Origin of the sequence: Arthrobacter sp. UYEF3, from assembly GCF_040546245.1 — a bacterium.
Lineage (GTDB): Bacteria > Actinomycetota > Actinomycetes > Actinomycetales > Micrococcaceae > Arthrobacter.
Genome location: NZ_JBEPNK010000023.1, coordinates 1 through 56940, shown reverse-complemented (window position 1 = coordinate 56940; position 56940 = coordinate 1). Strand labels below are relative to the sequence as shown.

Below are 56940 nucleotides of genomic sequence, written 5' to 3'. Positions count from 1 at the left end.
CGGCTGCGGCGACCATCTTCCCGTCCGGCCTGAACTCGATTGCGGTCGCCGCGCCGATCTCAGCCGCCGAGGTGAACGCGTCTCCGGACGGCGTGAACCGGTGGCCGAACGGCGCCAGCTCCTTGCCGAACGCCGCGATGAACTCCGGCTCGGCCGTGACCTGTGCGGTATTCCGCTGGGATGCGCGCGGCGCCGCGATCGCCGCCGAAATGTCCATGCCCAGGTCCACGCGGTTCAGGATGGTCTGCAGGACCGTTGTGATGATCGTCGACCCGCCCGGCGAGCCCAGCGCGAGGAACGGGGCCCCTTCCTTGAGGATGATGGTCGGCGCCATCGAGGAGCGCGGACGCTTGCCCGGCTCGATCCGGTTGGGATCCTTGGCGTCGTACACGGTGGAGAAATCGGTCAGTTCATTGTTCAGCAGGAACCCGCGGCCGGGTACCACCATGCCCGAACCGCCGGTCTGTTCGATCGTGAGCGTGTACTCGGCCACGTTGCCCCACTTGTCCGCGACCGTCAGATTCGTGGTCGAGATGTTCTCGGTGTCCTTCTCAGCCGCCAGCGGGGCAGCGTCGGAGGGGCACACGCCGTCGTAGCCGTCGACGTTCCCCGGCGCCACCGGTTTGACCGCCGCACGCTGCGGGTTGATCTGGCAGGCGCGTTCCTTACCAAACAGCGGGTCGGTCAGGGCGTCGGTGGGTACGTCCACCTGCGCCGGGTCGCCCACGTACTTGGCGCGGTCGGCGAACGCCAGGGCACTGGCTTCCAGGTATTGATGCAGCGCGCCGGCGGCGGACATCCCGGACAGGTTGACAGGGTCCAGGATGTTCAGCGCCTCGCCCACCGTGGTGCCTCCGCTGCTCGAGGGCGCCATGCCGAAGACGTCCAGGCCGCGGTAATTCACTTGGGTGGGGGCCTGGTCGAGCGCGCCGTAGTCGGCGAGGTCCGCCGTCGTCATGAACCCGGCCGGGACGGGCAGGCTGGTTCCTGGGGCCTTCGCTGGAGCCTGGACGGTGGCCGCGATCTCCGCCGCCAGGGGGCCGGTGTAGAAGCTGCGGGTGCCTTGCTGCGCGAGAAGCCGGTACGTGGCGGCGAGGTCGTGGTTTCGGAAGATGCTGCCGACAGCGGGGGCGTCGCCGCCGGGGAGGTACAGGGAGCTGGTCGCAGGGAACGCGGCAAAGCGGGCCTTGTTGTCGAGGGTCTGCTGGCGGAACGTCTCATCGACCACGAAGCCGCGGGTCGCGACCTTGATGGCGGGCTTGAGGGCATCGCCCAGGTCGAGGCTTCCCCAGCGGGCCAGTGCGCGTTCCCACGTGGCCGGGGTGCCGGGGACCCCGACGGACACGCCGCTGGTGACGAGTTCGGGAGTGAAGCGGTAGGGCTTGCTGGTCTTCGGGTCGATAAAGGCATCGTGCGGCATTTTTGCCGGCGCTGTTTCGCGTCCGTCGATCGTACCGACCTTGCCGGTCTCGGCGTCGTAATAAACAAAGTAGCCGCCACCCCCGATCCCGGCACTGTAAGGCTCGGTGACGCCCAGGGTAGCGGCCGCGGCGACGGCGGCATCCGCCGCGTTTCCGCCCTTACGAAGCACCTCGATCGCAGCTGCCGAAGCCTCCGGGTCCACACTGCTTACGGCACCGCCGTAACCGGAGGCCGTAGGGGTCTTTTCAGTCTCGCGCGGGTCGGCGGCCGCGGGGCTGGCGACGGCGGCACCGGTCACGCCCAAGGCCAGCGCCGCCGTGAAGGCGGACAGTCGACGTCCTATCAGATGGCGCATGGTCACTCCCGAGCCGAAGTCCTGTGAACTGACACTTGGGCACATTACTCGGGCGCGGTAGGACAATCAATGCCTATTTATTGTCACGTGCGTGACCAGCTGCGGTGCCCCGCGTCCTCCGACAGATGCCGGACGAGCGCGTCCAGGACCGGAAGTTGGCCGCGCACCAGCTTCGTGCGGGCGTCGGTCTCGCGGACCCACGCTGCGCCGTCGACCTCCGGGTATTGGCGGACCACGCCCGATCCGCGGGGCCATTCCAGCGGAAAGGTGTTGCTCACGATCTGCCCGGGCTGGAAGTCCGCTTCGGCCGTGAATACCGTGATGACCTTGCCGGAGGCCTGCCGGAAGCTGCCCAGCGGGAAGTAGTCGACGGCCGGTGCCGGCGTCCCGATTTCCTCGGCGAACTCTCGGTGTGCGGCCGCAAGCGGGTCTTCGTCCCCGGTATATTCGCCTTTCGGAAGGGACCAGGCCGCCTCATCTTTGCGGGCCCAGAACGGCCCGCCCATGTGGGCGATCCATATCTCCAGAAGCGAGTCCGTGGTGCGGCGGTACAGCAGCAGGCCGGCGCTTCGGACTGTCATGACGGTCTCCTGTCAGCTGACCGGGTAAGCCTCACCACTGCTGCGGGTCGTTGAGCGCGCAGCTCTCTTGCTGCACTACCGCGCGCTTTCCTGCTAGTCCGGCTGGCGCTCCGTCGGGGACATTCGTCCCTCGTGATCGGAGTCAAGCAGCCAGTCGAGGACGTCCATCCGCACAAGCTAGCACCGGCGCGTTCGGGTGGGGAAGGGCCCGGCCGGAAGCCACCGACCTGGGCCCTCAGTCGACGTCTTCGTCGGCCCGCCGGCGGAAATCCCGGGATAGGTACAGCGCCAGCGCGGCTGAATTTCCGCTGTCCACCGCGACGGCCACCGTTGTTCGCCCCAGGGCATGCAGCGCGTGCAGGCTGTGGCCCAGCAGCTCCTCCGCCAGCCCCTGCCGGCGATGATCGGGATGGGTGAACAGTTCGGCGATCACGGAATCCCAGTCGCCGGGGCTTCCGGCGGCCGGTTCGGTGACAATGATGGCAGCCGCGAGCTGCCCATCGGGTCCGGCCACGACGGCGGATGCCTGCGCAACGTGCGGGCCCTCGGCTCCGTCTAGGAGTGCGTTGATCCAGCCGTCACTTCGGTCCGGGGGCTGAGGCAGGCCGTCGGCGTACGAGTCCCGGTACATCGTGGACAGCTGATCGAGGTCGGCGGCCCGAATTGGCCGGATTGCTGCGACGGTCCGGCCGCCGTCGCGGGGGGCCGTGACTGCCGTCAGGATGATCAGTGGATTCACAGCGACCCTGCTCTCTGTTGCAGCGGCGACTCCTTGGAGAGTCCTTTCCAGCTTGGGCCCGCAATATTTCAGCAGCGTTTCCGGTCAGTGACATCCCGGCGTCGGGGAGGTCGACGGGAGGTTAACGGTCTCCGGGCCCTGAGTTTTTGGCATATCATCCTCCCAAATACGGTGTCCGGCAAGGGGGTCCGGCGCTGCGGGGATCCCGTCGCGCCGGACCGTTTCCGCGTCGTACGTCCGGAACCGACGCCGGGGATTAGGCCAGGGTGGCGGCGTCAATCACGAAGCGGTAGCGCACGTCGGAGGCCAGGACGCGTTCGTAGGCCTCGTTGATCTTTTCGGCCGGTATGACCTCGATCTCGGCGCCGAGGCCGTGCTCAGCGCAGAAGTCCAGCATTTCCTGCGTCTGGCGGATGCCGCCGATCATCGAACCGGCGAAGGACCGGCGTCCCGCGATCAGCGCGAACGCGTTGACGGGCAGCGGTTCGGCCGGCGCTCCGACATTCACGAGGGCGCCGTCGAGGGTCAGCAGCTGCAGGTAGGAGCTGATGTCGATCGAGGCGCTGACCGTGTTGATGATCAAATCGAAGCTGCCGGCGAGCTCGGTGAAGGTGTTCTCATCGCTCGTGGCAAAGTAGTGGTCCGCGCCGAGGCGGAGGCCGTCTTCCTGCTTCTTGAGCGACTGAGAGAGGACCGTAACCTCGGCGCCCAGGGCGTGGGCGATTTTGACTGCCATGTGGCCGAGTCCACCCAGACCGACAATGGCCACCTTTTTGCCGGGCCCGGCGTTCCAGTGGCGCAGCGGCGAGTAGGTGGTGATGCCGGCGCACAGGAGGGGCGCCGCGACGTCGAGCTCAATGCCCTCGGGGATTCTCAGCACGAAGTCTTCGGTCACGACGACGTGGGTGGAGTAGCCACCCTGGGTGATGGTGCCGTCACGGTCCACGGCGCCGTATGTACCCGTATTGCCCTTGAGGCAGTACTGCTCCTCACCGGCCCGGCAGTTGACGCACTCGCCGCAGGAGTTCACCATGCAGCCGACGCCGACGCGGTCACCGACCGCGTGCTTGGTGACGGCGTAGCCAATCTCGGTGACGATGCCGGCGATCTCATGGCCGGGGGCGAGCGGGTAGGACTTCGGTCCCCAGTCGCCGCGGACGGTGTGGATGTCCGAATGGCAGATGCCGGCAAACTTAATCTCGATGAGGACGTCATGCGGGCCGACATCGCGGCGCTGGATGCTGGTGGGGACGAGGTCCCCGGCGGCCGACGGGGCAGCGTAAGCGTTTACGGTAAACAATTTTTCTCCAGTGTGAGTCGGTTGTGCAGCAGCGGTCGTGGGGGAGAGTGAACCCCGGTTCAGGGCCGGATGGGCACATGCAGCGCCTGCCGGTCCGCCCGGAACCTCGTGGCCGGCAGGCAGGTCGCCCTGAGCCACTGCCACAGTAGGGGCAAACGCACGCGCTGCCCGGTTTGTTCCGCCATCTTCATTGACCGCCGCGGCCGGTTAGCCGGCAAGGCCCGGCTGGACGCGGACGAACTCGATCTTGATGCCGGCGTCGGTCCTCTTCCTGGGGGACCGGGAAAAGCCCTTCGCATCCAGATGGTTTTGGGTGCGGTACTCGGCGACGGCGGCGTCGTAGGCCGCGTTCAGTTGCCGGCCGGTGCATTCCTCGGACGAACCGTCGGCGAAGCCGATGATGATCGGAGCGCCGGCGGGGAAGTGCCGGGTCATGCGGATGAAGCCTTCGGTGTCCTGCTGGAGCTTAATCAACGGTGTTCCGCCTTCGTCATCGGGAAGGTCCAAGTCTTCCGCAAAACAACCCCTGCCACTACCGGCGACGCGGCCCGGGGCGGAGAAACAACCCGGAGCAAACCGCAAGAGCCCACAATATTGGGGGTCACCGTATTTTGCGGGGGACAATGGAGCCGTGACCTCAATGCCCGCCGCCCACGACCCAGCGCACCGGCTGTTCGACCTTGATGCCATCGGCGCCGGCCTGGTTTTTGCACGGGCGCTGGGACCCCTGACCGACGCCCTGCACGCCGGCTCCGCGGCAGGGGCGGCAGTGGTCGAGGCACCGCCGGGAACGGGTAAGACCACGCTGGTGCCCCCGCTGCTGGCCAACCTCGCCCTGCGCGGCGACGGCGACGGCGACGGCGACCGCGCCCGGCGCGTCGTGGTGACCCAGCCACGCCGCGTGGCCGCACGGTCCGCGGCGCGTCGTCTGGCCGAACTGGACGGCAGCCGGCTCGGCGACCGGATCGGCTATACGGTCCGCGGGGACCGCCAGGCCGGCCCCGGGACCTGGGTCGAGTTTGTGACGCCCGGGATCCTGCTGCGCCGGCTGCTGGCCGATCCGGGTCTGGAGGACACCGGCGCGGTGGTCCTCGACGAGGTCCACGAACGCGGTCTGGAAACCGACTTGCTCCTGGGCATGCTCGCCGAGGTCCGCCAGCTCCGCGGGGACCTCACGCTGGTTGCCATGTCCGCGACCCTGGACGCGGCCCGTTTCGCCGCCCTGCTGGGCGACGACCCGCTGGCGAATATGCCGTCCAAGCTGCCGGCTAACAGCCCCGCTGGAATCTCTCCGAACGTCGACGGCGGCGGCGCGGCTCCCGTCGTCGGCTGCCCTTCCGCGCTCTACCCGCTGGACGTCCAATGGGTGCCCGCTCCCGGCCCCCGGCTTGACACCCGCGGCGTGACCCGCGCTTTCCTGGACCACGTGGCGGACACGGCCGCCCGCGCTCACGCCGCGGCGCTCGCCGCCGGACGGGACAGCGACGCCCTGGTCTTCGTTCCGGGTGCACGGGAGGTCTCTCACGTCGCCGCCCGGCTACGCGGCCGGGTGCCGGCTGAGGTGTTGGAGCTGCACGGCCAGGTCGGCCCGGCCCTGCAGGACCGGGCCGTGTCCGGCCGCGGGCCCGGCGAACCGCCGCGGATCGTCGTCTCCACCGCGCTCGCCGAATCCTCCCTCACGGTTCCGGGCGTGCGCCTGGTCATCGACTCCGGCCTGTCCCGTGAGCCGCGGCGGGACGCCGGGCGCGGCATGACCGGCCTTGTGACGGTCTCCTGCTCGCGGGCCTCTGCCGAGCAGCGCGCCGGCCGGGCTGCCCGGCAGGGCCCGGGACTTGTGGTGCGCTGCTATGACCAGAAGAGCTACGGCGCCGCACCGGCCCACCAGACTCCGGAGATCGCCGTGGCCGACCTCACCGGCGCCGCACTGGTCCTCGCCTGCTGGGGATCGCCCGGCGGCCGCGGGCTGGCCCTGCCGGACGCCCCGCCCGGCGCCGCGATGGACGAGGCGGTTGAAGTGCTGCGCGAACTGGGCGCCGTAGGACCGGCCGGCCTCGCCACGGAACTGGGCAAGAAGCTGGCCCGGGTCCCTGCCGATCCGCGGCTCGCCCGGGCCCTGCTCGACGGAGCGTCCGTCGTCGGACACCGCATCGCGGCGGAAGCCGTCGCAGTCGTCGCCGGTGGCGAGCGAGCCACCGGCGCCGATCTGCCCGGACTCCTGCACGCCCTGCGGTCCGGCCGCGACCCGGGGTCCCGGCGCTGGTCCGATGACGTCCGCCGGATGGAGTCAATAGCCCGCCAGCCGGAGCCCGGTAGCGGCACCCGGGCGGCCGCGGCGCGGACCGCAGCGCCCCGGACCACCGCGCCAGCGGCCACCGGCGGCGGCCCGGAAGGCGTTGGATTCGTCGTCGCCCTTGCCTTCCCGGACCGGGTGGCCCGCCGGGTACCGGGAACGGGCGAACGGTACTTGCTCAGCTCCGGCACCCGCGCTGGACTCCCGCGGGGGAGCCGGCTCGCCGGCCACGAATGGCTGGCCGTTGCCGAGGTTTCACGCGCCGAAGGGCAGGACTCTGCCGGTACCGGCGCCGTCATCCGGTCGGCTGCACCGCTGACGGCGGACGCTGCGGAGGCCGCCGCGGCGCACCTGCTCGTCGACTCGGTGGAGGCCGGGTTCGGCCAGGGCCGCGTCACTGCCCGCCGGGAACGCCGCCTCGGCGCGATCCTGCTCTCCTCGACGCCCGTGCGGCCGTCCGCGGCGGAGGGCCGCACCGCGGTGGCACGGGCCCTGGGGCAGGCGGGGCTGCAGGTCATCGGCTGGTCCGCGGCAGCGGATGCCCTGCGGCGGCGCCTGGCGCTGCTGCATCGAGAACTGGGAGATCCGTGGCCCGACGTGTCCGAGCAGGCCTTACTGGCCAGGCTGGGCGAGTGGCTGGCGCCCGAACTCGAGGCCCTGGCCGCCGGAGCCGCCACCAGCAGCATCTGCCTGGCCGAGCCGTTGCGTCGTCTGCTGCCCTGGCCCGGGGCGGCCCGGCTGGGCGGGCTGGCGCCGGAGACGCTGCTGGTACCCAGCGGCTCGCGGGTCCGCATCGACTATCCCGCGGTGGGGGACGACGGCGGCCGGCCGGTGGTCGCGGTCAAGCTGCAGGAGTGCTTCGGCTGGGATCAGACGCCGAGGCTGGTGGATGGCCGCGTCCCGGTGCTGTTCCACCTGCTCTCGCCGGCGCAACGGCCGCTCGCCGTGACCGACGATCTGGCGTCGTTCTGGTCCGGGCCCTACGCGCAGGTCCGGGCCGAGATGCGCGGCCGCTATCCGAAGCATCCCTGGCCGGAAGACCCGTGGACCGCCCCGGCGACGGCCAGGGTCAAAAGCAGGATGTGATGGCAGGGCCCGGTTTCCTGGAGCTAACCTGCATCCGCGCCATCCCAGGCCACGTGGACCCAGCGCTGCCCCTCCCCGTCCCAGGATTCGGAATGGCCCAGCAGGGCAATGTCCTGGAAGCTGACCTCGATCCCGTCGCGCTGAAGGCCTTCGCGCAGTTCCTGGGTGGCCTCGCGGACCGCTGAAACGACTGCCTCGGGATGGTCGGATTCGACGCGCCGGGAGGCTTCATATGGTTTGCTCATGGGCACCATCTTTCAGCTTCGGAGCCGTAATGGGAACCACCACCGCGAACCCGATCCGCCGGGCTCAACTGCCGAGCACCCGCCCGCCCTTGAACCAGCAGACGGCGCGCCCCGGTCGACGCCAGGTCCATCGCGGACTTCGTGCCACACCGAGCCAGGAACCCAGGTTCCGAGATAATCTGCACGTAAGTTGACATGTGTTCATGGGCCGTGTTCGTAATTTGCGCGGCTTTTGATATTGCGTGCGGCCGGCTGCGGGTCCTTAATGAGTGCCATGGGCATGGAGCCGGTCATGGCAGCTAAAACCACCGCCTCCGTAGAGGCGGGCGGGGACGCGCGGCTGCGGCGCGGGGGTGTTGCTGCGTTGCGCATCGGCGTGGCGCTGCTATGGATTCAGAACGTGGCCTGGAAAGTGCCGCCGGATTTCGGTGAGCATGCAAACACCGGATTGTACTTTTTCACGCATTTCGCGGTCGACCACCCGGTGTTTCCCCCCTATTCATGGTTCGTTGAACACGTGGTGCTGGCCAATTTCCCCTTTTTCGGGTGGATGACGCTGCTCATCGAGGCCGGCCTCGGTGCGTTCCTGCTGATCGGGCTGGCCACCCGGTTCTGGGCGGTGATCGGGCTTGCCCAGTCGCTGGCGATCATGCTGTCCGTCCTGAACGCACCCAACGAATGGCACTGGTCCTACTATCTGATGATCCTCGCGCACGTCGGGATCTTCGCTACCGCCGCCGGGCGGAGCTTCGGGATCGACGGTGTCCTGCGCCCCGGCTGGATGCAATCCACCGGACGGCTAGGGGCGCTCCTGGTGAGGCTCTCATGACCGGGCGGCGCTTCGATCTTCCTGCGCTGGTCCTTGGTGTGGCCGCACTGCTGGCCTCTCTTTTCGCCTTCTCCACCGGCGGACCGGCGCCGGTGGACTTCATCCACGTGCGCGGTGCTGGTCTGATCGTGATCGTGGTGTTGGGGATCCTCGCCGTGCTCGGGGGGGTGTCACGCCGGCGTGTTTTGGTGATCGTGGCCGGTGCGGGTTTCGTGGCGGCCGCCGTGATTCAGCTGCTGCAGGCCGGCCAGCCGGTCAATTGGCTCGGCGGGGATGGCTCGACCCTGGCGCTGATGGGTGGCCTGGGGCTCGGGCTGCTCGCCGTTGGACTGACACCGCATACCCTCTCCACGGCCACAGACAGGAAGGCATCGTGAACGTGAACGAACGGCTTGATCCGGTACTGGCCGTTGCCCGGGTGCATGCCCGCGACGTCGACGCCGATGCCCGGTTCCCAGAGGAAGCTGTCGCAGCCTTGCGCGAGTCGGGGTTGCTCGGGCTGACGCTGCCGGTCGAGGCGGGTGGTCTTGGGGGCGGACCGCACGAACTGGTGAAAGTCCTTGGTGCACTGGCCGGGGTCTGCGGGTCGACCGCCATGATCTATCTGATGCATGTCAGTGCCGCGATGCCGGTGGCGGCCGCACCACCACCAGGTCAGCCGGATCTGCTGGCCGATCTGGCAGCTGGCAAGGCACTGGGTTCGCTGGCGTTCTCAGAGGCCGGATCCAGGTCGCATTTTTGGGCGCCAGTGTCCCGGGCAGGGCTCAACGGTTCGGGGGTGCGGCTTAACGCCGCCAAGAGTTGGGTGACCTCGGCCGGTCATGCCAACGTGTATATCGTCTCGACGCTGACGGCGGACGCCGACGGCGTTGATTTGTTCGCGGTCCCGGCGGCCACACCCGGCGTCAAAGTGGCCGGCAGATGGCGCGGCATGGGGTTGCGCGGCAACGCCTCGACCCCCATGACCTTCGACGCCGAGGTGCCCGGAAGCTACCGCCTCGGTGCGGCCGGCGCCGGGTTGGACCTGATGCTCCAGACGGTGTTGCCGTGGTTCAACCTGGGCAACGCGGCCGTGTCGGTCGGATTGTCCCGGGCTGCGGTGGACGCCGCGATCCGGCACACCAGCGCAGCCCGGCTGGAGCACCTGGATGAGGCCCTGTCCGCCCTGCCGACCATCCGCGCCCAATTGGCGCGGATGTCCATCGAGCTGGCGTCGACTGCCGCCTACCTCACCCAGGCCGCCGGCCGGTTGGTCGAGCCAGCAGAGGACACCATGTTGCACGTACTGGGGGTCAAGGCCGCAGCCAACGACGCGGCCCTGCACATCACTGACGCAGCGATGCGTGTTTGCGGCGGGGCGGCGTTCTCGGAGCACTTGCAGGTCGACCGGTACTTCCGCGACGCCCGGGCCGGCCACGTCATGGCCCCCACCGCCGATGTGCTCTACGACTTCTACGGAAAGGCCATCACCGGACAACCGCTCTTTGGGAGTGAACCTTCCACGCCCGCGGAGGTTCCGGCATGAGTGCACCGCTTGTCGTAGGTTCGGTTGCGTACACGCCGAACGTGGTCACCATCTGGGAGGGCATCCGAGAGTACTTCGCCGGCACCCCCGCGGAAATGGATTTCATGCTCTTCTCCAACTACGGCCGCCAGGTGGATGCGCTGCTTCAGGGCACGATCGACCTGGCTTGGAACACCAACCTGGCCTGGGTACGCACCGTCGCGCAGACCGAGGGCGCCTGTCGGGCGCTGGCCATGCGGGACACCGACGCCGTGTTCAGGACGATGTTCGTGGCCCGAACCGGCAGCGGACTGGGCGGCCTGGCGGACCTAAAGGGCCGCAGGCTGGCGCTGGGTTCCCGCGATTCGGCGCAGGCCGCGATCCTGCCCGTACACTTCCTGACCCGCGCCGGGCTCGCCGACGCCGACGTGGACCTGCTGCGGATGGATAGTGACGTCGGCAAACACGGCGACACCGGCCGCAGCGAACTTGAAGCCCTGCGTGCGGTCCTCGATGATAAGGCCGACGCTGCCGCGATCGGCATCAACACCTGGGAGGCAATCGGACGTGATGAGCTGATGCCCGGGGCATTGGAGCTCTTCTGGGAGTCCCCGACGTACAGCCACTGCAACTTCACAGCGCTGCCCGCCCTCCCGGAGGAGCGGTCCGCGCCCTGGGTCGAGCACCTGATGGCCATGGACTGGGACAACCCGGCGCACCGGCCCATCCTTAAAATGGAGGGCCTCCGCCGGTGGGTGGCTCCCCGGATGGAAGGCTACGCATCGCTGTTCGAAGCCGTCCGTGAACAGAAGATCGGTCCGCGATGGTAAACAGTTCCCTGGTCCTGGACTTGGTCGAAGCAGTCGTCACCGTTGCCGATGGCGCCACCGTTACCGTTCGGCTGGGTGCGGGCGAGCAGGGCCAGCTGATGCAGACGGTGGCCGCATGGTGCGCCCGGTCAGGCAACGAACTCCTCGAAGTCCGGGACGGGTCCGCCACGATCCGGCGCGGCCACACCCCGGACCCGCTTGCTGGTCTGGACCCCGGGCAGTTGCCGGGGACGCGCTTGTGGATGTACACGAACTTTGACTGTAACCTTGCCTGCGACTATTGCTGCGCCCGGTCCTCACCGCAGACCGCGCGGCGGGCCCTGGGGATCGACCGGGTGCGCCGGCTGGCCGGGGAGGCCGTGCAGGCCGGGGTCAGCGAGCTGCTGCTCACCGGGGGGGAACCGTTCCTGCTGCCGGACCTCGACGACCTCGTGGAAGCCTGCACTGCCGAGCTGCCGACCACGCTGCTGACCAACGGGATGCTCTTCCGCGGCCACCGGCTCGAACGCCTTCGCCGAATGGACCGCGACAGGCTCGCGCTGCAAATCAGTCTAGACTCCGCCACCCCGGACGCTCACGACAGTCACCGCGGAACCGGATCTTGGGCCCGGGCCGTGGCCGGCATCCGGATCGCGCAGGACGAAGGATTCCGGGTCAGGGTCGCCGCGACCCTGCCCGCAGGACAGACCCACGAACTCCAGCCGTTCCACAGCTTCCTCGACTCCCTCGGCATCGCGCCCGCTGACCAAGTCATCCGCGCCCTCGCCCACCGCGGCTACGCCGACACCGGCCTGGAGCTGACCATCGAATCGCTCATCCCCGAAGTGACCGTCACCGCCGACGGCGTCTACTGGCACCCCGTCAGCGCCGACGACACCGATCAACTCATCACCGCGGAGATCTTTCCGCTGGCCCAGGCCATCGCTGAGGTCCGCCGGCGGTTCAGCGAATACCGCGCGCGTGCCGACGCCGCAGCCAAATGGTTTCCCTGCGCCTGAGCGGACCGGCCATGGGCCGGGCCACCGCGCGCCGGCTGCCCCGGGCCCGGGATGCCCCTGCCGCCGCGCCCCGCGTCGGAATTTGTGGTCTTCTACGATTGCAGTGGGTCGATGCGCGGTGAAGACCTACGATGCGTTGCCTCACCGGTACATGGAACACCCCCAGCTTCGAGCCGAACACCTTGCGGCCTGCCTCAGTCCGGCACCGGCGTCGACAGCTGGATCGGCCTCGCCGCTGACGGCGGCTTTTGGGCGCTGACACTGCGCCACCCTGACGGGGCCTGACCCGCGGCGTGCCCATGTCCGCGCCGACCACCGGAGCGGGGCAGCACGAACGGCTGCTCCAGGCAGGTCACCGTGGCGGTTTGCTCCCCCAACTGACCGACGTGGACACCATCGACACCGCGGCGGAGGTCTCCGCACAAATCCCGCACAGCGGATTCGCCCGGGCACTGCAGGCGGCGCTGGCCCAACGCGGGGCCGCAACAACCGAAGCCGCCGGTGGGATCCGGGAATCTCGGGCTGCATTTATGGAGAAACTATGAACAACGCCGGACGACGTAGCCGTCTCGGCGAGCGCAGGGGACACCGCACCCTCGGCTGCGGCAGGCGCACCGGCCCGGCCGTACCGCGATGAAGAGCGGCAGCGATAAAGGCGCCGAGACCGAGAGGATAGGCAGAATCAGAGAGTGGACCCCGAGAAGCCGCTCATTGCCGTAATTGGCACTGCTGAACTCTGTCGTCCGGCGCGGGCCGGCTCGCCATGGTTCCCAGTCGCCGCCATCGCCGCGGTTTTGACGGGACGGCAGCCACACCCTGGCGGATGCTGTGGCCGGAAAATCCCTTTTTCTTCGCCACCTTGGTGGGTTCGGCCGTGTGCTGGCTGACGACTCGGCCCGCTTCGCCTGGGACGGGATTGTACGGAAAGCCGGCCTGCGTCCCAGTCAGCCGACGCACTCGGCGGCCGGGGACGTGCTGTGCTGCCGGATGAAGTCCGCCACGGGAGCCGCCAGGTCCGCCCCGATTTCCTCCGGTGTCCGTTTCCTCCCCGCCACCGCGAAGGAATGGTCCCCGCCTTCACGCCATTGCAGCGTCGCGGCGGGGCCTATGCGCGCCACGACGGACTCCAGCAGCCCGCGGGTGGCGAAGGTATCCCTGGTGCCCTGGAGGAAGAGCATCGGCACGGTGAGTCCGTAGAGATGCCCGTCGCGCAACTTTTCGGGCTTGCCCGGCGGATGCAGCGGATAGCCGAGGTACACCAGCCCCGCCGCGGGCATGCCCTCCGCGACCGCCATCGACGCCATCCGCCCGCCGAAGGACTTCCCGGCGGCCCACAGCGGTTCGCCCTCGGAACAGGCGGCGGCCGCGTCCATCGCCGCCCGCCAGGCCCCGATGGCCACTGGCGGCCTGTCCGGGAACTTCCGGCCCGCATCGCGGTACGGAAAGTTGAAGCGCAGGGTTGCGACGCCGTCGTCGTTCAGGGCCGAAGTGAAGCCGCGCAGGAACGGGTGCTCCATCCCGGCGCCCGCGCCGTGGGCCACCACCAGCGTCGCGAACGGATCAGCGGGCCGGGCATAAACCGCCGAAACAGCGCTGCCTCCGACGTCGACGACCAGTGGGAGTTCAGCTGCGGCCATGCAGTATTCCGTGCAATGACAACCCGACCCACACACCAGTCTTGAACGCGTCCTCTCGGGACGAAAAAGCCTCAGCCATGTGAACCACCCTAATCACCAGCTCAGGGGAGTACCAGCGCGGGCCGCCGTGCGGCGCGCAACGGAGGGTTGGGGACGTCCGGCACCTGTTCCGACGACCCGGTTACCAATAGATTGGGGCAGAGGCACGCCGCCGACTGGGAGGAAAGAAGCATGTCGACTACCGCTGGAGCCGCATCCCGGCTAGCCGGAGCGCTGGCCATTGTGCTCGGAACCAAGGACATTCCGCTTCGGCTACGCGCCTGGGACGGTTCGGAGGCCGGACCGGAGGGAGCCCCCCTGGTGGTGTTCCACTCGCGCCGGGCGCTGCGGCGGATCCTATGGTCACCCGGCCAGCTGGGCCTGAGCCGGGCCTACGTCGCCGGCGACATTGAAGCGCCGGACGACATCTTCGCTACCGTCGCCGCCCTCAGTTCGGTGGGTAAATTCGCCGAGCCCGGGCCGTTCCGCAGGCCCACGGTGCGGGAACTGTGGGCCCTGGCCGTTGCCGCGGTGCGGCTCGGCGCGCTGGGCCCGAATCCGGCGCGGCCTCCGGAAGAAGCCCGGGTGGCACGCAAGGGCCGCCGCCACTCCCGCGGACGGGATGCCGCCGCCATCTCGCACCACTACGACGTCGGCAATTCCTTCTATGCGCTCGTGCTGGGCCCGTCCCTGGTCTATTCGTGCGCCGTCTGGGACAGCCCGGACACCGGCCTGAATGCGGCACAGGAAGCAAAACTCGACCTGGTCTGCCGCAAGCTGGGACTGCGGCCCGGTCTGCGGGTCTTGGACGTCGGCTGCGGCTGGGGCAGCTTCGCTCTACACGCCGCCCAACGTTACGGGGCCGACGTCGTCGGAGTCACGCTCTCTGCGGAGCAAGCCGAACTGGCGCGGAAGCGGGTGGCGGAAGCGGGGCTGACGGACCGGGTGGAGATCCGGATCCAGGACTACCGCGATGTGGACGACGGCCCCTTCGATGCGATCAGTTCCATCGGCATGTCCGAGCACGTGGGCCGCGAAAAGCTGGGCCACTACGTGTCCCGACTGCACGCGCTCCTGCGCCCCGGCGGCCGGTTGTTGAACCACGCCATCTCGTGGAACGCTGGCCCGACCGACCCGGATCCCGATTCTTTCATTCCGCGGTATGTCTTCCCGGACGGTGAGATGCTGAGCCTGGCCGAGATGATCGGCGCCCTGGAGGGCGGCGGCTTCGAAGTGCTCGACGTCGAGGCCCTCCGCCAGCACTACGCCTTGACGCTGCGGGCCTGGGTACAGAACCTGGAGAGTCACTGGGACGAAGCGGTTCGGTCCAGCAGCCTCGGCCGGGCCAGGGTCTGGCGGCTGTACATGGCCGCCAGTGCGCTCGGATTCGAGGCCGGAATCACCGGAGTCAACCAGGTTCTGGTGCAACGCCCCGGCGGTGCTGAACCCCCGTTGCGCCGGACCGCATGGCTCTGACACCGGCCGGCGCCGGCGCAGCCGACAGCGCCTGCCCGCGCAGCTGCAAGATCATCCGGCGGCGCGTGCCGCTTTCGTGGCTCGTAGCTCCGGGGTAGTTTGTCCTCATGGCGCGGGAAGAAGTAAGGGTCTCCGTGGAGGGGCCGGACGGCAGCAGGGAAGTCAGGATCTCGAGTCCCAGCAGGCTGCTGTGGCCCGAGGCGGGCCTGACCAAGCTGGATCTAGTGCAGTACATGATCGACGTCGGGGAGTCGTTCCTGGCCGCGAACGGGAACCGGCCCATCACCCTGCAGAGGTTCTCCGGCGACGTCGACGGCGAGCAGTTCTTCTCGAAGAACCCGCCCAGGGGCGCCCCAGACTTTGTCGGCGCCGTTGACGTCGTCTACCCGAGCGGCAGGTCCCATCCCCAGCTGGTGATCGATGAGATTGCCGCCGCGGTGTGGGCCGTGCAGATGAACACGGTGGTCTTCCACCCTTGGGCGTCGGGAGCAGGGAACCCGGACAACCCGGATCAGTTGAGGATCGACCTTGACCCGCAGCCCGGCACCGGCTTCCCTGATGCCGTTCCCGTGGCCCGGGAGCTGCGCAAGGTGCTGGCCGAGGCGGGGCTGACCGCCTTCATTAAAACCTCCGGTAACCGCGGACTGCACGTCTTCGCGCCGATCGAGCCGGTACATGAGTTCCTCGAGGTGCGCCACGCCGTCATCGCCGCCGCGCGCGAACTCGAGCGACGGATGCCGGAGAAGGTCACCACCGCCTGGTGGAAGGAGGAACGCGGCACCCGGATCTTCCTCGATTTCAACCAGGCCAACCGTGACCGTACCATCGCCGGGGCCTACAGTCCGCGCGCCCTACCCGCTGCCACCGTGTCCTGCCCGCTGGGCTGGGACGAGCTGGACGGCGCGGACCCGCAGCAGTTCACCGTGGCCACCGTCCCCGGGCGGCTTAAGGCTGTCGGCGATCCCTGGGCCGGCATGCACTCCCGCCCGGGCGCCATCGGCGTCCTGCTCGGGTGGTGGGAGCGGGACCTGGCCGCAGGCCTTGGCGAGCTTCCCTTCCCGCCGGACTTCCCGAAAATGCCCGGCGAGCCGCCGCGGGTACAGCCAAGCCGGGCCCGGACCAAGGACTGAGGCCGGCACCTTTCACTGGACCAGTTCCGGGTGGCGCAGTTCGACACGGCGCATCCGCTCCAGGACGGCGACGTCACGGCCGAACGGGAGCAGCAGCAGCGCCAGCGCCGCGTCGGGCTCCGCGACCAGCGCCGCGGCGGGCTCCGAGGACGATGAGGAGCGCCCGGCGCTTGCCGGCGAAGGACACCGGTGATGGTGAGCACCGTGCAGGCCAGCAACTCGCTGCAAGGTAGGCGGCCGCTGCAGACGTCAGTCCGGCCATCATACGGCCGGATTCGGGTTGCATAGACACCTCGCCCACATGCTCGCAACGCACCGTTCAGGATCGACCGCGCGGTGGATTATCGGCCCACGCGCCGGGCAGTGCCGGCGCGTCTGGAACGGGCCAGTCCGATGCCGGCCAGCACCGCCCCGGTGGCCTCCGCGACGGCGCTGGCCGTCTTCTCGAAGTACCAGACGGGCTCGTACATGGCCGGGAACGGGCCAAACGCGGGCAGGTCCACGTAACGATATAACACGACGGCGGCGACGGCACTTAGCGCCACGAGCAGGGCGAAGGCGTAGGCGGCCCGGGTTCCGCGCAGTAACACGGCCAGCGCAGCCAATGCGGCCGCGGCGGCCTCGAGCAGGAACAGGTTACCTTGGCCGATGCCTTGCGGCGACCCGGCCTGGTAGCCGGGAGCGAGATGGAAGTGGACGCCGGCGTCGGTCAGGAGGGCAACTGCCGTCAGCGCCCGTAGCGCCAGATCCAGTCCCCGGCCCCGTCCCCGGGCCAGTACGCCGCGACGGAACGGTACGCTCATTTGACCGTCAGCGTCCCGTGCATCTTGGAGTGGTAGGTGCAGTGGAAGGCGTAGGTTCCGGGCGCGGACGGCGCCGTGAAGGTAGCCGTCCCACCGCTGCCCTTGACTTCGACGTCGAACGCCGAACCGGTGTCGGCGGTGACGGTGTGCTCGGCGCTGTCCATGTTGGTCACGGTCACCGTGGCGCCGGCAGGGACAACCAGCGGCGCACCGTAGGCAAAGCCGCTGATGGTGATTGCCGCCGTCGAACTTGCCGCGGAACCTGCCGCCGCCGAACCGCTGGACATGGTGCCGGGGGCGCCGGAGCCCATGTCCATACTCGCTGTGGCCGACGCGCTGGCCGGGGGAGCCGTGGCGGTGGTCGACGCCGCCGTCCCGCCCCCCGCAGCGCACCCCGCTGCACCCAGTAGAACCGCCGCAAGCAGCAGCGTGACGCGTGTATTCCCGGTTTTCATGACGCACCCTCTCATTCCGGCTGTGCTTGACCTGGAATTGACCTTGGAAGTGAAACTGCCCTGACTCAATTCTGCTCCTGCTGCGGCCAAATAGCGTCGGAGCGGAGGGCGGGCATCCGGTCGGAATGCTGCCGGAAAGGGGCGCTGCCGCCGGGTGGATACTGCCTGAAGTCCGTCCAGCCCAAGGAGCCGAACGATGACCGTGCACGTACTGGTGCCTATTGCCCCGGCAACGCAGGACCTGAGCCGCACGCTGGGTGCCTACGCAGGTGGCTGCTGTGATATTGGCTCGTCATTAGAGGCATCCGCCGCAGGACGTCAGCAGGCAAGGAAAGTGCCTGATCAAACGTTCCGGCCCTACTACTTGAAGCGGGCACGTTTTCCTCGACGACCCACTTGTCCCGACCGCCGGCTACTTGCAAACTCCCCTCGCTCGCTTACGTGGCGATACCAACATCCCTACCCGTCTTTGATCTCCCCGTGAATCGGGTAGCTTACCTGCTTGTTGGCAAATGTCCGTCGTGTCACGGTGACGTTGAGGGCTGGATCGAACAGCGGTTTCTACGTGCCTTGTCGCGACCCGATTTCCACCCTTGAATGACGCGATTTAGATCGTATTGCCTGGGGAAACGGGAGAACATCGTGGACAACTTGCCGGGAGCAGCAGCAACAATCTCCGTTCAACTTTTTGGGTCACTGGAAATCCGGCGCCAGGGTATGGTGCTCACTGCGGCGGGGCTGGGCGGGTGCAAGCCCCGGCACATTTTTGAGATCCTCCTGCTGAGCCTGGGTACTCCGGTGTCCAAAACACGTCTGATCGAACTCCTTTGGGGACCAAGGGCCAGCGATGGGGCCGTTGCCACGCTGGAAAGCTATGTCAGCGGTATCCGCCGGGCGATTCAGCCCGGACAGACCAAGACGGGACCGCTCCGGACTGCCAACAGCGGCTACGTTCTGGAACCCCGGCTCGTGGACCTGGATCTCTCGCGCTTCCGCGGTCTGCTTCGTTCTAGCAGCCTTGCCTCGCCGGCGGACGCGTATCCGCTCCTGATCGAGGCCTTGGAGCTTTCCGCCGAACCACTGCTCGGATTCGAGCTGGTCGCCGACTGGGCCGATGAAGCCAGAACCCGCCACGTTGCCGAGCGGGTCGCGGCGATGATCTTCGCAGCCGAGACGGCGACGATACTTGAACGGCATGACGAGGCGATTCGCTGGGCGCAGTCAGCCATCCAGGCGGAGCCGCTCAATGAAAGGGCCTGGACGGTGCTGGTGATGGCGTACGAGCTTGCCGGCCTACCAGCTGAGGGCCTGTCCGCTTATGACCGCTGCCGCCGCCTCTTCGACCGCGACCTGGCCTGCTCGCCGGGGCCGGCCCTCCAGGCGGCGCATCTCAGGCTGTTGCGGCAGCGTGCCGAGGCTAATACGGAACTTTCCGAAGCGCTCGCGGCCCTGCTCTGCCTCGGTGAGAGGCTGCATCCGGCCGGACCTGAGCGGCTGGCGGCCGACGACAGGCTTCATGAGAATGCCGGACGGATCCTGGACTCCTTCCTTCAGCGGGTCCGCGCCGCGGTCTGACGATCAAGGAACCCCGGGTCAGCAATGTCCGGCCGCGGGGCTTAGCCGACGTGGACCCAGGGGCGCCTGGTGACGTCAGGCTCCGCTTCGCGCAGCACTTCACGGGTGACGGGGGCGATCTCGCCTTCGCCAAACGCCAGGAAGCGCAGCAGGTTGGTGACCGGGTTCCCCTCGGTCCAGCGGAAGTAGATGTGCGGCATCAGTCCGGTCACGTCCCGGATGTGCAGGAGAACCGAGGCGATCGTGTTCGGTACGACGGGACCGTGGACTTCGAGGATCCGGTAGCCGTGCCGGTGTACGCCGCGGACTTCGAGCTCGGTTTCGAAGTCGGAGGAATCGTCGACTACCACCTCCAGGAATAGTGCCTGCTGGTCTACGGGCAGGTGGCTGACCTCGATCGCCGAGGTGAGTTTTTCCCGGTACGCCTCCGGGGTGAGCCGGAGTGGTTCGTGGGAAATGATGGCCAGGGGCCCGTCGAGCACCTCGGACATAAACTCCAGCGACTGCCGGTCCATGTGGACGTGGGTGGCGTGGAGTTCGAAGGAGCGCCGGACCCGGGAGAGCAGCGAAATCACGATGATGCCGGCGATGAAGAACGCTGCGATCCGAATCCCTTCAGGCCGTTCGATGATGTTGGCCACGGTGGTGTAGATAAAGACGACGGCGATCACGCCGAACCCGATGGTGCGTTTGTGTTGTTGCCGACGGCGTGCCGAGAGGGTGACGGCGACGGCGGCGGAGGTCATCAGCACCAGTACGCCGGTGGCATACGCGCCGCCCTGGGCGTCGACGTCGGCGTTGAAAAGCCAGGTGATCAGGAATCCGATGAGGGTGAAGACCAACACCAGGGGACGAACCGCCCGGGCCCAGCCGGGAGCCATGCCGTAGCGGGGCAGGTAACGGGGCACCAGGTTCAGCAGCCCGGCCATGGCCGAGGCACCGGCGAACCAGAGGATGGCGATGGTGCTGACGTCATAGACCGTGCCGAACGCGGGACCGAGGTATTCATGGGCGAGGAACGCCAGGGCACGGCCGTTGGCCTGCCCGCCGGGCTGGAACTCCTGCTCCGGGATCAGGATCACCGTGGTGAAGCTGGTCGTCACCAGAAAGCAGCTCATAATGACAGCCGCCGTTGTCAGCAGGCGCCGGGCCCTCTCGATCCGGCCTGCGGGGTTCTCCTCGGTGTCACCCGGCCGGCCCTGGATCTGGGGCATCACGGCGACGCCGGTTTCGAAGCCGGACAGCCCCAGGGCCAACTTGGGGAACACCAGCAGCGCGATGCCCACCACCATGAACGGATTCCCGTGCTGGGTCGATAGGGCATGCCACCAGTCTCCGACAGCAAGAGGTCGGGCGAACACCTCAAAAATGGTGGAGATCACCACGACGACGTTCAAGCTCAGATAGATGCCGACCAGAACGACGGCCACACCGATGGCCTCCGTGAAGCCGCGCAGGAACACCGCGGCAAGCATGGCCAGCAGAAAGAGCGTGATGAGGATGTTTTGACCCTGCATCCAAGCTGGGGCAAACGGGTTCTGGATCGCATGCGCCGTCGCGTCGGCGGCGGACAAGGTCATGGTAATCATGAAGTCCGTCGCCGCGAACCCCAGCAGGACCAGAACAAAGAGCTTGCCGCTCCAGCGGGGCAGGAGACGCTCCAGCATGGCGATGGAACCTTCGCCACGGTGGCTCTCACCGGCCACCCTGCGGTAGACGGGCAAGGCCCCCAACAGGGTAACGGCCACCAGCACCAGGGTAGCCACGGGGGAGATCACACCCGCGGCCAAGGCCGCGATGGCCGGCTGGTAGCCCAGCGTGGAGAAGTAATCGACGCCGGTCAGGCACATCACCTGCCACCACGGATGCTTTTTCAGGTGGGACTCGCCGACCGCTCCGGGACCCTGATGGACGCCCTTGGCGTCCTGCAGGCCGAACAACAACCATCTCCTGAAGTTGTCCCCGGCTCCCGGCCGCGCCGCCGAGGGATCCGCGGGCGTCCTGCTCATTGTGCTCATCTGTGCCTCTCCGCGCCGCCGGCATACTATTCGCCGCCGACGGTAACACTGCCGACCATAACACCGGTTCCTGGCGCCGCTCCCGGCATGCGGCTATCTTGACGGAACCTTAACGCCGGGCCGCCATGGCCCTGCCAGGCCTGGACCGGAGCGGCCCGGAGGCGATTATGATGCGGTTTTCGGCGAAAGCGGAAGACTCGCAGGGAGTTTCGTCCGGGCGGGGATTTCGAGGTAGAGGATGACCCCGGCGGGTGCCGGCAGATGCCGGTGTTTGTGGTGTAACACGGGCCGGTAGATGTGTCCGAAGGGATCCGTCACCTGGGCTTCCTCCAACCGGTGCTGGTGGGCGAGCCGGCGGTCGATGGCCTCCAAATTGGGTGGGTGCGATGCAATGTTGTTGATTTCCAGAGACCAAGAACCACCGGCCGGCTCTGGCCCGTGTTCCAAGGAGAGGGATTCGAACAGATCCGACACCACCTCGTTAGCGGTGAGCGGGAAGTAGCGCCGGAGGCGGTGGCTTTCGGGGTGCGCGTTTTGCGCATCCAACCACGTCTGGCGAAGCCAATGGAATTCCACCGGGCCGAGCGGGGGTCCAAGAACCAGATGCCGGTTCGGGTCCAGCATGAGGCGATAGGCGTTGCCGCTGCGGTCGAAGATGCACGCGGCTTCGGCGACGTACTCGAACGCTGTCATCAGATCCAGTTCGGACCGGTGATACGAAAACTCTCCGCTGTCATCGACGGCGACGAAATCCCGCGCGGCACCGGCGCCGGAGGGATGACCGGATACGTTCGATATGCGGGACGTGGCGTCCATCTTTTTGGCTCCTGCCCGGGACCGGGCCGCGGCCGCGGTGGCTGCGGCGTCCTCTGGGTTAATGACACCACCGGCGGCCCCTCACCGGCATGGACCTTAACGCTTTCCATACGCCGGCAGGCCGAAAACTTGCGTTCCTTTATCGTAACGGCTCCTCGGCGCCCATCAGAGACACTAAGCAACCATTTCGCAGCCTCAAGAATCGTCTGGGCCATTCGCGCCGCAACGAGAACGGATGAGCCGCAGCTCGTGGAGCGGGAACGAAGCGCCTACCTGCAGGGATCTGGGAGGAGCATTCGCTGTGGCCGAGAAGAAGATTTGGATGACCGGCCGTCTGGACGGGAAGCTGTCTCCAGTCAACGCAGTGGCTATCCCGGGTTCAAGGACGTGGAGCTATTCCCGACGTGGTTGCGGCTGGCGACCCTGTTGTTCGGGAGTATCCCCAGCATGGCACGCAAGGCTCGGATCCTGCCCTACGGGGTCTAGGACTGGAGCGTGCCCTACTCGAACCGGGACGGGTCGCCCATCCCGTGCCGGACCACCTCGGCGACGCCGCTGGAGAAATCGATTACCGTCGTCGGCTCCGCTCCGCAGTCGCCGGAATCGATCACGGCGTCCACCACGTGGTCCAGCCGTTCCTTGATTTCCCAGCCCTGGGTCAGCGGCTCCTCCTCGTCCGGCAGCAGCAGGGTGCTGGAGAGCAGCGGCTCGCCAAGTTCGGCCAGGAGTGACTGGACCACCTTGTGGTCCGGAATCCGGACGCCGACGGTCTTCTTCTTGGGGTGCAGGAGCCGCCGCGGTACCTCCTTGGTGGCCGGGAGGATGAAGGTGTAGCTGCCCGGAGTCACGGCCTTGATGCTGCGGAACACGTCGTTGTCGATCTGCACGAACTGGCCGAGTTGCGCGAAGTCCTTGCAGACCAGCGTGAAGTGGTGTTTGTCGCTCAGGTGCCGGATGCTGCGGATCCTGTCCAGGGCGTCCCGGTTTCCCAGTTGGGCGCCGAGGGCATAGCAGGAGTCGGTCGGGTACGCGATAAGACCGCCGGACTTCAACAACTCCACCGCTTGTGTGATGGAGCGCGGCTGGGGGTCCTCAGGGTGTACATCGAAAAATCTCGCCATGGCACGATCTTACGCCCGGCGTCCGCCGGGGCGGTCGAGCCGACGTCCATCCCGGCCGTCGAGTTCAAGCCCCCGTGGTCAGGCTGTAAAACCGTGATGCGGCCAGGGACGCGAACATCACGGCCATCACGGCCGCGCCGACGAGTTCCAGGAACGCGTCGCCGCCGGCGCGCAGCCCGCGGCAGCCCAACTGCCGGATCAGCCGCACGCCCCACAGGACCGCGGCGAGCCCGAAGACCACCCCCAGCAGTGAGGGCAACATCTCCGCTCCGGCGGCGCCCGGGCCCGGCAGCAGGACCGTCACCGGGGCACTGGCCCGTGATGCGGGGCGACGAAGACGGCGGGGCCGGCTTCCGCGCTGGCAACGGCCGGATGTGCGCCGGTGGTTGCCACGGCCAACAGCATGTATGCCGTGGCGGCCATCATCAGTGCGCGGTACAGCATTGCTCCGCGGCCGGTGCCCCCGGTCCGGAGGCGGTCCACGGGCACCGAAGCCTGGCGCCTCGACGAGGCCCGGAGGACGAACCACCACGCCGCCAGTACGAAGATCACCAACGGTAGTAGGACGGTAACCGCCCCCAAGGGGTGCAGCATCAGTGCCTGCAGGCCACGGTCGATCCGCGACACGGGCAGGGACTACGGGGACGGCCGCACAGCCGGGACGACGGCGGCGAGTGTGGCGGCAAGCAGCACTGCCGAAACGGACCAGCGGAAAGCTTCGTTTCCGATCCTTGGTTCCATGTCACAAGGTTTCGTCGTGGTGGATCCGTTCGTCCAGCTGCCGCAGGGGTTCGCCGCTGCCGTTCCACTGCTTGGCGATGATCTCCGCGGCAATGGACACCGCCGTCTCCTCCGGGGTGCGGGCGCCGAGGTCCAGGCCCACGGGGCTGTGCAGCCGGGACAGCGCGGCCGCGTCCAGCCCTTCCTCGCGCAGCCGCCTGATCCGGTCTTCGTGGGTACGTCGCGAGCCCATCGCCCCGACAAACGCCATGGGGCTGCCGCGCAGGGCGACCGTCAGCAGCGGTATGTCGAACTTGGGGTCGTGCGTGAGGACGCAGATCACGGTCCGTTCATCCACCAGCCCGTGCTCCTGCTGCGCGGCAAGATAGCGGTGCGGCCATTCGTTGACCACTTCGGCGGCTTCGGGGAACCTCGCCGGCGTGGCAAAAACGGCCCGGGCGTCGCAAACCGTCACCCGGTAGCCCAGGAAGCTGCCGAGCCGTGCCAGCGCCGAGGCGAAGTCGATGGCGCCGAAGACGAGCATCCGCGGCGCCGGGGCGTAACTGGTGAAAAAGACCCGCATCCCGCTGTCCAGCCGTTCCCCGTTCGGGCCGTAGCTCAGGATGCCGGTGCGGCCGGCGGCCAAATAGCCCTGGCTGTCGTCGCCGACGGCGAAGTTGGCCCGCTCGGACCCCAGGTTGCCCTCGAAGCGGTCCGGGCGCACCGCCAGGTGCCGCCCCAGCCAGCTGTTGTCCGGGTGCTCGATTACGGTGGCGACCCCCACCCGCTTTTCGTCGGCAATGTCCTGGCTGACGGCGTCGAGCTCCGCGAAGCGCTGCCGGGAGATGGGCTCGACGAAGATGTCGATGATGCCGCCACAGGTGAGGCCGACGGCGAACGCGTCGTCGTCGCTGATCCCGTACCGCACCAGCACTGGAGCGCCGTCGGCCTTGACCTGGGTGGCCAGTTCGTAGACGGCGCCCTCGACGCAGCCGCCGGAAACCGAGCCCACGGCCTCGCCACCGGCTGTGACGAGCATCGACGCGCCCGGCAGCCGGGGGGCGGATCTGAACGTGTTCACGACGGTGGCCAGGCCGGCGGTGCTGCCTTGCCGCCAGCCCGGCATGATGGCCGCCAGGACGTCCCGCACGGGTCCTCCCTAGAGCCTTCCGCAGAGCCGAAGCATCCGGAAGGCGGACCGCCGGCCAGCCCAGTAGGCGAGGCAGGCCACAGCAGCTAGCAGGCCGATGACCTTGCCGGGGCTGGAAAGCTGATCGACGGCGATGCCCTTGGCCAGGCTGAACGCATCCAGGCTGCTCCCCGCCGGCTGCGCGCCGCGGCCTGCTGGTGCTGATACGGTGCCGCTGCCAGACGGTTCCGTGGCCGGTGCGCTCGCGGGTGACGCCGGGGCGTGCCCTGCGGTCGCCATCGCCGCCTTTCCTTCTCCTGTTTCCGCAGTTGGCGATTCGTCCTGGGGTGAAGGGGCCCCGGTCGGGACGGTGTTGCCGGCGGCGGTCCCGGACGGCGCCTCGGGTTCGGCCAGCATGGACTGCAGATTGGCCGCGAAGAGCGACATCATCTGCTCGGTGACACTGCCGATCACGCTCTTGCCCATTGCGGCGGCCTTGCCGGACAGTGCCAGGTCGGCATTGACAGTTCCCCTTGTCGTGGCCCCTTCCTCGGTAAGGGCCAGCGTTACCGTGGCTTCCGCGGTGCCCTGGCCGCGGGTTTCCTGCGCCTTGCCGCCCAGCACGGCCCGGTGCGCGGCGGCGTCGCGCTCCAGGACGTTGAGCAGGCCCTTGTATTGCATGTTCACCGGACCCAGTTTGACGGACATCCCCACCTGGTATGCGTCGTCGGAAAGTTTGTTCAGGATGCGTGCGCCCGGAAGGCAGCCGGCCACCCGTTCAAAGTCCATCAGGGTGTCCCAGACCTTGCCGATCGGGGCGACCACCGAAAAAGTGCTCTCTACCTGCATTCGTTGCTCCCTTGTCTGCCGATCTCTTGTCTGCTGATCCTTTGTCGCGCTGTCCCTTGTTGCCGGACGGTGGGCGCTCCGGGTGCGTTCGGGTTTTCCTCGCGAATGGCGGCGGCCACCTCCGCCAACGCTGTATAGCTGTGACCGCTGACGAAGGCGTCGCAGTAGGGCAGGGCAGCGGCGATGCCGCCGGCCAGCGGCTGATAGCCTGGCGCGGCCTTGCGCGGATTCACCCAGACCACCCGGTGCGCGAGCCTGCGCAGCCGTGCCATCTGGGCCGCGACCTGTTCCGGATCCTCCTGCGCCCAACCGTCGGAGAAGACCACCACCACGGCACCCCGGGCCAGTCCACGGCGGCCGTGTTCGTCCACGAAATGCCGGAGGTTCTCGGCGATCCTGGTCCCGCTGGCCCAATCCGGAGCGGTGGCGGCGGCGCGGGCAAGGGCCAGGTCCGGATTGCGCTGAGCCAGCTGCCGGGTCAGTCGCGTCAGCCGGGTGGAGAACACGAAGGCCTCGGCGCCGGCGGTGGCCACGGCGCCCTGCAGCAGCGCCAGGAAGATCCGGGAATACGGGTCCATCGAGCCGGAGACATCGCACAACAGCACCAGCTTGCGGCGTTGCTCTTGGCGCTGCGCGTAGCGGAGTTTGGTGGCGTCAGCGCCGGAGCGGCGGGCGGAACGGACCGTGGCCCTGAGGTCCAGCCGCGCACTCGCGTGCGGGGACTTGCGCGTCCGTCGGCTTAGGCGCACCGGCGTGGCGAGCAGGATCCGGGCCGCCAGACGCCGGATCTCGGCGGCTTCCGCCTCGGAGAGCGCGGAAAAATTCATCCCGTGCAGGTGTTCCCTGCTGGACGCCATCGCGAGGACTGCCTCACGCCCGGGGCCGTCCCGGGCATCGTCCTGGCCCCCTGATACTGCAGGGTGCGGCGGTTTGTCAGGACGTCCCGGCTCGGTCGGGCGGCCGGTGTCCGCGGCGGGCCGTGGGTGCGCGCCGTCGGCGGGCGGCGGTGCCGGCGGGGCGGGAACCAGGGCGCCCGGGCGGCCGTCCTGCGCTGCGGCGGGATCGGAGGCGCCCCGGAACACGGCGCCGAACACGGCGTCGAACACCGGCAGCTGCTCACGGCTGGCGACCAGCACCACGCGCAGGGTCCAGTAGAGCCGCTCCAGCTGCGTCGGCGGGTGCAACCGGAGCGCCTCGGCCAGCCGGGCAGCCCGATCCGGGGAGCATGGGAGGCCGGCGCCGCGCAGAGCCGTGATGAAGGCGGCGGCGAAGGGGGCCGCCTCGACGATGGGCGGTGAGGGCGGCCGGGGCGACTCAGCCACCGGTCCCACCCACCATCCAGGCGGCCCCGCGGGACCAGACCAGCTCCAGGTCGTCACGGTTTTTCACGATCGATCCCCAGGTCTGTTCGGCCGTTGCGGCGTCGATCCGTTCGATGCCCAGCACCGCGAGCGCCGAGACCCAGTCGATAGCCTCCGAAATCCCTGGCGGTTTGGCCAGGTCCAGGCTCCGCAACCGGGTGATCATGTCGGCGGCCTGCAACGCCAGCGGGCCGCTGCTGGCCGGTACCCGGCGCCGCACGATCTCGGCGATCCGGGCCGGCCCGGGATATTCGATCCAGTGGTAGAGGCAGCGGCGGGTCAGCGCGTCGTGGAGGTCCCGGGTGCGGTTGGAGGTCAGGACAACGATGGGAGGATGCGTGGCGCGGATGGTACCAAGCTCCGGAATGGTGACCGAAGCTTCCGCCAGCAACTCAAAGGTGAACGCCTCGAACTCGGCGTCGGCGCGGTCGATCTCGTCCAGGAGCAGCACAGCCGGACGGGGCCCCGGATGCTCAATGGCCTGCAGCAGCGGCCGGCGCAGCAGGTACTGGGGTCCGAACAACTCGGCTTCGCTGACCTGCGCATCACGCACCTCGGCCAGCCGGATACCCAGCAGTTGGCGTTGGTGGTTCCACTCGTAGAGCGCTTCGCCCGCGTCGATCCCCTCGTAGCACTGGATCCGGTACAGCGGAGTGTCAAGGAGCAGTGCCAGGGTCTTTGCGGCTTCCGTCTTGCCTACCCCGGCTTCTCCCTCCAGCAGGATGGGCTGCGGCAGCCGCACTGCGAGGAACAGTGCAGTGGCCAGCCCGGTGTCGGCCAGGTAGTCGTGCTTGTCCAATTCGGCCATCAGCGCGGCCACGTCGGGGATCCGCCGCTGCACCTCTTCCTCGGCGCCCGTCCGGGCCGGCGTGTTCACCCGGCCTCCTGCAAGGCGGCCAGCACCCTCCGGTAGTCATCCTCGGTGTCGACGTCGAGGGGAACCGGGCCGGGCATGGGAACCTCGACGACGTCGTCCGCCCGGTGCTCCAGCAGTTTCCACACGGCCTTGTCCCCGTGCAGCGAGGCCAGCTTCGGCAGCATCCGCCGGCTGAACGCGAGGGGATGGCCCACGCCGTCGTCGTAGCGGCACACGGCGGCTCCGGGACCGTCAGGGCGGAATAGCGTCCGCAGCAACGGGGCAATACTCTCCGCCCGGACGCCCGGCTGGTCGCCCAGCAGCAGGACCACTGCCTGGGTGTCCGGCCGCAGCGAACCCAGCGCTGCGGCGATCGAGGACGAGCAGCCATGGCCGTAGTCGGGGTTGAGCGCCACCACGGAGCCCGAGGTGTCCACAGCGCCGAGTATCTCCTCGGCTGATCCGCCCAGCGCCAGCATGGTCTGGCCGAACCCGCAACGCCGCGCCGTCGCGAGCACGGCGTCCAGCAGAACGCCGTCACCGTAGGGGAGCAGCTGTTTGGGCCGGCCCAGGCGCCGCGAGCCCCCGGCGGCGAGGATGACGGCCGCAGTGCCGGCCAGGAGGGGTGAGTCAGCTGCTGAGGGCATAGCGCTCCGGATCCTTGCGGAAGGCCGCACGGCAGCCGGGGGAGCAAAAGTACACGGTGGAGCCGTTGTGTTCGAGCTGCAGGGACGCTGCCGCTGCCTTCACGGACATCTCGCACACGGGGTCCACCGCGGTCTTCGGTTGAGGTGCGGACGGCGCCGGAATGCCGCCGGTGTTTGTGTGGGCCCTCGCCGCGGCCCGTTCCTGGACCAGCTGGGCCAGAATGGACAGGGCGATTTCTCCGGGCGTCCGGGCGCCCAGCTGCAGGCCCGCCGGGGTGGTGACCCGCGAGCGGAGAACATCATCCACCTCGAGTGAATCCAGCACGGCGGCGCCGCGGGTTTCGCTCGCCACGAGGGCCACGTACGGCACGCCGGCGCGCAGCGCCGCTTCCAGGGCGCCCTCCTCGGCCTTGCCGTGCGAGGCCACGATCAGGGCGGCGTCGTCCGGGCGCGGCTGTGCCGCGTCGCCGTCGGCTAGTTCGACGTCGAAGCCGACGCCGGCGCCGAGCGCGGCGAGCGCCTGCGCCACCGGTGCTGCCCCCACTACCACCACCCGGGGCGCCGGGATGCACGGCTGCAGGAAGATCTCGATCGCGCCGCCGCTCAGGCATGGGTTGGACACTTCGACGGCGCCCTCCTCGGCCCGGTGCGATGGTTCGCCGGGCAGGACGCGCAGCAACAGCGGTTCCCCGGAGGCCAGCACCCGCAGCCCGTATTCCCGCACCGAGGACTCAACGCAGTTCCCGCCGACGAAGCCGTCGATCTCGCCGTCGGGCAGCACCAGGGCAGCGTCTCCGGCGCGGGCGCTGGTGGGATGCTGGGCGCGCACCACCGTGGCTTGCACGAACGGTTCGCGGCGCGCTGCGAGCTCGCCGGCCCGTGCGGTGAGGGAGTCTGCGGCGGTAGTCATCTCAGACCGGCGGCCTGGCCCGGCCCTGCATGGCGGCCCAGACCCGGGCCGGCGTGCAGGGCATGTCCATGTGGACCACTCCGAAGGGCTCCAGCGCGTCGACTACCGCGTTCACGATCGCCGGCGGCGAGCCGACTGTGGCGGACTCGCCGATGCCCTTCGCGCCGATGGGGTGGTGCGGGGACGGCGTGACGGTGAAGCCGGTCTCCCAGTCAGGCACTTCCATGGCGGTGGGGATCAGATAGTCCATGAAGGAGCCGCCGAGGTTGTTGCCGTCCGCGTCGAACTCGATGATCTCCATCAGTGCCATTCCGACGCCGTCGGTCAGGCCGCCGTGGACCTGGCCCTCGATGATCATCGGATTGATCCGGGTCCCGCAGTCGTCCACCGCGACGAAGCGCCGCACCTTTACGTGGCCGGTGCCCGGGTCGACGTCGACCACGCAGATGTAGGCGCCGAACGGGAACGTCAGGTTGGGCGGGTCGTAGGTGACCTCCGCGTCCAGGTTGCCGTCGACGCCCTCCGGCAGCGTCAGGGTGCCGTGGGCTGCCATGGCGATCTCCTCGATGGATTTTCCGGCGCTGGGGTCGCCCTTCACGAACCAGCGGCCCTTTTCCCAGTCGAGATCCTCGGGGCGGGTTTCCAGCATCACGGCGGCGATGAGTTTCGCCTTCTCCCGCACCTTGCGGGCTACGAGCGCCACGGCGCCGCCGCTGACCGGCGTCGAGCGGCTTCCGTAAGTGCCCAGGCCGAACGGTGTCTGGTCCGTGTCGCCGTGGACGACGTCGATGTTCTCCGGGGGTATGCCCAGCTCCTCCGCGACGATCTGGGCGAACGTGGTTTCGTGGCCCTGCCCCTGGCTTTGCACGGACAGCCGGACGACGGCCTTGCCGGTGGGGTGCACCCGCAGCTCGGCGCCGTCGGCCATACCCAGGCCAACGATGTCGAAGTGCTTGCGCGGCCCGGCGCCGACGACTTCGGTGAAAAAGGACACGCCGATGCCCATCAGCTCGCCGTTGGCGCGTTTGGCCTGCTGCTCGCTCCGGAGGTCTTCGTAGCCCGCCAGCTGCATGGACAGCCGCATGGCCGCCTCGTAGTTGCCCGAGTCGTAGACCCAGCCTGTCTTATTGGAGTAGGGGAACTGCTCCGGCTTGATGAAGTTCTTCAGCCGCAGCTCCGCTGGGTCCATCTCCAGCTTCCGGGCCAGGATGTCCACCATCCGCTCCACCAGGTAGACGGCCTCGGTGACACGGAAGGAGCAGGCGTAAGCGACGCCGCCGGGTGCCTTGTTGGTGTACACGCCGGTCACCTTGCAGTAGGCGGCCTGCAGGTCGTAGCTGCCGGTGAAGATGGAGAAGAAGCCGGCGGGGTTCTTGGTGGGCTGGGCGGTGGCGTTGAAGGCGCCGTGGTCGGCCAGGACATTGGTGCGCAGCGCCAGGATCTTGCCGTCCTTGGTGGCGGCGATCTCGCCCTGCATGATGTAGTCGCGGGCGAACGAGGTGGACATCAGGTTTTCGGAACGGTCCTCCACCCACTTCACCGGCCGGCCGGTGACGATCGAGCCGACGACGGCGAGGATGTAGCCGGGGTAGATACCGACCTTGTTGCCGAAGCCGCCGCCGATGTCCGGGGACACGATCCGGATCTTGTGCTCCGGGATGCCGGCCACGATCGCGAACAGTGTGCGGTGGGCGTGCGGGGCCTGGGTGGTCTCGTAGAGCGTCAGCTTGCCGTCCACCGGGTCAAAGTCGGCGACGGCGCCGCAGGTCTCCATCGGGGCCGGGTGCACCCGCGGGTAGACCATCTCCTGGCTGACGACAACATCGGCGCTCGCGAAAACGGCTTCGGTCTCCGCGGCGCTGCCGATCTCCCAGTCGAAGATTTTGTTGTCCGTCCGGCCCTCGATTTCGTCCCGGATGAGGGGCGCGTCGGCGTCGAGGGCCTTTCGCGCGTCCACCAGCGGCGGCAGCACGTCGTATTCGACGTCAATCAGTTCCAGCGCATCCCGGGCGGCGTAACGGTCCTCGGCCACGACGAACGCGACCTCCTGCCCCTGGAAGCGGACCTTGTCCGTGACCAACACCGCCTGCACATCGGCGGATAGGGTCGGCGCCCAGGCGAGCTTGAGTCCTTCCAAGTCCTTGCCGGTGATGACGGCGAGCACCTTGGGGTGGGCCAGCGCGTTGGTGGTGTCGATCGACACGAGCCGGGCGTGCGCCACGGGAGCACGCAGGATTGCGCTGTGCAGCATGCCGGGCAGCACAAGGTCGTCGATGTAGTTGCCCTTCCCGCGGACGAAGCGGGGGTCTTCCTTGCGCTGGATGCGGCCGTAGCCGATCGGCCGGTCTGCGTCGCCGGCCGCTGGGTTGCTTTCCCGCTCGTGGATGACAGTCATGCCTTCACCTCTGCGTCTTCAGTTTCCGTGGCGATGTCCTGCACCACAGTGTCGGTGCCGTCGAGGACCTCGGCGGAGCCGTCGAGCCCGGCGCCGGCAACGGCTGCCGGATGGGCTGCCGCCCACTGCACCGAGCGGACGATCGTCGCGTATCCGGTGCACCGGCAGATCTGCCCGGAGATGGCCTGCCGAATCTCGCCTGCGTCCGGGTGCGGGTTCTTGTCCAGCAAAGCCCGCGCGGTGAGCATCATGCCCGGGGTGCAGAAGCCGCATTGCAGCCCGTGCTCCTCCATGAAGCCCTGCTGGACCGGGTCCAGCGTGGGCCCGTCGGCGAGCCCCTCGACGGTGCGGATGTCGTGCCCGGCGGCCATTGCCGCGAGGACGGTGCAGGACTTCACCGGCTGGCCGTCCATCAGGACCACGCAGGTTCCGCAGTTGCTCGTGTCGCAGCCCCAGTGGGTGCCGGTGAGCCCCAGCACCTCGCGGATGTAATGGACCAGGAGCACACGCGGTTCAATCTCGCTGGATACTTCGTTGCCGTTCACGGTCATGCTGATCTGCATGCGCTTCAGCCTTCCTGTGTCTGGGCGGCTGTCTGGGCGGCACGGGCACAGGCCTTCCGCAATACCCGCCGGGTGAGTTCGTCGGCCAGATGCCGTTTGTAGTCGACCGGTCCGCGCTGGTCCGCGACCGGGTTGCAGGCCTCGGCGGCGAGCCGCCCGGCGTCGGCGAACAGTTCCTCGGAGGGCCGTTTGCCGCGAAGGAGCCCGGCGACGTCCGCGACTGTGTGGTCCAGGCCCAGCGCCGTCAGCCCGACGGCGGCGTCGGCGATGCTGCCGTCCTCCGCGAGCGTCACGGCCGCGCCCGCGGCTCCCACGGCCCAGTCGCCCACGCGCCGTTCCACCTTCTCGTAGGCGCTGCCGGTATGGGGCCGGACGGGGAGCCGGACCTCGCACAGAAGTTCGTCCTGTCCGACGGCGGTCTGGTACGGGCCGCGGTGGAATTCCTGCATGGTCAGGGTGCGCTCGCCGGCGGGGCCGCGGATAACTGCGACGGCCCCGAGGACGTCGCAGACCGTGGAGAGATCCTCGGCCGGATCGGCCTGGCACAGCGAACCCCCGATGGTGCCGCGGTTGCGCACGACCGGGTCGGCGATCACGCGTTCGGCGTCCCGGACAATCGGAAACAGCGTCGCGATCTCGTCCGCTTCCAGCAACGTGGTGTGGCGGGTCAGGGCGCCGACGCGCAACTCGCCGCCGTCGCGCAGGATGTAGTCAAGCTCGTAGAGGTCGTTGATATCAATCAGCCACTCCGGTCGGGCGAGCCGGAGCTTCATCATCGGGAGCAGGCTGTGCCCGCCGGCGATGATCCGGGAGTCGGGGCCGTGGCGCGCAAGAAGCTCCAGCGCGTTGTCCACCGTGGTGGCCCGGACGTAGTCGAAAGGAGCCGGAATCTGCATAGTCGCACCTCACTCCGAGGCGCCGGCAACGTCGCGCGGCGCCGAATTAGGGCTAGTCTTGCTCCGCCACGACGGGGATGTCAATATCGTCATAAGCGAAAGGTTATGAAGCCGTGTCGATGACGTTGAGCCAGTTGCGGACGTTCGCGCTGGTGGCACGCCTAGGCTCCCTTCACGCAGCTGCGGCAGCCCTGGGGGTCAGCGGGCCCGCCGTTTCTGCCGCCCTCGCGGCGCTCCGCCAGGACCTGGGCGACCCGTTGTTTGCGCGGGCCCCTGGCGGTATCACCCTGACTCCTGGCGGCCGGGCACTGGCTGACTACGCGCAGGACATCGTCGGGCTGGCGGACCAGGCCCGCTGGGAGGTGGGCAACTCCAAGAACGACGCCGGGCGGCTAAAGATCGCCGCCACCTCGCCGTTTGCCGAGCACGCGGCCGGCCGCCTGCTGGACCTATTCACCAAGCGCGTGCCCGGGGCTGCGGTGGATGTGGTCGCAGAAGCCGCCGAGGACCTGGCCGGTCTCCTGCTGGAGCGCGCCTACGACATCGCGCTGGGTGCCCACCCGCCGGCGGCCGCCGGCACTACGGCGTCCGTGCCCGGGCTGGAATCCGTCCCGTTCCTGCGCTACCAGCGCGTCTTCGTCGCGGCTTCGGCTGACCCGCTGCGCAGGCTGCCCGGCCCGCTCGCGGTGGAACGGCTGCTGGGCAGGCCGTGGTTCGCGGGCCCGGCGGGCATCCTCGACAGTTCGGAGGAGGGCCGCTGGCTCGCGTCGCTCGGCGTCGTACCGGAGATTATCAGGCTCAGCAGCGAAACCGATGCCTTGGCGGCTGTGCGGGCAGGGGAGGGGCTGATGCTTGCCCTCGGGCACATCGTGCGGGACGACATCGTCAGCGGCACCCTGGTGCGGGTGCCCGTCGCCGGAACCCCGGTCCCCGGCCTGTGGTGGGCCAGCACATTGGACCAGCACAGGACCACGACCATGGCAAAAACCCTGCAACGTTTCGTTAGCACCGCCGATGCCACGGCCGCGATGGTCGCCCGCGGCGGTTCGCGGGGGCTGGAACGCCGCGGCTCGAAATTCCACGTTGCCCTGTGGAGCTAGCTGCCGGGACGCGTCGAGTGCGGTGGAGTTGCCGGGGACGCGTTGCGCATTGGCTGGAATCGGTGCTACCCCTTGAGTGACAGCCGATCGTGATCCATTTCCGATGAAGAGGAGCAACACATGACTTTGCCCCGAGATGAAGACAACGCATTGCGGCACTGGAGTGCCCGCCTGATCCAGGCCCTGCAGATCCTGGACCTGGAGGTCGACCACGAGAAGATCGTCGAGGTCGCGGACGAGTCCCTGAAGGCTGTGGGGCCGCACGCGGATGCCATCAGCGCGTTCATCGTGGGCTATGCCGCCGGAACGGCATCCACACACGGCCGGAAGAGCACCCACGAAGCCGTGCATGCCGCCTCCAACAAGGTCATCGAGCTGTGCGAACACGGCGAGTCCGGCGGCCCGGACGAGGAGGGCTGGGCCAAGCGAGCCCAGTAGCTCTCGAATTTGTGCAGCGGCCCTCGTCGGGGATTGCTCCGCGGCCTGGACATGCCCATCCCAGGGTGTCAGGGATGGGCATGTTGGCATTATGTCCAGTGGCCGCGGCCCGGGATGGGCATGTCCAAGGGCCGGGGTCCGGCGCCTAGGCTTGCGTCGCCACCCCCGGGGCCGCGTGCAGCCGTGCCGGGTCGTCGGGGGTCTGGTCCGGGCTTGGCTTGAGCCGGACGATGACGGCCTTCGAGACCGGGGTGTTGCTGCCGTCGGCGGTGTGGTTCAACGGCACCAGTACGTTGGCTTCCGGGTAGTAGGCGGCAGCGCAGCCGCGGGCCGTCGGGTAGGAGACCACCCGGAACTTGCGCAGCACGCGGTCGACGCCGTCCCGGTACTCGCCGTGGATGTCCACGAAGAGTCCGTCGGACAGGCCCAGTTCGCTGAGGTCCTCCGGATTCACGAACACCACGTGGCGGCCCTTTTTGATGCCCCGGTAGCGGTCATTGTGGCCATAGATGGTGGTATTGAACTGGTCGTGAGAGCGCATGCTCTGCAGGATCAGGGTGCCCGCGGGCCGCTCTACATGTTCGAGTTCGTTGACAGTGAGCACTGCTTTGCCGGTCGGCGTCGGGAAGGTGCGTGAGTCCCGCGGTCCGTTGGCGAGGATAAAGCCGCCCTCCTGGCGGATTCTCTCGTTATAGTCCTCGCAGCCGCCCACGACCCGTGCGATGTGGTCCCGGATCAGGTCGTAGTTCTTCTCGTAGCCGTCCCAGTCGGCCTTGATCTTGTCTCCCACCAGGGCTTTGCCCAGCCGGCTGAGGATGGCCGGTTCGGAGAGCAGATGGTGCGAAACAGGTTCAACGCTGCCCCAGGACGGATGAACCGCGCAGACCGTGTCCTCGACCGAGACGAACTGCTCACCGGATTCCTGGATGTCGATCTCGGTCCGGCCCATCGTGGGGAGGATCAGCGCTTCGGCGCCCGTGACTACATGGGATCGGTTGACCTTCGTGGAAACCTGGATGGACATTTCGGTCCCGGCCATCGCGGCCTCAACAGCGTTGGTGTCGGAGATGGCGCCGACGAAGTTGCCGCCGACCGCCATGAACACCTTGATCTCACCGTCCTGCATCTTGTTGACGGTTTCGACCGCGTCTACGCCGTGGTCGCGTGGCGGTTCGAAGTCGAATTCCTCGCCGAGCGCTTCCATGAAGGACTGCGGCATTTGTTCCCAGATGCCCATGGTGCGGTCGCCCTGGACGTTGCTGTGGCCGCGGATCGGGGAAGCTCCCGCGCCGGGCTTGCCCATGTTGCCGCGCAGAAGGAGCAGGTTGATCATTTCCTTGATGGTGGCCACGCCCTTTTTTTGCTGCGTGATCCCCATGGCCCAGGTGATGATGACCTTCTCGGCCTTCAGATACCGGGCGGCGAGCTCGTCGATCTCCTCGGTGCGAAGCCCGGTCGCCTCCAGCACCACCTGCTCGTCCAGCAGGGCCAGGTGTTCCTTAAGGTCTTCGAGTCCCTCGCAGTGCTCGTCGAGGAAGGCGTGGTCCAGCACGGTGCCCGGGTTCTTCGCCTCGGCGTCGAGCACGCGTTTGGAGACGGCCTGGAGGAGGGCCATGTCCCCGCCGATCCGGATGTGCAGGAACTGGTCGGCGATCTGCGTCCCGTGTCCGATGATGCCACTGACCTTCTGCGGGTTCTTGTAACGGTGCAGGCCGGCCTCGGGCAGCGGGTTCACGGCCACGATGTCGCCGCCGTTGTGCTTGCAGTTTTCGAGCTCCGTGAGCATGCGCGGATGGTTGGTTCCAGGGTTCTGCCCCATGATGATGATGAGGTCTGCGTCGGCGTAGTCGTCGAAGTTGACAGTGGCCTTGCCGATGCCGATGGTCTGGCCCATGGCCCAGCCCGAGGACTCATGGCACATGTTGGAGCAGTCCGGCAGGTTGTTGGTGCCGTAGCCGCGCACCAGCAGCTGGTAGAGGAAGGCGGCCTCGTTCGACGTGCGGCCGCTTGTGTAGAAGGCGGCCTCATCCGGGGAGTCCAGGCCCTTGAGTTTCGCCGTGATGATACGTATCGCTTCGTCCCAGCTGACCGGCTTGTAGTGGTCTTCGCCGGCGGGCTTGTAGACCGGCTCGGTCAGCCTGCCCTGCATTCCCAGCCAGTAGTCCGAGCGGTTCCGCAGGGCGCTGACCGAGTTCTCGGCCCAGAACGACGTCGGGATGACCAGCGGCGTCGCCTCCCACGTGACGGCCTTGGCACCGTTTTCGCAGAATTCGAAGGCCTTCCGGTGGTGGGGGTCCGGCCACGCGCAGCTGGGGCAGTCGAAGCCGTCCTTCTGGTTCATCTTCATGACCGTCTTGCGGGTCCTGTTGAGCCCCATCTGCTCCACGGCCGGGACCATGGAATGGTAAACGCCGGGCACACCGGCAGCCCAGTGCTTCGGCCCGTCGCCGACCTGCAGGTCCTTTTCGCTAGTTTCCTCCACGCGCGGAGTTTTACGAGTCACTTCGGCTTCCCTTCTGCAGACGCCGCCGGAATCGGCGGCGGGCACGCCACGCCCGGGCATGCCTACACTGGGCACCCTACCTGCACGCCCATAACAGGACTATCAGCTAGCCCGGAGTGCCGCAAGCGATTCGCTGGATCCCGGCGAATCGCTGGACCCGTCCCTCCCAGATTTTCGCAAGAACCAGCCAGCATTGTGGGACCACCATCACCTTCTGGCTGCGGGCGGCCGTCGTCCGACCTTGGACGCCGCGGCGCCGCGGTCCGCCGGCGAGGTCCGCATGCCGGAGGCCTCAGATGGGACCGCCGGCTGGCGGGTTCCCAGCGACCCGTCAGCCGGCCACCAGCATGTCCTGGATTTCCCGACGCAGGACCTTGCCGATCAACGAGCGCGGCAGCGCGTCGAGCACGACGACGCGGCGGGGGACTTTGTAGGCCGCTAGGTGGCCGCGGGCGAACGCCAGGAGGGCCCCGGCGTCAACGGCGTCTCCCGGGGTCAGCACGACGGCGGCCACGACGTCCTCGCCGCCGCCTGGCCGGGGCAGGCCGACCACTGAAACCTCGGCGACCCCAGGGTACTCAGCGAGGACGTCCTCCACCTCGGTGGGCGAAACGTTGAAGCCGCCCGTGATGATCAGTTCCTTGATCCTGTCCCGGATCGTGACGAAGTGTTCCTTGTCTACTGACACGATGTCACCGGTGCGGAACCAGCCGCCCTCCAGGAGCGCCGCTTCCGTCTCCTGCGGACGCTTCCAATAGCCGGCGAACACCTGCGGCCCGCGGATCAGCAGTTCTCCGGGCTCGCCCGGGGCGCGGTCAATCCGGACGTTCTGCGGGTCCACCACTCGGATGTCGGTCAGCGGGAACGGCACGCCCACGGTGCCGGGCTTGCGGCTTGCGCCGAAGGGGTTGCCCACCGAGATGGGAGATGTCTCGGTCAGGCCGTAGCCCTCGATGAGGTAGCCGCCGGTCGCTTTCTCCCAGGTCTCCACGGTCGACGACGGCAGGTTCATGGCCCCGGAGATGGAGAAGCGGATCCCTTGAAGGCTGACACCCTGCCGGGCTGCCGCGGCGGCCAGGCGGTCGTAAATCGGAGGCACCGCCGGCAGAAACGTCGCCGGGGATTTCCGATGCGCCTTCAGCACCAAATCGACGTCGAACTTGGGGAAGAGCACCAGCTTGGCGCCGATGCTCAGCGCGAAGTTCATGCAAAGGGTCAGGCCGTAGGCATGGAACATGGGGAGTACCGCGTATACGGTTTCGCGTCCGTCCTTGAGCCCCGGAACCCAGGCCCGGCCTTGGGCGGCGTTGGCTTGCAGGTTCGCATGCGTGAGCATGGCGCCCTTAGGGACCCCGGTCGTGCCGCTGGTGTACTGGAGCACCGCCAGGTCTTCCGGCGCAGGCCGGGGGTGCCGCTTCTTTAGTTCGCCGGCGTCGAAGAGTCCGCGCCACGGCAGGAGCGTGCGCCCAGCGTGTCCGCCGCGACGAGCCGGCGTGCCCGCGGCCAGTGCGGCCAGTGCGGCCCGCGCCCTGCGGGCAGCCGGCAGCGGCAGCCGCAGCGCGAGCCGCGTGCCCAGCGGCATCGCGGGGATGAGCTCCACCGAGACGACGCTTCGGAGCCCGACGTCGGCCGGCAGCTGCAGGACCCGGTCCACCGCCTTGTCCCAGACGATCGCGACGGCGGCACCGTGGTCCTCGAATTGCTGGCGGAGTTCGCGGTCCGTGTACAGCGGGTTGTGTTCAACGACGACGGCGCCGAGGCGCAGCACGGCGTGGAAGGCGACCACGTGCTGCGGACAGTTCGGCAGGACCAGGGCAACCCGGTCACCGGCTTTCACGCCGAGGTTCTTCAGCCCGGCGGCCACCCGGCTGATCTGCTTCCCGAGTTCCCGATAGCTGGTGCGGGCCCCGAAGAACTCCAGGGCCGTCTTGGCGCCGAAGCGCCGGACGGAGGAATCCACCAGGTTCACGAGGGAACCTTTAGGCAGTTTGAGGTCGGCGGGGACTCCCGGGCTGTAGTGCTTCGTCCATGGACGGTCCGACCACGGGAGTCCGGGGGCCGGAAGGCCGCGGGTGGAATTCCTGTTCATGCTTGGTCCTTGCCGCTTTGCGTGGCGGAGCCTGGTTGGGCCCGGCCCGAAAGCCTTCCTGTTGGGCCTCCATGTTGGGCCTGCCTGATGAGACTGCCTGAAAAAGCCTACCGCTAGGGCCGCCGCACCTAGGCACAGATGCCGGGGGAGGGCGGTGCGGGGGTGCAGAAGTGTTGCGGGGCTTAAGGCCCTAACCGGGCGCCGGGGGCCGGGGCACACTGAGGTGTCGGCAGAGCCTCGGCTCTGCCGACGAGTCATGCCAAACAGCAGCGGCCACCGGGAATGGCCGCCAGCAACGGCCGTCGACGGTGGTCAGGGCAGCGGTCACAGGATGGTGCGCTGCCGGGAGTACAGGAGAGGCTACGGACGCCAGGGAACGGTGCAGGGATTAACATGAGCAAAGCAGTTGTGGTGGGCATCAACGATTCGGCGGGCAGCGAGGCCGCGCTGGCGTGGGCGCTGCAGCGCGCCGCCCGGCAGAAACTCCCGGTCCTGTGCGTGCACGCCGTGGACGACCGCTGGATTTCCCCGGAATTCCAGTACCACGAACTGATCCGCCAAGCCGGAACGGAACTGCTGGAGAAGGCCAAAGGCGCCGCGAAAAGCCAGGCCCCCGACGTGGAAGTCGACGTGCAGTTGCGGCAGGGAAGCCCCGGCTCGGCCCTGCGCGAAGCATCTGCGGAAGCCGCCTTGGTCGTCGTCGGCGGCCACGACAAGCACTGGATGGATGCCGGTCCGCTGACGGACCGCGCCCTGCAGATCGTCTCCGCCTCGGACAGCCCGGTCGTCGTCGTCCCGAGCCAGCCCGCCACCGGAACCCACGGCGTGGTGGTCGGCGTGGACGGGTCGGAGGAGTCGCTCCAGGCAGTGGCGTTCGCCGCCGCCGAAGCGGACCGAGGCCACGACGAGCTGACCGTCCTGCTCGCTTTCCGGAGCCCGGCGCGCTGGATTGAGAACCAGCTCCCCTCCAGCGGACTCGCCGAGAGCATCATCGAGGAGAACCGGGTGGTCCTGGCAGAATCGGTGGCGGGCCTCGGTGACAAGTACCCGGACCTCGTGATCCACCAACGCTTGGAAACTGACACTGAACCGGCGAAGGCCCTCGTGGACCTCGCACGCAATGCCAGGCTGCTGGTGATCGGCAGCCGGGGGCGCGGGGGCTTCTCCCGGCTCGTGCTCGGCTCGACGGCCCATGCCGTGCTGTTGAACGTGCCGTGCCCCACACTGGTGACCCGGGTGCACAAGGTCAAGCACGAGGCCTGAGCCCGATCCGGATGAAAGGGACAGCCTCCGCCTGGGCGGGGCCTTCCCGCCGGCCGGGCCCGGTGGGAGGATGTTGCTGTGGATCCCTTCTTCAATTTCGTCAGCCACAACTGGTGGCTGGTGTTTCCGATGAGCGCGTTGCTGGGGAGCTGGGCCCGCTCCTGGACCAAGGCCAGCGAACGACGGCACCGCCGGAAGGTGGAGCTGTACGGGCTCAAGAACCAGCAGGCGGAGGTGGAGCAGGCCAGCCGGCGCGAGGTGCAGGCCCTCGTGGACGCCCACGAGGCCGTCAACCGGCGCTGGCTGGACTACGAACTGGACATCGGAAAGCTGATCGACTTTCCGGTGATGACCGATGTGCGTGAGCCGCTGACGGTGGCATTCCTGCGGGCCAAGCGCGAAGCGGACGGGCTGCGCCCGGATGCTCCGGAACACATCGTGACGGCCGCCCGGCTGGGGGAGTACCGGGCCGCGGTGCGCGGCTTCGAGTTGGCATTCGAGGTCGCCGAGCGCGAAGCACGTCGGATCAAGGACAGCAATTTCACCGGCCCCGAACGCGCGCGGCTGGCTACGGCCCGGAAGCTGCTCCGGATCGCCTCCGACGCCGCCGCTACCCCGGCAGAGCGGCAGACGGCGTACAAACGGGCACGGCGGGAACTTGACGGCCTGATTGTGCTGCCGGAAGCAACGCTGGCCGCCCTGGAGGAGAAACTTGCCGGCATGCTCGACGCCGGTGCCGGAAGGGGCGCTCCGTCCGGTTGAGCGGCCGAACGGTGCCGCCGGTCCGCGCAGGCTGCCCGTTCGGCCGCTGGAGCCCCGGCCGTGTTTTGCCCGGCATCCTTTGGCGCGTACGATCTTTAAGGTTTCAGGACTGCCTTGATGAATTGCACAGGAGATTCCGGCTGAACAGGCGGTGAACCCTGCCGACAAGGCCGCCACGGGGCATGAAACTGCTGACCGTCGACTCTGCAGATTGGGCAACAGGTGGAAATCACCGTAATGGTGGCGCTCGTCATAGCACTGGCGCTGTTTTTTGACTTCACTAACGGATTTCACGACACCGCCAACGCGATGGCGACGCCAATCGCAACCGGGGCCATCAAGCCGAAAACCGCCGTCGCCCTCGCGGCAGTGCTCAACCTGGTGGGCGCCTTCCTCTCCACCGAGGTGGCGAAGACCGTTTCAGGCGGCATCATCCGGGAAGGGGCCGACGGCGTTCAAATCACCCCTGACATTATTTTCGCCGGCCTGATGGGGGCGATTCTCTGGAACATGATCACCTGGCTCAAGGGCCTTCCGTCCAGCTCCTCGCACGCCCTCTTCGGCGGCCTGATCGGCGCGGCCATCGCCGGCATCGGCCTGCACTCGGTGAACTTCGTCTCGGTGGTCCAGAAGGTTCTCCTCCCGGCCGTCGTCGCTCCTGTCATCGCCGCTGTAGTGGCCTACGTCTGCACCAGGCTCGCCTATGCGTTGACGTCCCGCCACGACCCGGAGACCGGCAGCAAACTCACGCAGAAGCGCGGCGGTTTCCGGACCGGACAGGTCTTCACGTCCAGCCTCGTGGCCCTCGCACACGGCACGAATGATGCGCAGAAGACCATGGGCATCATCACCCTGGTCCTGATTTCGGCCGGCAGCCAGGCCCCTGGCTCCGGTCCGCAACTCTGGGTCATCGGGGCATGCGCGCTGGCCATCGCGGTCGGCACCTATTCCGGCGGCTGGCGGATCATCCGGACGCTGGGCTCCGGCCTCACCGAGGTCAAGCCGGCCCAGGGGTTCGCCGCGGAGACCAGCACTGCCGCCGCTATCCTTGCGTCCTCCCAATTGGGCTTCGCCCTGTCCACCACGCATGTCGCCTCGGGATCGGTCATCGGTTCGGGGATGGGCCGCCGCGGCACCTCCGTGCACTGGTCAACGGCCGGGAAGATTGCGCTCGGCTGGCTCTTCACCCTCCCGGCTGCCGGGATTGTGGGGGCCCTGACAGCAATGCTGGTGCACACCGGCACCGTGGGATTCGTGATCGCCGCGGTCGCCGGCACGGCAGCCGTGGTCTACATGTTTATTGCCTCCGGCAGGAACCCGGTCGGCCACCACAACGCCGTCGAGGTCGAAGAGGCCGGCCAGGCCGTCCGCTTCGCGAAAAAGAAGGCAGCCGCGGTCAGCCGCGCCAACAACTCCAAGGGTGACCGGAAATGAAGTGGCTTGAACTCGTCCTGGTAGCGGGGGCCACCTTCGTCGCGGCGGTCACCGTCGTCGTCCTCTACGCCCTCGGCGTCCGGCTCACCGCCATCGCCGGGGACGTCCGGACCAGGCAGCCCCGCTGGGTGCGGCCGCTCTCCTACGCCTGCTTCGCTCTCTGCGGCCTTGCGGTGCTCTTCGGGCTGTACCTGATCATTCCCTACTTCCACAAGTAGCCCGCCGGCGGGCTGACGCTGCGGTAGAGCGCTGGGAAAGGCATCCGGGAGTGGCTACGCTGGGCCCATGCCGAAATTCCAGTACTTTGTGGCGGCCTCCCTGGACGGCTTCATCGCCACCGCGGACGACCAGCTCGACTGGCTGCTCCAGTTCGACGGATTCGCCGGCGGCAAGGAAAGCTATGAGGCCTTCATGGCCGACGTCGGCTGCGTCGTGATGGGCGGCGAAACCTACGCCTGGCTCAGGCAGCACGAACCCGACAACTGGCCGTACCCCGGAACCCCGTGCTGGGTCTTCACCCACCACGAACTGGCGGCCCCGAAGAGTACGGACATCACCTTCGTCCGAGGACCCGTGACCGAATTCGTCGAAGACCTAATTGACAGCGCCGCGGGCCGGAACGTCTGGGTGGTGGGCGGCGGAAACCTGGCCGCACAGTTCGCGGACGCCGGACTGCTCGCGGAGCTGATCCTCTCGGCCATCCCCGTGGTGCTGGGCGGCGGGAAGCCGCTGCTCCCGCTGGCCCGCCCGACGGCGCCGCTGGAGCTGCTCGCCTCGGCCGCCATGGGACGGGGAGTCGTGGAACTCCGCTACCGCTTCGCCGGCAGCTCCTGAGAACCCCGGCCGATTATTCGGCCGACTCCTCGGGGGCGTCGCGGAGCAGGTTGGTGATCCGGGCGGTGGAAAGCCGGCGCCCCAACTCGTCCGTCATGACGATTTCGTGCGTGGTGAGGGTGCGGCCCAGGTGAATGGCGGTGCAGGTGCCCGTCACCGTGCCGGAGGAGATGGCGCGGTGGTGCGTCGCTCCGACGTCGACCCCGAGCGCCCTGCGCCCCGGCCCCGCATGCATCCCGGCGGCGAAGGAACCCAGCGTTTCGGCCAGCACCACATGCGCGCCGCCGTGCAGGATTCCGGCGACCTGGGTGTTGCCCTCCACCGGCATGGTGGCGACCGTGCGTTCCGGGCTCATCTCCAAAAATTGGATCCCCATCTTCACCACCAGCGCGCCGACGCCCATCCGGCCCAGCCAGTCGTGCAGTTCCGCGGGAACACCCGCTGCTTCAAGTTCGGCGACGAACGGAACTGGCGTGAAATTGTCGATCATGGGAACTAGGCTGGCACCTGTGAGCGAAACTACCAAACCGGCCCTTTCCCCTTCCGCAACTGACACTCTCCCGGCGATTGAGCCGGAATCAGTCCTTGCGGCCCAGCCTGCCGGCAGTTCCAGCCGGGCTGCGGTGTCGGTTTCCGCCACCGAGGCTCCCGTGATTACCGTCACGGACCAGCCGCGCCTCCTGGTGCTGGACGGACACTCCATGGCGTTCCGGGCATTCTTCGCCCTGCCAGCGGACAAGTTCTCCACGGCCACAGGGCAGCACACTAATGCGGTCCACGGCTTTACCTCCATGCTGATCAACCTGATCAAGGAACAAAAGCCCACCCACGTGGCTGTGGCCTTCGACGTCTCCGATGACACCACCCACCGCAAGGCCGAATACGACGGGTACAAGGGCGGACGCAACGAGACGCCGCGGGAAATGAGCGGCCAGATCGACCTCATCGACAAGGTCATGGGCGCATGGGGCATCAAGACCATCAAAATGCCCGGGTGGGAAGCCGACGACATCCTGGCCACTCTCGCCGCCATGGGTGAACAAGCCGGGTACGAGGTGCTGCTGGTGTCAGGTGACCGCGATGCCTTCCAGTTGATTACGGACAACGTGTTTGTGCTCTACCCGAGGAAAGGCGTCAGCGATATTCCCCGGATGGACGCGGACGCCATCCAGGCGAAGTACTTCGTCAGCCCCGCCGAGTACTCGGACCTCGCCGCCCTGGTAGGCGAGACGGCCGACAACCTCCCCGGCGTTCCCGGCGTCGGCCCCAAGACGGCAGCCAAATGGATCAACCTCTACGGCGGCCTTGAGGGGGTCCTGGCGAACCTCGAGGCGATCGGCGGCAAGGTGGGGGACGCCCTCCGCGAAAACGTCGAGGATGTCAAGCGCAACCGGCGGCTCAACCGGCTCCGCACCGACCTCGAACTGCCCGTCACCCTCGACGATCTCGCGGACCCCCGGCCGGACCAGGCCGCCCTCGAGGAGCTGTTCGACGACCTCGAATTCAAGACGATCCGCACCCGGCTCTTCGCCCTCTACGGCAGTGAAGTGACCGAAGCGGAGCGGGAAAGCCTCGACCTCCCGGACTTCGTGACTCCGGCGGACGCCGCCGAGCTGGACGCTTTCCTGGCGGCCGGTGCCGGGAAGCGATCCGCCGTCGCCCTCGACCTGGTGCCCGGCCGGATCGGCTACGACGCTGCCGCGCTGGCGATCGTCCGGGACGACGCCGCCGTCTACGTCGACCTGGCCCGGCAGGATGCGGCCGCCGAAAACGTCCTGGCAAGCTGGCTGCGTGACGCGAAGTCAGCCAAAGTGCTGCACGGGTTCAAGGATGCCCTGAAGGCGCTGTCGGGCCGCGGCTTGGAACTTGACGGCGTGGTGGATGACACCTCTATTTCGGGCTATCTCATCCAGCCCGACCGCCGCAGCTACGACCTCGCGGAACTGGCGCAGCATCACCTCAACATCGCTGTTTCCACCGAGGCCGCCAAGGAAGGCCAGCTTGAACTGGCGTTCGACGTCGATGACACCGCCGCCGCCGGTGCGCTGGTCCACGTGGCCGCCGTCGTCCAGGCCCTGAGCCGCTACTTCGAAGCGGAGCTCAAGGACCGCCGGGCCCAGGACCTGCTGACTACCCTTGAACTGCCGGTCAGCCGGGTCCTGGCCGAGATGGAACTCGCGGGAATCGCCGTCGACATGCAGCGCATGGAGGAGCAGCTCTCGGACCTCGCCAAGGTGATCGACAACGCCCAGGAGCAGGCGTTTGCGGCGATCGGCCATGAGGTCAACCTTGGCTCGCCGAAGCAGCTCCAGACAGTCCTCTTCGACGAATTGCAGTTGCCGAAGACCAAGAAAATCAAGTCGGGCTACACCACCGACGCCGCCTCGCTCAAGAACCTGCTGGAAAAGACCGGGCACGAATTCCTGGTCCAGCTGATGGCGCACCGCGAGTCGGCGAAGCTGCGCCAGATGGTGGAATCGTTGAAGAAGTCCGTCACGGAAGACGGCCGGATCCACACCACCTACGCGCAGAACGTAGCGGCCACGGGACGGATCTCCTCCAACAATCCCAACCTGCAGAACATCCCCATACGCAGCGAGGAAGGCCGCCGCGTCCGCGGCATCTTTGTGGTCAGCGAAGGCTACGAGTGCCTGCTCTCCGCCGACTACTCGCAGATCGAAATGCGGATCATGGCCCACCTCTCGGGCGACGCCGGACTGATCCAGGCCTACAAGGACGGCGAAGACCTGCACCGGTTCGTCGGCTCCAATATCTTCCACGTGCCCACCGACCAGGTGACCAGCGCCATGCGCTCCAAGGTCAAGGCAATGTCTTACGGCCTCGCGTACGGTCTGACCTCCTTCGGCCTGTCCAAGCAGCTGGAGATTTCCGTGGACGAGGCGCGGACCCTGATGAAGGACTACTTTGACCGGTTCGGCGCTGTCCGCGACTACCTCCGCGGCGTCGTCGACCAGGCCCGGATCGACGGTTACACCTCGACCATTGAGGGGCGCCGCCGTTACCTCCCGGACCTGACCAGCACTGACCGCCAACTCCGCGAAAACGCGGAGCGCATCGCCCTGAACTCACCGATCCAGGGTTCCGCGGCGGACATCATCAAGCGCGCCATGCTGGGCGTCTCCGATGCGCTGGCCGGACAGGGGCTGGAATCACGCATGCTGCTGCAGGTTCATGATGAACTGGTCCTCGAAGTCGCCAGGGGCGAACGCGAGGCGGTCGAAAAGCTGGTCACGGAGCAGATGGGCGCCGCGGCGCAGCTGTCCGTTCCGCTCGACGTCCAGATCGGCGTCGGCACCAGCTGGTTCGAGGCCGGCCACTAGGCGGGCTTTTCGGTTCTTTCAAGGTTCCAGGAATTCCAGGGGGAGAAGCACGTGGCAATGCAGTACGAAATCCGCCGGTTCGAACCGGCAGCCAAGGACGATCCTGCATACCCGGAGACCGGCGCGTGGATGCGCGCGGTAGCCTTCGGCTTCCACGATGCCCGCCGGAGCGACGAACGGGTGGACACAGGCATCGCGATGCAGCGCGCGGACCGTCGCATGCTGACCGGCGCCTACCAGACCGGGCCGGTCGCCGACCACTCACTCGGCGCCGAGGTGCCGGTCGCGACCTTCGGCACGCTGGACAAGACACTGAACATTGGTTTCGGACGGTTGCTGGACACCCGGCTGGTCACTGCCGTGACGGTGCGGACCTCGCACCGCCGGCGCGGCCTGCTGCGCCGCATGATGGCCGAGGAGCTGATCCTGGCACGGCAGGAAGGCCTGGCGATGGCGGCTCTGACCGCCTCGGAGGCGTCCATCTACAGCCGGTTCGGCTACGGTGTGGCGACCTCGGAACAGTCGATCAAAGTGGACACCAGTGCTCGCTTCGTCCTGAACCACACCCCGGTGGGCAGTGTCGAGGTGGCCGATCCGAAGGTCCTCCTGGAGCTGGCTCCGCTGGTCTTCGACCGCCTCCACCGCCTCACGCCGGGCTCCGTCGGCCGGCACGAGTTTTACCGCCAGTTCGCCTCCGGTTCCATCAGCCGCGACGACGCCGAAGACCCGAAGGTCAAGGTCGCGCTGCACTACGGCCCCGACGGCGCCGTCGACGGTTACGTCTCCTACAAGTTCGGCGGCTGGTCCAGCACGCCCTACTCGATGGAGGTGGTCGACCTGGTGGCAGCCACCCGGCCCGCGTACCTGGAACTGTGGCAATACCTGGGTGCCATCGACCTCGTCGAGCGCGTCTCCTGGCAGGAAGCGCCCGTCGACGATCCGCTGCCGTGGGCCCTTGAGGACCCCCGCTGCGTCGACGCGTCCGAAGCCCGGGACATGCTCTGGTTGCGGATCCTGGACGCCGGGAAGGCGCTGGAGGCACGCCGCTATCCCGCCGACGGCCGGCTGGTGCTGAAGGTGGCGGACCCGCTCGGCCTGACGGACGGGACGTTCGCCCTGGACGTGAACCGGGGAGTTGGCGTCGTTACGGACGCAGCCGGCGCCGGCGTCGACCTTGAACTGGATGTGTCGGCGCTGTCCTCGATCTACCTCGGAGGAGTGCATCCCGTCACCCTGGCGGCCTCAGGGCGTATCCAGGAGACGACGCCCGGCGCGGCCTTCCGCGCCGCCGGTATGTTCGCCGTCGAACGCCCGGCGCACTGTCTGACGCACTTCTAACCGTGCGTCCCGCCGCCGGCGGCTGCCGCGGGAAGGTATGCCGCTGGAAGGTATGCCACGGGAAAATACGCACCGGCGCCGCCGCGGACGTCGGTGCGCTTTGACCGGCGTTGACGTCTACGACTAGAATAAGCGGGCGTGTATTACGTGCGCGCAACCAAATCCACAACATCAGGATGACCCGGCGGATCGCCTCTGATTCACCGTGTTCTTTGCCCGTGTCGCCGACGCGGGCGGGACGGTTTGCCTGACCGACTAACTATCCACAACGGAGCCCCTACTACATGACCATCACCTCCACCGAGAAGCCCGGTACCCCCGTAGTCGCTATTAACGACATCGGTACCGCTGAGGACTTCCTCGCAGCTGTCGACGCGACCATCAAGTACTTCAACGACGGAGACCTCGTCGAAGGTACCGTCGTCAAGGTCGACCGCGACGAAGTTCTGCTCGACATCGGTTACAAGACCGAAGGTGTCATTCCCTCCCGTGAGCTTTCCATCAAGCACGACGTTGATCCCGGAGACGTCGTCTCCGTCGGCGATCAGGTCGAAGCCCTGGTGCTCACCAAGGAAGACAAAGAAGGCCGCCTGATCCTCTCCAAGAAGCGCGCTCAGTACGAGCGTGCCTGGGGCGACATCGAGAAGGTCAAGGAAGAAGACGGCGTCGTTACCGGTACCGTCATCGAGGTCGTCAAGGGTGGTCTTATCCTCGACATCGGCCTGCGCGGCTTCCTGCCCGCATCCCTCGTCGAGATGCGCCGTGTGCGCGACCTGGCTCCGTACATCGGTCAGCAGATCGAAGCCAAGATCATCGAGCTGGACAAGAACCGCAACAACGTTGTGCTGTCCCGCCGTGCCTGGCTCGAGCAGACCCAGTCCGAGGTCCGCTCCACGTTCCTCAACAAGCTGGAAAAGGGCCAGGTCCGTCCCGGCGTCGTTTCCTCCATCGTCAACTTCGGTGCCTTCGTGGACCTGGGCGGCGTAGACGGTCTGGTTCACGTTTCCGAGCTGTCCTGGAAGCACATCGACCACCCGTCCGAGGTTGTCGAAGTTGGCCAGGAAGTCACCGTCGAGGTTCTCGAGGTCGATCTGGACCGTGAGCGCGTTTCCCTGTCGCTCAAGGCTACGCAGGAAGATCCGTGGCAGACCTTCGCCCGCACCCACGCCCTCGGCCAGGTTGTTCCGGGTAAGGTCACCAAGCTGGTTCCGTTCGGCGCATTCGTTCGCGTTGAAGACGGCATCGAAGGCCTGGTCCACATCTCCGAGCTCGCAGTCCGCCACGTTGAGCTGGCCGAGCAGGTTGTCTCCGTTGGCGACGAGCTGTTCGTCAAGGTCATCGACATCGACCTGGAACGCCGCCGCATCTCGCTGTCCCTCAAGCAGGCCAACGAGGGCGTCGACGCCGAGTCCACCGAATTCGACCCGGCACTCTACGGCATGGCCGCCGAGTACGACGAAGAGGGCAACTACAAGTACCCGGAGGGCTTCGATCCGGAGTCCAACGAGTGGCTTGAAGGCTACGAGACGCAGCGCGCCGCCTGGGAGCAGCAGTACGCTGACGCCCAGACCCGCTGGGAAGCCCACAAGAAGCAGGTTGCCCAGCACGCTGCCGATGACGCTACCGCTGCCACGTCCGGCGATAGCGACTCCGGCACCACCAGCTACTCCTCGGAGCCGGCCACCGCCGACGCCGGTGCGGGCACGCTCGCCTCTGACGAGGCCCTTGCCGCTCTGCGCGAAAAGCTGACCGGCAACTAATTGCCGACCGCCCGGGTTGCTCCGGGCAGACTCAGGCGGGTCCCTGCCACGTGCAGGGGCCCGCTTTGGGTTTAAGCAGCGGGTTCCTGCGGGGCCTCAGGCCTGGGGACATGCCCGGTCCAGGGCCCGGGGTCTGGACATAGTACGAATATGTCCACTGGCCCGGGCGGGCGCGGAGCATGTTCGTAGTATCTGGCGGAGTGAGTGGCGCGGCTGTTCAGGGCGCGGAGCCGATTATCCGGTCCGTGACTGCGTCGGGGCCGCCGTTGAAGTACTCGTCGAGAATCTGCTGGAACACCTGCTCATCGGGTGCCGCACGCAGGAACAGGGTCGACGACGACTGCAGCTTCCGTGCATCGATGCTGCCGAAAATCTGCTCCGCGCTTCGTCCGTCCACGGCGAGGACTGCCCGGGCGCATTCCAGCAGGCGGGCGCCCAGCACCGGGTGGTGAAGATACTCCCTCGCCTCGTCCAAGCTCGAGATCGCATATTTCCGGGAGGTGGGGCTCATTCCGAGGCCGGCGATCTGCGGGAAGACGAACCACATCCAATGGCTCCTCTTTGACCCGCTCCGGAGCTCCGAGAGCGCATGGTGATAAGTGCCCGCCGAGTCCTGGGCTTCCGCGAAACGGGACAGCTCAAAGGGGTCGTCCTCCATGTCACACCTCTCTTGTACATATCGATCAGTCTCCACAAGCCTTCATCCAACCACTGTTCCTGTCCGTAGGGACAGGCCGGAATCGGCTGCGGGGCAGGGATGGACAGCCCCCGCGGATGCCGCCACGGGATATCTGCGGGAGGGGTAGTGAAGCTTGCCATCGCGGCTGACGGAGTTCACACTTTGTAGGTCACAGAGGCACGCTGCGCGACGCGCCCACGAGGTATCAGGCATCGCACCTACGAAGGGACTATTCATGGCCGGAACTTCTAAAGGGACCGGGCATCTCGACGCCCGTCCGTCGGTCAGTCCCCTGCCGCGGGGCATCGGTGCGGTCACCCTGTTCGTGGAAGATCTGGCCGCCAGCAAGCGCTTCTATCAGGACGTCTTTGGCCTCCCGGTGGCCTTCGAGGACGACGCCTCCGCCGTGTTCCAGTTCGACAACACCATGATCAACCTGTTGAAGACGGAGGAAGCGCCGGAGCTGATCCAGCCCGCGCCGGTCGCTCCGCCGGAGGCCGGCGCCCGCATGCAGTTCACCCTCCAGGTGGACGACGTCGACGCCACCTGCGCCGAGCTGGCCAGTCGCGGAGTGGAGCTGCTGAACGGCCCCATGGATCGTCCCTGGGGGATCCGCACCGCTAGCTTCCGCGACCCGGGGGGACATATCTGGGAGATCGCGCACTAGCTCCGGTAACCGTCGCCGGTGGCTGCGTGCGCTCTCTAGGGGTCTGCGCTGGGAGGACATGTCCAGTCCTGGGCCTGACGGGCGGGCATAGTGGCATGATGCCCATTGTTCGGCCGTGGCGTCGGGCATGTCCGGCGGATCCGGGCGGCTCGGAAGTAGTCGCGTGCCACGAAGCCGCTCGGGGGAAGGACATGTCCAGTCCTGGGCCTGACGGGCGGGCATAGTGGCATCATGCCCATTCTTCGGCCGTGGCGTGGGGCATGTCCGCCGGATCCGGGCGGCCCGGGTGTCCGGGGGGTCTGCGCGGGGTGAGGACATGTCCAGTCCTGGGCCTGACGGGCGGGCATAGTGGCATGATGCCCGTTCTTCGGCCGAGGCGTGGGGCATGTCCGTAGGATCCGGGGGGCCCGGAAGTAGTCGAATGCCACGAAGCCGCGCGCAGTGCTAACTGAGATTCAGCCGTGCTTTGACTTGTTGGCCGCCGGCTGCGAGTTCGGCGCCGGCGGAACGCAGCAGGGCCTGCGCGGGACTGTTTCCGGCCGTTGTTTCCGCTTCCAGCAGCCTGGCGCCGGCGATCGATGCCTGGGCCGTGACCAGCCGCAGGGCCTCACGGCCGATGCCGCGCCCGCGGAAGCTTCGGCCCAGCCAGATCCCGGTCTCCAGCGCGACTCCGCGGTGCGCCGAGGGCCCGGTCCCGCCGTCCGGAACCCGACGCAGCCGGACTGAACCGGCCGGCTCGCCGTCCGCAGTGACCGCCCAGGTCTTCTGCCGCCCCGGGCCGTCGAGCCCGGCCGCGGCGGCGTGGTGGTAGGCACGGAACCAGCTGATCCGCTCCGTGTTCCATCCCTCGGCGGTCCCCAGCGGCGGGGTGACCTCGTCGGCGTCGGCGTCGTGCAGCGCTAACGACAGGAGCCGCTCCAGCACCGCGTCCGTGACGTCGAGCAGCGCCACGACGGGCACCGGCTCAGCTGATGGCGACATCGGACCACTCCGATTCTCCCGGGAGCAGTGCGGCGCTTCCGGCGGAGAGGGCCGCGACGCGGTCGGCCGCGTGCGCCAGCCCGGCCGGGTCGTCCGGCAGGGCCAGCCGGAGAACGGCCGTCTGCGCGTCGTAGCTGGCGCCGGCCATCACATATCCCGCCGCCCGCAGTTCGTTCTCCAGCCGCCCGGCGGACGCAAGTGGCACCGCCACGGAGCAGATCCGCAGCCGCTGCCGCCGGACGAGAGGCACCGCCTCCAGTGCGGCGGACACGGATTCGGAATAGGCCCGGACCAGGCCGCCGGACCCGAGCAGGGTGCCGCCGAAGTAGCGGACCACGACGGCGCCGATGTCGCTCAGGTCCGTCACGCCGGGGGCGGTTTCACGCTTTAACAGGGCCTCCAGCATCGGGGTCCCGGCCGTGCCGGATGGTTCGCCGTCGTCGTTGGAGCGCTGCACCCCGCGGTCCGGCCCGAGCACGAAGGCCGAGCAGTGGTGGCGGGCATCGTGGAATTCCTTGCGCAGCCCGCTGACCAAGGCGCGGGCACTTTCCTCGTCGGGGGTGCGTTGCAGCACTGTGATGAAGCGGGACCGTTTGATCTCCAACTCGTGGAGCAAACGGCCACCGGCGGCGACGCTGGTGTAGACAGCGGCTCTGCTTTCGGGAGAAACCGCGTCGTCAGGCACCGCTTCGGGGTATTGGTAGTAACGGCGTGAAATTGCGCGCTAAGGTTCGCTGCGTCGGTGTTCGCGCTGGTGGGTAGTGTGTAGCGTGTGCCGGTGGAGTTCCTGAGTAATGAGAAGGCCGCCGGGTTCGGGCGGTTCGTCGGAAAGCTGTCGCGGGCCGATCTGGAGCGGTTCTTTTACCTCGATGATGCCGATCGGGATCTGATAGCGAAGCGGCGTGGGATCACAGTCGGCTGGGGTTCGCGCTACAGCTTGGGACGGCCCGTTTTCTGGGGACGTTCCTTACGGATCCGCTGGATGTTCCGTGGAGCGCGGTTGATTACCTTGCTGCGCAGCTCGGCATTTTGGACCCTTCTGTGGTGAAGCGCTACACGGAGTGTGTCGAGACGGCAAACGCCCATGCCCGTCAGATCCGCGCCGTGTACGGGTACCGCGAGTACGCCGGGGCTGCGGCCGGGGAGTTGGCGGAGTTCTTGTTCTCGCGCGCCTGGACGCAGGGAGAGAGCCCGACCGTGTTGTTCGAGCACGCAACGGCATGGCTTCGCCGTGAGCGGGTACTGCTGCCGGGTGTGACGACGCTTGTCCGCGTGGTGCAGTTCTCTCGCGAGCAGGCTCAGGCACGGATGCATGGGCTGGTTGCAGCAGCGGCCGAGCGGACCGGGCCCGGGCTTCCTCCCGCGCTGCGGGGTCTGCTCGGCACGGACCAGGGTGAGCAGGTCTCGCGGCTGGAGTTGCTCCGGGCGGGCCCGACGCGGGTCTCGGGTCCGGAGCTGGAGAAGGCGTTGGACCGTCTCGCGGCGATCCGGGCGGTCGGGGCCGGGGCGGTTGACTTGTCGGTAGTGCCGGCGGTGCGGGTGCGGGTGCGGGCGTTGGCCCGGCACGGGCTGGGCGCGAAGGCACAGTCGTTGCGGCGGTTGGCCGAGCCGCGCCGTACGGCGACACTGGTGGCCACGATGGTGGCGTTGGAAGCTTCTGCGCTCGATGATGCGCTGGACCTGTTCGATCTGTTGATGGCCACGAAGGTGCTCGGGCCCTCGCGCCGTGCCGCGGCATGGGAACGGCTGGCGAAGATGCCGGAACTGGAGAGAGTCTCGCGTGTCTTGGCCCGGGTCGGACAGACGCTGCTGCGCGTGCTTGAGGAATCCGGGGAACAGGTCGATGTCGCCGCAGCATGGACGGCCCTGGAACAGGTCGCTGCCCGCGACCTGATCGCTGATGCGGTGGCGCAGGTCGGTGAGCTCGTCCCGGACGAGACCGGTGCTGAGGGTGCGATGCGTGAGCAGATGGCGCGCCGGTTCCGCACCGTGACACCGTTCCTGCGTCTGCTGGCCACGACGGTTCCGTGGGGTGCTACCCCCGGTGGGCAGCAGGTGCTGGGCGCCTTGGCGGGACTGGACGGGCTGCGGGGCCGGCGCAAGGTCCGGCGTGAGGAAATCGACGAGGCGCTGGTACCGCCAGCGTGGCATGCGGCGGTTTTCGGACGGGGCGAAGAAGTTGAAGTGGACCGGGATGCGTGGGTGGTGTGCGTGCTGGAGCAACTGCGCACGAATCTGCGCCGCCGTGACGTGTTCGCGATGACTTCGACCCGCTGGGGCGACCCACGCGCCCAACTGCTCGACGGCCCGGCATGGGATGCGGCACGTAAGCCGGCTTTGCGGTCGTTGAGTCTGGACGGCCCGGTGAGTGAGCATCTGGCGGCAAAAGCCGAGGTGCTCGATGCCGCCTGGCGGGGCCTGGCGGACGCAATCGGGCAGGCAGGTGCCGAGGCGGGCGTCCGCCTGGTCGAAGACGGCAACGGGAGGGTGAAACTCTCGGTGGCACCGCTGGGCGCCTTGGAGGTCCCCGCATCACTGACCCGGTTGCGGGCGCTGGTGGCGGACATGCAGCCCAGGGTGGATCTTCCTGAGATCCTCCTGGAGGTGCACTCCTGGACCGGGTTCCTTGACGCCTACACCCACATCTCCGGCGCCGGGGCCCGCATGGGAGAGCTGCCGGTCTCGATTGCCGCGGTGCTGATCGCCCAGGCCTGCAACGTCGGGCTCACCCCCGTCGTCGCTGAGGGGAACCCTGCGCTGACCCGGGACCGGTTGGGGCATGTGGAGGCGAACTACGTGCGCGCCGAAACGCACACGGCCGCGAACGCGGCGCTGATCCAGGCGCAGTCCGGTGTGCCGATTGCCGCGGCGTGGGGTGGCGGGCTGTTGGCTTCGGTGGACGGGCTGCGGTTCGTGGTCCCTGTGCGCACGATCAACGCGGCCCCGAACCCGAAGTACTTCGGCCACGGCCGAGGCCTGACATGGTTCAACGCGGTCAACGACCAGCTCGCCGGCATCGGTGCCGTCGTCGTGCCTGGCACCGTGCGCGATTCACTCTACGTGCTGGACACGATACTGAACCTGGACGGCGGTCCCCGGCCGGAAATGGTCACCTCTGACACCGCGTCCTACTCCGACATGGTCTTCGGGATCTTCACCCTGCTCGGCTACCGATTCTCACCCCGGATCGCGGACCTGTCCGACCAACGGCTATGGCGCATCACGCTCCCCGGCCAGGGGCCGGGCGACTACGGGGCGATCAATGACGTCGCGCGGCACAAGATCAACCTGGACAAGATCTCCAGACACTGGGATGACATGACCCGCGTGGCAGCATCGTTGGCGACCGGGACGGTGCGCGCCTACGACGTGCTGCGGATGCTCACCCGGGACAATGGGTCCCCGTCCCAGCTGGGCACCGCGATTGTGGAGTACGGGCGCATAGCCAAGACCCTGCACCTGCTGGCCCTGGTCGACCCGACGGACGAGACCTACCGGCGTTCGATCAACACACAGCTGACCGTCCAGGAGTCCCGGCACCGCCTGGCCCGTGCGATCTTCCACGGCCGGCGCGGGCAGATCCACCAACGCTACCGCGAGGGGCAGGAAGACCAGCTCGGCGCGCTTGGCCTGGTTCTGAACGCCGTCGTGCTGTGGAACACCAGGTACACCGACGCCTCAGTCAAGGCACTACGCGAAGCCGGAGAGGAGATCTCCGACGCTGACATCGCGAGAGTGTCACCTCTGGCCGATGCCCATATCAACATGCTCGGCCGCTACGCTTTCACCACGCTCCCGCTCGACGGGCTGCGCCCGTTGCGAGAACCATTCTCGCCCGAGGCATGACCCACCCTCGTCTCCTTGGGGTAGGACCCAAGTACGCCTGAAACCTGCCACACCTGTGGTTTATCGGTCGGTTTCGGATGGTTTCGTGTAGCGGCGGGTGGTCTCCAGCCGGGCGTGGCCCATGAGTTCGGCGACGAGCACGATGTCGTGGCCCTCGCGCACGAGGGTAGTGCCGCTAAAGGCCGGTGTCCAGGCTCGTGGTTCCAGCGCTCGTGCGCAGTCTGGCACAATATTCGGCTCTTCAGAATTGAGAGTGTATTCAGCGTTGCCGCGTGAGGAGTCCGGGGCGGGAGGTTGTTTCGGCTGAGGTGAGGGCCTTGGGAGAGAATC

The 56940-nt window shown here is 67.8% G+C and carries 51 protein-coding genes and 1 pseudogene (1 of these 52 only partly in view); 22 read left to right on the top strand and 30 right to left on the bottom strand.

The features are described 5' to 3' along the window. The 5 genes from ggt to ABIB14_RS14825 all read right to left on the bottom strand — a co-directional run. Positions 1-1777, bottom strand: the 5' portion of a protein-coding gene (gene ggt / locus ABIB14_RS14845; protein WP_354236683.1) for a gamma-glutamyltransferase. 53 nt of this gene lie to the left of the window's left edge; only the first 1777 of its 1830 coding nucleotides appear in the window; the start codon lies at positions 1775-1777; the stop codon falls past the left edge of the window. Between the two features lie 83 nt (positions 1778-1860). After that, positions 1861-2358, bottom strand: a complete 498-nt coding sequence (locus tag ABIB14_RS14840) for an NUDIX hydrolase (RefSeq protein ID WP_354236682.1) — start codon at positions 2356-2358, stop codon at positions 1861-1863. Positions 2359-2593: 235 nt separating this feature from the next. Further along, entirely contained in the window at positions 2594-3097 is a 504-nt protein-coding gene (locus ABIB14_RS14835) for a GNAT family N-acetyltransferase (RefSeq protein ID WP_354236681.1), read from the bottom strand. A 256-nt stretch (positions 3098-3353) separates the two neighbouring features. Beyond that, positions 3354-4397: an NAD(P)-dependent alcohol dehydrogenase gene (locus ABIB14_RS14830; protein WP_354236680.1), complete on the bottom strand. Its 1044-nt coding sequence runs from the start codon at positions 4395-4397 to the stop codon at positions 3354-3356. Between the two features lie 207 nt (positions 4398-4604). Beyond that, a complete protein-coding gene (locus tag ABIB14_RS14825; RefSeq protein ID WP_354236679.1) occupies positions 4605-4871 on the bottom strand; it encodes a hypothetical protein in 267 nt (88 codons plus the stop codon). Positions 4872-5037: 166 nt separating this feature from the next. On the opposite strand from ABIB14_RS14825, the gene ABIB14_RS14820 reads away from it, so the two are divergent. Continuing rightward, complete coding sequence (locus ABIB14_RS14820; protein ID WP_354236693.1) at positions 5038-7773, top strand: ATP-dependent RNA helicase; 2736 nt, start codon at positions 5038-5040, stop codon at positions 7771-7773. A gap of 23 nt (positions 7774-7796) precedes the next feature. On the opposite strand, the gene ABIB14_RS14815 is transcribed toward ABIB14_RS14820, so the two are convergent. Then, positions 7797-8018, bottom strand: a complete 222-nt coding sequence (locus ABIB14_RS14815; RefSeq protein ID WP_354236678.1) for a hypothetical protein — start codon at positions 8016-8018, stop codon at positions 7797-7799. 274 nt (positions 8019-8292) lie between these two features. Between ABIB14_RS14815 and ABIB14_RS14810 the strand changes: the two genes are divergently transcribed. From ABIB14_RS14810 to ABIB14_RS14785, 6 genes are all read left to right on the top strand, one after another. Further along, complete coding sequence (locus ABIB14_RS14810; protein ID WP_354236677.1) at positions 8293-8847, top strand: TQO small subunit DoxD; 555 nt, start codon at positions 8293-8295, stop codon at positions 8845-8847. Continuing rightward, positions 8844-9224 (top strand): Rv1678 family membrane protein, encoded by a 381-nt coding sequence (locus ABIB14_RS14805; RefSeq protein ID WP_354236676.1) that lies wholly within the window; start codon positions 8844-8846, stop codon positions 9222-9224. Before ABIB14_RS14810 ends, ABIB14_RS14805 begins: the two co-directional genes overlap by 4 nt. After that, a complete protein-coding gene (fadE16, locus tag ABIB14_RS14800) occupies positions 9221-10372 on the top strand; it encodes an Rv1679 family acyl-CoA dehydrogenase (RefSeq protein ID WP_354236675.1) in 1152 nt (383 codons plus the stop codon). The genes ABIB14_RS14805 and fadE16 overlap by 4 nt, the downstream gene beginning before the upstream one ends. Then, positions 10369-11181 carry an Rv1680 family SBP-like protein gene (locus ABIB14_RS14795; RefSeq protein ID WP_354236674.1) on the top strand — a complete coding sequence of 271 codons (813 nt, stop codon included), beginning with the start codon at positions 10369-10371 and terminating at the stop codon, positions 11179-11181. Before fadE16 ends, ABIB14_RS14795 begins: the two co-directional genes overlap by 4 nt. Beyond that, on the top strand, positions 11175-12179 hold the full coding sequence (locus ABIB14_RS14790; protein ID WP_354236673.1) for an Rv1681 family radical SAM protein: 1005 nt from the start codon (positions 11175-11177) through the stop codon (positions 12177-12179). Before ABIB14_RS14795 ends, ABIB14_RS14790 begins: the two co-directional genes overlap by 7 nt. A gap of 299 nt (positions 12180-12478) precedes the next feature. Continuing rightward, the gene (locus ABIB14_RS14785) at positions 12479-12724 is read left to right on the top strand and encodes a hypothetical protein (protein ID WP_354236672.1); all 246 of its coding nucleotides are present in this window, start codon (positions 12479-12481) and stop codon (positions 12722-12724) included. A gap of 399 nt (positions 12725-13123) precedes the next feature. Here ABIB14_RS14785 and ABIB14_RS14780 read toward each other — a convergent pair whose 3' ends face one another. Beyond that, positions 13124-13816 carry an alpha/beta hydrolase family protein gene (locus ABIB14_RS14780; RefSeq protein ID WP_354236671.1) on the bottom strand — a complete coding sequence of 231 codons (693 nt, stop codon included), beginning with the start codon at positions 13814-13816 and terminating at the stop codon, positions 13124-13126. Positions 13817-14047: 231 nt separating this feature from the next. Here ABIB14_RS14780 and ABIB14_RS14775 point away from each other — a divergent pair, with 231 nt between their 5' ends. Beyond that, positions 14048-15331: a class I SAM-dependent methyltransferase gene (locus ABIB14_RS14775; RefSeq protein ID WP_354236670.1), complete on the top strand. Its 1284-nt coding sequence runs from the start codon at positions 14048-14050 to the stop codon at positions 15329-15331. Between the two features lie 107 nt (positions 15332-15438). Beyond that, positions 15439-16461: a non-homologous end-joining DNA ligase gene (ligD, locus tag ABIB14_RS14770; protein ID WP_354236669.1), complete on the top strand. Its 1023-nt coding sequence runs from the start codon at positions 15439-15441 to the stop codon at positions 16459-16461. Positions 16462-16473: 12 nt separating this feature from the next. Here the strand turns inward: ligD and ABIB14_RS14765 are convergent, their stop codons facing one another. The 3 genes from ABIB14_RS14765 to ABIB14_RS14755 all read right to left on the bottom strand — a co-directional run bounded on the left by ABIB14_RS14765 (position 16474) and on the right by ABIB14_RS14755 (position 17719). After that, positions 16474-16689, bottom strand: coding sequence for a hypothetical protein (locus tag ABIB14_RS14765; protein ID WP_354236668.1), 216 nt, complete (start codon positions 16687-16689; stop codon positions 16474-16476). A 113-nt stretch (positions 16690-16802) separates the two neighbouring features. Next, on the bottom strand, positions 16803-17264 hold the full coding sequence (locus tag ABIB14_RS14760; RefSeq protein ID WP_354236667.1) for a hypothetical protein: 462 nt from the start codon (positions 17262-17264) through the stop codon (positions 16803-16805). After that, entirely contained in the window at positions 17261-17719 is a 459-nt protein-coding gene (locus tag ABIB14_RS14755) for a cupredoxin domain-containing protein (protein WP_354236666.1), read from the bottom strand. The genes ABIB14_RS14760 and ABIB14_RS14755 overlap by 4 nt, the downstream gene beginning before the upstream one ends. A 642-nt stretch (positions 17720-18361) precedes the next feature. Between ABIB14_RS14755 and ABIB14_RS14750 the strand changes: the two genes are divergently transcribed. Continuing rightward, positions 18362-19294, top strand: a complete 933-nt coding sequence (locus tag ABIB14_RS14750) for an AfsR/SARP family transcriptional regulator (protein WP_354236665.1) — start codon at positions 18362-18364, stop codon at positions 19292-19294. Positions 19295-19335: 41 nt separating this feature from the next. On the opposite strand, the gene ABIB14_RS14745 is transcribed toward ABIB14_RS14750, so the two are convergent. The 14 genes from ABIB14_RS14745 to ABIB14_RS14680 form a co-directional block, all read right to left on the bottom strand. Then, on the bottom strand, positions 19336-21312 hold the full coding sequence (locus tag ABIB14_RS14745; protein WP_354236664.1) for an APC family permease: 1977 nt from the start codon (positions 21310-21312) through the stop codon (positions 19336-19338). 165 nt (positions 21313-21477) lie between these two features. Beyond that, the gene (locus tag ABIB14_RS14740; RefSeq protein ID WP_354236663.1) at positions 21478-22128 is read right to left on the bottom strand and encodes a hypothetical protein; all 651 of its coding nucleotides are present in this window, start codon (positions 22126-22128) and stop codon (positions 21478-21480) included. Between the two features lie 500 nt (positions 22129-22628). After that, the gene (locus ABIB14_RS14735) at positions 22629-23249 is read right to left on the bottom strand and encodes an L-threonylcarbamoyladenylate synthase (RefSeq protein ID WP_354236662.1); all 621 of its coding nucleotides are present in this window, start codon (positions 23247-23249) and stop codon (positions 22629-22631) included. 64 nt (positions 23250-23313) lie between these two features. Continuing rightward, positions 23314-23553: a hypothetical protein gene (locus ABIB14_RS14730; protein ID WP_354236661.1), complete on the bottom strand. Its 240-nt coding sequence runs from the start codon at positions 23551-23553 to the stop codon at positions 23314-23316. Continuing rightward, the gene (locus tag ABIB14_RS14725) at positions 23550-23876 is read right to left on the bottom strand and encodes a DUF5134 domain-containing protein (RefSeq protein ID WP_354236660.1); all 327 of its coding nucleotides are present in this window, start codon (positions 23874-23876) and stop codon (positions 23550-23552) included. Before ABIB14_RS14725 ends, ABIB14_RS14730 begins: the two co-directional genes overlap by 4 nt. Before the next feature lie 115 nt (positions 23877-23991). Next, on the bottom strand, positions 23992-25119 hold the full coding sequence (locus ABIB14_RS14720) for an XdhC family protein (protein WP_354236659.1): 1128 nt from the start codon (positions 25117-25119) through the stop codon (positions 23992-23994). A gap of 9 nt (positions 25120-25128) precedes the next feature. Next, a complete protein-coding gene (locus ABIB14_RS14715; protein WP_354236658.1) occupies positions 25129-25947 on the bottom strand; it encodes an SRPBCC family protein in 819 nt (272 codons plus the stop codon). Continuing rightward, the gene (locus ABIB14_RS14710) at positions 25938-27269 is read right to left on the bottom strand and encodes a vWA domain-containing protein (protein WP_354236657.1); all 1332 of its coding nucleotides are present in this window, start codon (positions 27267-27269) and stop codon (positions 25938-25940) included. Before ABIB14_RS14710 ends, ABIB14_RS14715 begins: the two co-directional genes overlap by 10 nt. Further along, positions 27262-28185, bottom strand: coding sequence for an AAA family ATPase (locus tag ABIB14_RS14705; RefSeq protein WP_354236656.1), 924 nt, complete (start codon positions 28183-28185; stop codon positions 27262-27264). The genes ABIB14_RS14710 and ABIB14_RS14705 overlap by 8 nt, the downstream gene beginning before the upstream one ends. Then, positions 28182-28811: a nucleotidyltransferase family protein gene (locus ABIB14_RS14700; protein WP_354236655.1), complete on the bottom strand. Its 630-nt coding sequence runs from the start codon at positions 28809-28811 to the stop codon at positions 28182-28184. Before ABIB14_RS14700 ends, ABIB14_RS14705 begins: the two co-directional genes overlap by 4 nt. Beyond that, entirely contained in the window at positions 28795-29721 is a 927-nt protein-coding gene (locus ABIB14_RS14695) for an XdhC family protein (RefSeq protein WP_354236654.1), read from the bottom strand. Before ABIB14_RS14695 ends, ABIB14_RS14700 begins: the two co-directional genes overlap by 17 nt. Position 29722: 1 nt before the next feature. Then, positions 29723-32116, bottom strand: coding sequence for an aerobic carbon-monoxide dehydrogenase large subunit (locus ABIB14_RS14690; protein ID WP_354236653.1), 2394 nt, complete (start codon positions 32114-32116; stop codon positions 29723-29725). Next, the gene (locus ABIB14_RS14685) at positions 32113-32679 is read right to left on the bottom strand and encodes a (2Fe-2S)-binding protein (RefSeq protein ID WP_354236652.1); all 567 of its coding nucleotides are present in this window, start codon (positions 32677-32679) and stop codon (positions 32113-32115) included. Before ABIB14_RS14685 ends, ABIB14_RS14690 begins: the two co-directional genes overlap by 4 nt. Before the next feature lie 5 nt (positions 32680-32684). Further along, positions 32685-33575: an FAD binding domain-containing protein gene (locus tag ABIB14_RS14680; protein WP_354236651.1), complete on the bottom strand. Its 891-nt coding sequence runs from the start codon at positions 33573-33575 to the stop codon at positions 32685-32687. A gap of 119 nt (positions 33576-33694) precedes the next feature. On the opposite strand from ABIB14_RS14680, the gene ABIB14_RS14675 reads away from it, so the two are divergent. Both ABIB14_RS14675 and ABIB14_RS14670 read left to right on the top strand, forming a co-directional pair. Then, positions 33695-34675, top strand: a complete 981-nt coding sequence (locus tag ABIB14_RS14675; RefSeq protein ID WP_354236692.1) for a LysR family transcriptional regulator — start codon at positions 33695-33697, stop codon at positions 34673-34675. A 120-nt stretch (positions 34676-34795) separates the two neighbouring features. After that, complete coding sequence (locus ABIB14_RS14670) at positions 34796-35113, top strand: DUF6457 domain-containing protein (protein WP_354236650.1); 318 nt, start codon at positions 34796-34798, stop codon at positions 35111-35113. 145 nt (positions 35114-35258) lie between these two features. Here the strand turns inward: ABIB14_RS14670 and ABIB14_RS14665 are convergent, their stop codons facing one another. Together ABIB14_RS14665 and ABIB14_RS14660 are read right to left on the bottom strand one after the other, a co-directional pair. Beyond that, on the bottom strand, positions 35259-37616 hold the full coding sequence (locus ABIB14_RS14665) for an FdhF/YdeP family oxidoreductase (RefSeq protein ID WP_354236649.1): 2358 nt from the start codon (positions 37614-37616) through the stop codon (positions 35259-35261). 331 nt (positions 37617-37947) lie between these two features. Continuing rightward, positions 37948-39705 carry a long-chain-fatty-acid--CoA ligase gene (locus ABIB14_RS14660; RefSeq protein ID WP_354236648.1) on the bottom strand — a complete coding sequence of 586 codons (1758 nt, stop codon included), beginning with the start codon at positions 39703-39705 and terminating at the stop codon, positions 37948-37950. A 393-nt stretch (positions 39706-40098) separates the two neighbouring features. Here ABIB14_RS14660 and ABIB14_RS14655 point away from each other — a divergent pair, with 393 nt between their 5' ends. From ABIB14_RS14655 to ABIB14_RS14635, 5 genes are all read left to right on the top strand, one after another. Then, positions 40099-40968: a universal stress protein gene (locus ABIB14_RS14655; protein ID WP_354236647.1), complete on the top strand. Its 870-nt coding sequence runs from the start codon at positions 40099-40101 to the stop codon at positions 40966-40968. A gap of 78 nt (positions 40969-41046) precedes the next feature. Next, positions 41047-41730 (top strand): hypothetical protein, encoded by a 684-nt coding sequence (locus ABIB14_RS14650; RefSeq protein WP_354236646.1) that lies wholly within the window; start codon positions 41047-41049, stop codon positions 41728-41730. 222 nt (positions 41731-41952) lie between these two features. Continuing rightward, positions 41953-43164: an inorganic phosphate transporter gene (locus tag ABIB14_RS14645; protein ID WP_354236645.1), complete on the top strand. Its 1212-nt coding sequence runs from the start codon at positions 41953-41955 to the stop codon at positions 43162-43164. Next, positions 43161-43382, top strand: coding sequence for a hypothetical protein (locus ABIB14_RS14640; protein ID WP_354236644.1), 222 nt, complete (start codon positions 43161-43163; stop codon positions 43380-43382). The genes ABIB14_RS14645 and ABIB14_RS14640 overlap by 4 nt, the downstream gene beginning before the upstream one ends. A 67-nt stretch (positions 43383-43449) precedes the next feature. Then, positions 43450-43998: a dihydrofolate reductase family protein gene (locus ABIB14_RS14635; protein WP_354236643.1), complete on the top strand. Its 549-nt coding sequence runs from the start codon at positions 43450-43452 to the stop codon at positions 43996-43998. 13 nt (positions 43999-44011) lie between these two features. On the opposite strand, the gene ABIB14_RS14630 is transcribed toward ABIB14_RS14635, so the two are convergent. Continuing rightward, positions 44012-44488 (bottom strand): hotdog fold thioesterase, encoded by a 477-nt coding sequence (locus ABIB14_RS14630; protein ID WP_354236642.1) that lies wholly within the window; start codon positions 44486-44488, stop codon positions 44012-44014. Positions 44489-44699: 211 nt separating this feature from the next. Here ABIB14_RS14630 and polA point away from each other — a divergent pair, with 211 nt between their 5' ends. From polA to rpsA, 3 genes are all read left to right on the top strand, one after another. Next, positions 44700-47339: a DNA polymerase I gene (gene polA / locus ABIB14_RS14625; RefSeq protein ID WP_502909678.1), complete on the top strand. Its 2640-nt coding sequence runs from the start codon at positions 44700-44702 to the stop codon at positions 47337-47339. A 57-nt stretch (positions 47340-47396) separates the two neighbouring features. Beyond that, a complete protein-coding gene (locus ABIB14_RS14620; RefSeq protein WP_502909677.1) occupies positions 47397-48677 on the top strand; it encodes a GNAT family N-acetyltransferase in 1281 nt (426 codons plus the stop codon). 284 nt (positions 48678-48961) lie between these two features. Continuing rightward, the gene (gene rpsA, locus ABIB14_RS14615) at positions 48962-50437 is read left to right on the top strand and encodes a 30S ribosomal protein S1 (RefSeq protein ID WP_354236639.1); all 1476 of its coding nucleotides are present in this window, start codon (positions 48962-48964) and stop codon (positions 50435-50437) included. A 217-nt stretch (positions 50438-50654) separates the two neighbouring features. On the opposite strand, the gene ABIB14_RS14610 is transcribed toward rpsA, so the two are convergent. Next, on the bottom strand, positions 50655-51095 hold the full coding sequence (locus ABIB14_RS14610) for a DUF1810 domain-containing protein (RefSeq protein WP_354236638.1): 441 nt from the start codon (positions 51093-51095) through the stop codon (positions 50655-50657). A 256-nt stretch (positions 51096-51351) separates the two neighbouring features. On the opposite strand from ABIB14_RS14610, the gene ABIB14_RS14605 reads away from it, so the two are divergent. Beyond that, positions 51352-51783, top strand: coding sequence for a VOC family protein (locus tag ABIB14_RS14605; RefSeq protein ID WP_354236637.1), 432 nt, complete (start codon positions 51352-51354; stop codon positions 51781-51783). A gap of 444 nt (positions 51784-52227) precedes the next feature. Here the strand turns inward: ABIB14_RS14605 and ABIB14_RS14600 are convergent, their stop codons facing one another. Both ABIB14_RS14600 and ABIB14_RS14595 read right to left on the bottom strand, forming a co-directional pair. Beyond that, positions 52228-52764 carry a GNAT family N-acetyltransferase gene (locus ABIB14_RS14600; RefSeq protein WP_354236636.1) on the bottom strand — a complete coding sequence of 179 codons (537 nt, stop codon included), beginning with the start codon at positions 52762-52764 and terminating at the stop codon, positions 52228-52230. Next, positions 52748-53449 carry an IMPACT family protein gene (locus ABIB14_RS14595; RefSeq protein WP_354236635.1) on the bottom strand — a complete coding sequence of 234 codons (702 nt, stop codon included), beginning with the start codon at positions 53447-53449 and terminating at the stop codon, positions 52748-52750. The genes ABIB14_RS14600 and ABIB14_RS14595 overlap by 17 nt, the downstream gene beginning before the upstream one ends. A gap of 87 nt (positions 53450-53536) precedes the next feature. Here ABIB14_RS14595 and ABIB14_RS14590 point away from each other — a divergent pair. Continuing rightward, a pseudogene (locus ABIB14_RS14590) lies at positions 53537-56610 on the top strand (Tn3 family transposase). The last annotated feature ends 330 nt before the right edge of the window (positions 56611-56940 follow it).

Bases quoted from the DNA above. Each gene is read 5' to 3' on its own strand.
- ABIB14_RS14840 (WP_354236682.1), bottom strand. From the start codon at position 2,358: ATGACAGTCCGAAGCGCCGGCCTGCTGCTGTACCGCCGCACCACGGAC.
- ABIB14_RS14820 (WP_354236693.1), top strand. From the start codon at position 5,038: ATGCCCGCCGCCCACGACCCAGCGCACCGGCTGTTCGACCTTGATGCC.
- ABIB14_RS14815 (WP_354236678.1), bottom strand. From the start codon at position 8,018: ATGAGCAAACCATATGAAGCCTCCCGGCGCGTCGAATCCGACCATCCC.
- ABIB14_RS14810 (WP_354236677.1), top strand. From the start codon at position 8,293: ATGGGCATGGAGCCGGTCATGGCAGCTAAAACCACCGCCTCCGTAGAG.
- ABIB14_RS14805 (WP_354236676.1), top strand. From the start codon at position 8,844: ATGACCGGGCGGCGCTTCGATCTTCCTGCGCTGGTCCTTGGTGTGGCC.
- ABIB14_RS14795 (WP_354236674.1), top strand. From the start codon at position 10,369: ATGAGTGCACCGCTTGTCGTAGGTTCGGTTGCGTACACGCCGAACGTG.
- ABIB14_RS14790 (WP_354236673.1), top strand. From the start codon at position 11,175: ATGGTAAACAGTTCCCTGGTCCTGGACTTGGTCGAAGCAGTCGTCACC.
- ABIB14_RS14785 (WP_354236672.1), top strand. From the start codon at position 12,479: ATGTCCGCGCCGACCACCGGAGCGGGGCAGCACGAACGGCTGCTCCAG.
- ABIB14_RS14780 (WP_354236671.1), bottom strand. From the start codon at position 13,816: ATGGCCGCAGCTGAACTCCCACTGGTCGTCGACGTCGGAGGCAGCGCT.
- ABIB14_RS14775 (WP_354236670.1), top strand. From the start codon at position 14,048: ATGTCGACTACCGCTGGAGCCGCATCCCGGCTAGCCGGAGCGCTGGCC.
- ligD (WP_354236669.1), top strand. From the start codon at position 15,439: ATGGCGCGGGAAGAAGTAAGGGTCTCCGTGGAGGGGCCGGACGGCAGC.
- ABIB14_RS14760 (WP_354236667.1), bottom strand. From the start codon at position 17,264: ATGAGCGTACCGTTCCGTCGCGGCGTACTGGCCCGGGGACGGGGCCGG.
- ABIB14_RS14755 (WP_354236666.1), bottom strand. From the start codon at position 17,719: ATGAAAACCGGGAATACACGCGTCACGCTGCTGCTTGCGGCGGTTCTA.
- ABIB14_RS14745 (WP_354236664.1), bottom strand. From the start codon at position 21,312: ATGAGCACAATGAGCAGGACGCCCGCGGATCCCTCGGCGGCGCGGCCG.
- ABIB14_RS14740 (WP_354236663.1), bottom strand. From the start codon at position 22,128: ATGGACGCCACGTCCCGCATATCGAACGTATCCGGTCATCCCTCCGGC.
- ABIB14_RS14735 (WP_354236662.1), bottom strand. From the start codon at position 23,249: ATGGCGAGATTTTTCGATGTACACCCTGAGGACCCCCAGCCGCGCTCC.
- ABIB14_RS14715 (WP_354236658.1), bottom strand. From the start codon at position 25,947: ATGCAGGTAGAGAGCACTTTTTCGGTGGTCGCCCCGATCGGCAAGGTC.
- ABIB14_RS14700 (WP_354236655.1), bottom strand. From the start codon at position 28,811: ATGCCCTCAGCAGCTGACTCACCCCTCCTGGCCGGCACTGCGGCCGTC.
- ABIB14_RS14695 (WP_354236654.1), bottom strand. From the start codon at position 29,721: ATGACTACCGCCGCAGACTCCCTCACCGCACGGGCCGGCGAGCTCGCA.
- ABIB14_RS14690 (WP_354236653.1), bottom strand. From the start codon at position 32,116: ATGACTGTCATCCACGAGCGGGAAAGCAACCCAGCGGCCGGCGACGCA.
- ABIB14_RS14685 (WP_354236652.1), bottom strand. From the start codon at position 32,679: ATGCAGATCAGCATGACCGTGAACGGCAACGAAGTATCCAGCGAGATT.
- ABIB14_RS14680 (WP_354236651.1), bottom strand. From the start codon at position 33,575: ATGCAGATTCCGGCTCCTTTCGACTACGTCCGGGCCACCACGGTGGAC.
- ABIB14_RS14675 (WP_354236692.1), top strand. From the start codon at position 33,695: ATGACGTTGAGCCAGTTGCGGACGTTCGCGCTGGTGGCACGCCTAGGC.
- ABIB14_RS14670 (WP_354236650.1), top strand. From the start codon at position 34,796: ATGACTTTGCCCCGAGATGAAGACAACGCATTGCGGCACTGGAGTGCC.
- ABIB14_RS14660 (WP_354236648.1), bottom strand. From the start codon at position 39,705: ATGAACAGGAATTCCACCCGCGGCCTTCCGGCCCCCGGACTCCCGTGG.
- ABIB14_RS14655 (WP_354236647.1), top strand. From the start codon at position 40,099: ATGAGCAAAGCAGTTGTGGTGGGCATCAACGATTCGGCGGGCAGCGAG.
- ABIB14_RS14640 (WP_354236644.1), top strand. From the start codon at position 43,161: ATGAAGTGGCTTGAACTCGTCCTGGTAGCGGGGGCCACCTTCGTCGCG.
- ABIB14_RS14635 (WP_354236643.1), top strand. From the start codon at position 43,450: ATGCCGAAATTCCAGTACTTTGTGGCGGCCTCCCTGGACGGCTTCATC.
- ABIB14_RS14630 (WP_354236642.1), bottom strand. From the start codon at position 44,488: ATGATCGACAATTTCACGCCAGTTCCGTTCGTCGCCGAACTTGAAGCA.
- polA (WP_502909678.1), top strand. From the start codon at position 44,700: ATGGCGTTCCGGGCATTCTTCGCCCTGCCAGCGGACAAGTTCTCCACG.
- ABIB14_RS14620 (WP_502909677.1), top strand. From the start codon at position 47,397: ATGCAGTACGAAATCCGCCGGTTCGAACCGGCAGCCAAGGACGATCCT.
- rpsA (WP_354236639.1), top strand. From the start codon at position 48,962: ATGACCATCACCTCCACCGAGAAGCCCGGTACCCCCGTAGTCGCTATT.
- ABIB14_RS14610 (WP_354236638.1), bottom strand. From the start codon at position 51,095: ATGGAGGACGACCCCTTTGAGCTGTCCCGTTTCGCGGAAGCCCAGGAC.
- ABIB14_RS14605 (WP_354236637.1), top strand. From the start codon at position 51,352: ATGGCCGGAACTTCTAAAGGGACCGGGCATCTCGACGCCCGTCCGTCG.
- ABIB14_RS14600 (WP_354236636.1), bottom strand. From the start codon at position 52,764: ATGTCGCCATCAGCTGAGCCGGTGCCCGTCGTGGCGCTGCTCGACGTC.